This is a genomic window from Shewanella sp. HN-41, from assembly GCF_000217915.1.
Taxonomy (GTDB): Bacteria; Pseudomonadota; Gammaproteobacteria; order Enterobacterales; family Shewanellaceae; genus Shewanella.
Window position 1 is genome coordinate 57,672 of sequence record NZ_AFOZ01000019.1, and the last position, 57,671, is coordinate 115,342.

The following is a 57,671-nucleotide window of genomic DNA, read 5'->3' on the forward strand; positions in this document are numbered from 1 at the left end:
TCGTGTAAGGTGATGTATTTGCATCTATGCAGGTGAGTAATAAGCGCAAATCAAATTCGAACTGGTGGTAATCGGGCTCCATATAAGTACACAGATTATAGAACGCTTTATTATGATCTTTTTCTTTGAGATGGGCTAATTCATGTACTACGACCATTCGTAGTAAAGGCTCGGGGACGCGTTTTAACCTGGAAGATATACGAATTTCATTCTTAGCTTTAATTTTGTTCCCTTGTACCCGTGATACATAAGAATGTAAGCCAAGTGCATGATGACTCATACTAATTTTGTCATCGAAAATCACTTTGGACAAAGGGGAGGATTGACGCAAGAAGCGATTTTTTATCCCTTGGGTATAGTCATAAAGTGCTTTATCACTACGAATATCATGGAGCTCAGGGTGACGGCGTAGGAGGAGTGCGGGCAAGGTTCCTGCATCTATATGTTGGCGTACCTGTTGCTGAATTTCGGGGCTATAGCCGCTTAAATATTTTAATAGGTGCATAGGAATTTGGCCCCGAATCGCTTCGGAGCCAGTAATCTGAGTATTAGGCTTTACCAAAAATGCGGCGATTTTGCTGTGCGAAAGCCGCCTCAAAGGCACTCTGTTGCACACGCTTAAGATCTAAGCTGTCGAAATCGACTTGGGGCGGGTTGCGTTTATTTTGCTCTTTGATCGTTACTGGGGATAACAAAGTTACTGGTAGGTCACCTAACTGAATGGCGGCTTCTAGTTTAAAACTCGTTGCAGAACCTGCCAGTTTACCTTTTTGTTCACGCTCAATAATCACTATCTCATCGACTTTGTAGTCTTGCATTAATTTATGAAAAGCAAAATGAAAGTCACGGATAGCCTCTGTTGTTGCCGATTGCGAAACACTGAAGGACACCTTACGGCACTCAGGCACATTGAAGGTTTCGCCTTCATAACTTAATAAACTGATAATGGCTTCGCCACCTTTTAACTCAACACCACAAACTCTCATGTTACACCTTCAAAATATCAATAACTGCGCTATTGTGGCTGGAATGAGGCTCAGGGAGCTTACGGCATAGATTCCAGCCGGTTTCAAGTCGATGGTAAAGAGCCTTAGTATTTCGTTACCATCAACACCAATTTAAAAATTAAACTTCTTCAGTTTCATTGTCTTGTAGCAAGGGGGCCGCGGGCTTTTTACGCATAGGCGCATCGCCTACATCGATGCCAGTAATAAAGCGTTTATCACGTGATGGTGCGACTTTAGCTGCTTTAACCTTGACGTTGCCTTTTGCAGGGGTTGCCTTAGGGCTTCGCTTCGCTGGTGACTGTTTGGACTTATCTTTAAGACCGCTAAATTTTGCTTCTAGCCCAGGAATAACACTGATTTCAAATGTTTTTCTGAGAAAAACTTGGACTTTTTTGAAGTTATCCCAATCTTTTGGCCCTACGAGGGATATCGCATCACCTTTAGCCCCAGCACGACCGGTACGGCCAATACGATGAACGTATTCTTCGGCAAACTTTGGCATGTCGAAGTTAATCACTAATGATACGTTGAGCAGATCCAAGCCACGGGATGCCACATCGGTAGTGACTAACACTTGCTGCAGCCCGCGGCCAAATTGATCCATGATCTGATTGCGGGCGGTTTGCTTTAACTCGCCACTGAGCGCTGCTGTTGCAAACCCTTGAGCCGAGAGTTTTGCCGCTAATCGCTCGGTATCAGGACGTGTCGCAGTAAAGATAATGACTTGTTTATGCTGTTCATCTTGCAGTAAACGAGTTAATAGGGCTTCCTTATGATCTAAGTGATCACAGAGGAAAATACGCTGATGAATATCGTTATGCTCACTATGGGCGGCGCCTATGGCCACGTGGGCAGGTTTTTTTAACAAAGTTGCTGCGATATCATTGATTTCACTGTGATCTAACGTTGCCGAGAACATTAAGGTTTGACGGCGTTTATGATCCGCTGCTTCGTTTATAGCCTTAAGTTGCGGTGCAAAACCTAAATCCAGCATTCGGTCGGCTTCATCGAGGATGAGCAGTTCTAGTCCATTGAGGAATAAATGTTTTTGCTCTAAATGATCCGCAATACGGCCCGGCGTAGCAACGATAAAGTGGGGTTCTTTAGCGAGCGCTTTAGCTTGGTCGTTAAAATTTTCCCCACCCAGAACACTAATTGCTTTGTATTGGGTATTCGCAACGAGTAAACGAAGTTGGCTATAAACCTGATGGGCTAGCTCACGTGTGGGTAATAAAATCAACACTCTAGGATCGCGTTTGGTCAGTGCACGGGTAGATATGACTCTTTGCAATGCTGGCAGCAAAAACGCAAGGGTTTTACCCGAGCCTGTTTTTGATGATGCCATTAAATCTTTACCTGCCAATGCGATAGGCAGTGCTTGTTCCTGGATGGCGGTGGGGGCAGTGATCCCCATATGCTGTAAGCTTTGTAACAGGCGCTGGTCCAGAGAAAAATCGGTAAATTGCAAAGGTATATCCCCTAAATCTTAGTAAGGGCAGATTATAGCCTTAAACGGCTGTTCTCAGCTATCCACATCGATAATTATCTCAGTAGTAATGCTAAGTTGCTGTCAAAAATAGGACAGATACTGTTCTGTTTCAGCATTTACAGCGATGTGACAAACACTTAATCCTATCTATTTTACTCACTATGGTCGAAATGTTGGGATTTTAGGTTATTCTGTGACCGAGTCTATTGAGGAGAGCATTTTATGGTCAAGGGAGCAGCACCGACTATTGGTATCGCCTTAGGTAGTGGTGCGGCAAAGGGGTGGGCACATATTGGGGTGTTAAATGGATTGGCGGCGATGGGCATTAAGCCCGATAAAGTGGCGGGTTGTTCCGTTGGCGCTTTAGTCGGGGCGGCCTATGCCCATGATCATTTGCCTGAACTCGAAGAGTGGGTGCGTAGTTTTTCGAGCTGGGATGTTCTTGGTTTAATGGACATTCGCTGGCGTAAGGGAGGACTGATTGGCGGCGAGAAAGTGTTTGATGTGTTGCAGTCTCGCATCGGAGACGTGTTGATCGAGCAACTTAATCGGCCTTTTGCGGCAGTCGCTACGGATTTATATTCGGGTCAAGAGATTTGGTTCCGCCACGGCGATTTGCGTCAAGCTGTCAGGGCTTCTTGTTCTATGCCGGGGATTTTAGCGCCAGTCCGTCAAGGGGAGCGCTGGTTAGTTGATGGCGCAGTGGTGAACCCTGTTCCAGTGTCCGTTAGCCGTGCTATGGGAGTGGATATCGTTATCGCTGTCGATTTAAACGGATATCATTCTGGGCGATTGCAAGTATTGCCTGTCAATATGACCAGCCAAAAAGTGACGGAAGAATCCGAATTATCCCCTAGACAAGAAACGGGCTTTATGGATTTGTTTGCCCGTGGCCGAGATTATGTCAGCAGTTTGACCGATAAATTTTCCCTAGGGACTAAGTCTAATCCAGGCATGATCGCCGTGATGTCACAGTCTATGGGGATTTTAGAGCAGAGACATAAACGGGCGCGCTTGATGGGCGATCCGCCAGATATTTGTATTGTGCCTGAGGTCGGCAATATCGGCACTATGGAGTTTCACCGTGCCGATGAGGCGATTGCCGCTGGCGAAGCTGCTGTGGAGAAGGTGGCTCACTTGATTGAAGCTGCGCTGTGGAAGGGCTAATTCGTTAAAGGTTAAAAGATAAACAGCTGACTATCAAATAGAAAAAATCGGTACAACTCGCGTTATACCGACTTTTTGCTCTCCAAAACTGAGCGTTTATGTCGCTTTGATGGCGAGTTACGCTAATTTCACCAACATTTTACCGCGATTCTTACCTTCAAACAGACCGATAAAGGCATCCGGTGCTTGTTCAAGCCCTTGATAAATAGTTTGTTCAGCTTTGACTTTACCTTCAGCTAACCATTGAGCCATTTTCACGGCAAACTCAGGATAATGCGCCCAATGTTCGGATACGATAAAACCTTCTAGCTTAAGTTTACGCATCACTATCAGGGCCAAGTTGTCTGGACCAGGTGTTGGCGCTGTGTCGTTGTACTGCGAAATCATACCGCAAACGGCGATACGACCATGATCTTTCATATTACTCAGTGCTGCGGCTAAGTGCTCGCCACCGACGTTTTCAAAATAGACATCAATCCCTTCTGGCGCGGCTTTTGTGAGCGCTTGGGTAAGATTGCCACAGGTTTTGTAGTTGATGATGGCATCGACACCATAGCTTTGCAGTAATTCCGCTTTTTCGTCTGAACCCACAGAGGCGATTACACGAGCCCCCATCAGTTTACCAATCTGGCAAGCAACACTGCCGACGGCGCCTGATGCAGCAGAGACAAATAGGGTTTCACCTGCTTTTAAATCTGTGATACGAGTCAGTCCCGTCCACGCTGTCATGCCCGGCATACCAAGCACGCCGAGGAAATGTGAACTGTCTAATTCGGTTTGCGGCAGAGCGGTCAGTCCTGCCGTGTCAGTGACAGCGTGTTCGCGCCAACCTAACATGCTGCTGACTTTAGTGCCTACAGGAAAATCGCTGTTTTTAGACGCAATAACTTCACCAATCGCGCCGCCTTCTAGGGCTTGATTCAAGGCGAAGGGTGGAACATAACTCTTACGATCTACCATGCGGCCACGCATATAAGGGTCGACCGACATCCACAGGTTTTTAATCAACACTTGCCCATCGGAGAGCGGTGCTAAGGATTGATTTACTAAAGTAAAGTTTTCAGCCGTAGGCATGCCTTCAGGGCGACGGGCTAAATGGATTTCACGGGTTTCGGTAATAGTGCTATTCATAAAAATTTAACCTTTTGTTTGTGCGCAAACTAACTGCGTCAACTGTACGTGGCTTCATGACATAATGCAAATACTTTGCGCGCAAACTAGATGCGATGGGGCGGATCGGATAAGATAGCGCTATGTTTGAATGACAGGCGCTTATACGTGCAAAATTGTTTATCTCACTTAGAGCTTGGATCTACAGATCAGAGTCAAAATCCAGAGCTACAAAACCCAGCGCCAAGTGATGCACTGTGTTTATCAGATAATGTGTGCTTCGCGTTATATTCTGCGAGCAATGCCTTAGTGCGCGCTTATCGGCCTTTACTCGAGGCATACGAGTTAACTTTCCCTCAATATCTGGTGATGCAAACCCTGTGGCGTCAAAATGGCTGTAGCCAAACCCAGCTATCGGCGGCGACTAAGCTGGATATGGGGACGCTAACGCCTATCGTTAAGCGGTTAGAGGTAAAAGGGTTGATCACGCGTTTGGCCTGCGTTGAAGATGAGCGGAAAAAATTGATCACTCTGACCACTCGGGGAGAGGCGATTAAGCATGAAGCCCTAGCCTTGAAGCAAGCCTTGCTGAATAAAGTGCAGATGGATGCCGAGGCACTCGATTTATTGAGGCGGCAATGTCTTGCCCTTATTGAAGATTTACAGTCCTAGGGATAAAGTTGCTGATGTTGTTCGCTACCCATGAATTCAAGGCCTGCACAGATTAATACTTGATTGGCTTAGTTTTTGCTTTAAAACGTTACGCAGTTTTAGACGCCGAATATTTGACATGAGTTCTATTTTAAATACCTCAAATCTTAATCACAGCAACACCAGCATTGCCGATGCCTATGGCGTCAATAGCCAGAAAGCGAGCACGGCCAAGACGGACCAAAGTGCCGAAAAGTCGCAATCCCGGACAAGCACGACTCAGACAGAATCGACGGGGGGCGATGCGATTGCACTGTCATCACGGGCGCAGCGAGCACAAAAAATCCAAGCGATGTCGAAGGATTTTTTTGCTAACGGTCAATTCAGTGTCGCGGATATTCCTGCGTTAGTTTCTCGTTTACAGAAAGACGGTATTCTATCGGAGAAACAAGTCGAACGTTTATCGCAAAATGGGATTAACTCACTCAGTTCCGATACGACGGGCGCGCAATCCCTGCAGAATTTTTTAGATGATGAGCTTAAGTCCCTTACAGAAACCTCTCCTAACAGCTCATTGATCAACACCTTAGTCGATGCTAAGAATGTGCTAACGAATATGGATGATGCCCAGTCCCCCCTTTTAGCCCAAAAAGCGGCCAAAGTGTTTGGGCAATTAACGGATTATTTAAACTCAAACCCTCCCATGACTGACACGCAAAAGCAGCAATGGCAGGGACTGAAATCAACGATGCAAGTGGCCTCGTCTATGGGATCACAGCAGTCGGCCCTTGGGCAGTTGAGTAGCTACTTAGCCTTGGCAAAGCGTTAACTGGCCCGCAGTTATTCCTCCGAGTGGGAGGGTGCCACCTCAAGATTTTTGAGTACGACTATCCTGCTTTTTTAAGTACGACTATCCTGCTTTTTCACTCAGGTCAAGGCCCTACTTTCAGATCATAGGGCTTTGCTGCAGTTCTTCTTTGTTCTTTTCTTCCATCTTCTAAATCATGATCTGGATCATGGAAGTTTCAACGCTGATATCGCTTAATGCTCTATATATTGTGTTTATTGATTATTTAATCACTATATATAGTGTTATTTTTAATCGAGATGGAGAGGAACTGAACAATGCCAGTCGTGATTAAGCGGGATGGTTGCCGCACGCCTTTTGATGAGACAAGGATAAGAGATGCGGTTATCGCCGCTGCAAACTCAGTTGGGATAGAGGATGCCGACTATGCTGCCACAGTGGCCGCTTGCGTCAGTCTACGGGTGGCATCTTTATCCGAAGTGGATATTCACCATTTGCAAGATGCCGTTGAAAATCTGCTGATGGAGGGGCCCTATAAGCCATTGGCTAGGGTGTATATTGAGTATCGTCATGATAGGGATATTTGCCGCGAAGCCACCAGTAAACTGAATTTAGAAATTCGTGGTCTGGTTGAGCAGAGCAATGCCGCACTGTTAAATGAAAATGCTAACAAAGACTCGAAAGTCATCCCGACTCAGCGGGATTTACTTGCGGGGATCGTGGCTAAGCACTATGCCAAGAGCCATATTTTGCCAAAGGACGTCGTGGCCGCCCATGAAGCGGGGGAAATCCACTACCATGATTTAGATTATTCGCCATTCTTCCCCATGTTTAACTGCATGCTGATTGATCTGGCTGGCATGCTAACCCACGGTTTTAAAATGGGTAATGCCGAGATAGAAACTCCCAAATCGATCTCAACGGCAACCGCTGTCACCGCACAGATCATCGCCCAAGTCGCCAGCCATATCTATGGTGGTACAACCATCAATCGAATCGATGAAGTGTTAGCGCCCTTCGTGGCAAAGAGCTATGACAAGCATTATCAGGTTGCATTGAACTGGCAGATTAAAGATGCCAAGGCCTTTGCCACGGCGCAAACTGAAAAAGAATGCCACGATGCTTTTCAGTCGCTCGAGTATGAAGTCAATACTTTACACACAGCCAATGGCCAAACGCCCTTTGTCACCTTTGGTTTTGGTTTAGGTACCTCGTGGGAGTCACGTCTTATCCAGCAATCCATGCTCAAAGTGCGAATGGCCGGCTTAGGAAAAAACCGTAAAACAGCGGTCTTCCCAAAACTAGTGTTCGCAATTCGAGATGGTATTAACCATAAGGCGGGCGATTGCAACTACGATGTCAAACAAATGGCCTTGAAGTGTGCGAGCATGCGGATGTATCCCGACATTTTAAACTATGAGCAGGTTGAAAAGGTCACTGGCTCATTCAAAACCCCCATGGGATGCCGCAGCTTCTTAGGCACCTATAAAGAAAATGGGGAGTTGGTTCATGAAGGGCGTAATAACCTTGGAGTGGTGAGCCTTAACCTGCCACGCATTGCCCTAGAGGCCAAGGGGAATGAAGCCGAATTTTACCGCATTCTCGATGACCGTTTGGCCCTTGCTCGCAGGGCTCTGGATACTCGTATTGAACGTTTGAACGGCGTGAAAGCCCGCGTGGCCCCCATTCTTTATATGGAAGGTGCCTGTGGAGTGCGTTTACGTGCCGATGACGACATAGCGCAGATATTCAAAAATGGCCGAGCGTCTATTTCATTAGGCTATATAGGGTTACATGAAACCATTAATGCACTCTATGGCACAGAACACCATGTATTTGATAATACAGATCTGCGTGAAAAAGCCGTAGGGATAGTGGCCCATTTAAAAGCGGCAACAGAGGCGTGGAAAGCCGAGACGGGTTATGGGTTTAGCTTGTACAGCACGCCAAGTGAGAGCCTATGCAGCCGTTTCTGTAAACTCGATGCGAAACAATTTGGTGTCGTCGCTGGCGTCACGGATAAGGGATATTACACCAATAGCTTCCATTTGGATGTCGAAAAGCACGTTAACCCCTTTGATAAGATTGATTTTGAACAACCTTATCCTGCCATCGCCAATGGTGGCTTTATCTGCTATGGCGAGTATCCCAATATGCAGCATAACCTTGAGGCGCTGGAAAATGTCTGGGATTACAGCTATAGCCGCGTGCCTTATTACGGCACGAATACGCCGATAGATGAATGCTATGACTGTGGTTTTACGGGGGAATTTAGCTGTACGAGTAAGGGCTTTACCTGTCCTAAATGTGGTAACCACGAACCGAGCCGAGTGTCGGTGACTCGTCGAGTCTGCGGTTATTTAGGTAGTCCGGATGCAAGGCCATTTAACCACGGTAAGCAAGAAGAAGTGAAACGTAGGATCAAACATTTGTAACATTTTGGAATCATTGCATCTAGTACACTGACCTTGAGGCGCAGCGGGATATTCCTTGCTGCGCCGCATGTTTTAGCCGACATTGGTTCGGGGGGATCATCTGGAACTGACACTATGAATTATCACCAATATTATCCCATCGATGTGGTCAATGGTCCCGGAACACGGGCAACCTTGTTTGTCTCGGGTTGTGAGCACCAATGCCGTGGTTGCTATAATCAAAGCACTTGGGATGTGCGCTCTGGGCATCTATTTGATCGGGCAATGGAAGATAGGATTATTGCCGATCTTAAGGATACACGAATTGTGCGCCGTGGTTTGTCACTCTCAGGTGGAGATCCTTTACTGCCCGCGAATGTAGAGGCCATTCTAGCGCTGGTTAAACGGGTAAAAACAGCATGTCCAGAAAAAGATATCTGGCTGTGGACGGGCTACGTACTTGATGAACTAACAGACTTACAAAAAGCCGTGCTTGAGTATATTGATGTGCTGGTGGATGGAAAATTCGAGCAAAGCTTAGCGGACCCAAGTTTGGCTTTCCGTGGTAGCAGCAATCAGAAAATACGTTTGTTATAAAAGCGGTAACGAGGATCGACAACTTGCTGTTATAATCACAAACCTTGACACAGATACTAGCACTAATAGGCGAAAATGTTACTGTGGCTAACTTAGGTAAATTAAGGTAAAAGAATGAATTTAAAGCAAGAACTGCAGCAGCTAAACGATAAATTAGATAAATTTCGTCGTAAACTTGCTGCGGCAGAGCAACGGGGCGATGACGCTATTATTGCCCAGTTTAAACGTGAAATCGCCGCAGTCACTAAGCAAATTAGCAGTGTGAAGGGCCAGCAGACGCGCCTGTTAAATAAGCAGGGCGACGACATCAAACATTTGCCCTTTCACCGCGCACTGACGAAAGCTGAGCAAGCCGATATGGGCCAACTGAAAAAGTCAGTTAAAGGTTTAGTCGTGGTTCATCCCATGACAGCTTTGGGCCGTGAAATGGGACTGACTGAAGTGACAGGTTACGCTCCAGCAAAGTTTTAACCCGAGTCAAGGTGTACTCGGCGCTGCTGAGTACCAAGGGATTGGCGGCATAGCTTCTAATATCGACGCGGTGTTTGCGGCCCTAAATAGACTAAAAGTTGCTGGGATGCATCATATTGCGATTGAGCACCAGGCTTTTAGTTGAAGTTGATTCAATCACTACAGTATTTCTTGATGGTGTAAAACGCTTTAGAATAGGGTGCTTCATTGGCTAAGTGCCTAATTACGGGTTTGTTTTTATGGATGTTTCCTCGTCTCATGGAATGAGAGTTGTCGTTAAGGTTAAGTCATGTCGATAAAATATGTCGCGACGTCAAAGTTACCCACTCCTTGGGGGGTGTTTGCCATGCATGGTTTTGAGGATACAGAAACAGGCAAAGAGCATGTCGCCCTCACTTTTGGAACTCTCAGTGCGGATGAGCCAGTATTAGGCCGTATCCATTCAGAATGTTTAACCGGTGATGCCCTATTTAGCCTGCGTTGTGACTGTGGTTTTCAGTTACAAACCGCGATGCAAAATATTGCCGAAACAGGCAGCGGTTTTATTCTGTATCTGCGCCAAGAAGGGCGAGGTATTGGTTTATTGAATAAGATCCGAGCCTACGAGTTGCAGGATAAGGGGGCTAATACGGTCGAAGCCAACGAACAGTTAGGCTTCCCAGCGGATATGCGCAAATACGATATGATTAAGCCTATGCTTGAACAGATCGGCGTGAAGCATGTGCGCTTGATGACCAATAATCCTCGTAAAGTCAAAGCGATGAAAGATCTTGGCATTGAAGTTGTTGAGCGAGTGCCATTACAAGTCGGTAAAAATCGCTATAATGAGGCTTATTTAAAAACTAAGTCTACCGAGCTTGGACATATGATGTCTGAACATCATTTTATGGATGAAGATGAGTCGCCCTCAAGCTAAAATGTCTACCTATTAACGGCTGAACATCAGGACTGTTAGAACAAATTGAGCTATCGGCTATCATTTGCGGTTTTATCAGTGCCTACGCTGTGTATCGGCGTTATTGCTTCTCTGGTTGTGTGGGCACAGGATGTTTCTGCCGCCCCCTTCATATCGAGTCCATCGTCGACGGATTCTTTGGCAACTATGGCCACCGATTCCCCCATCGATGGTATGAACAATCCCAATTCCGCTTATGCCTTTGGCAGCTACTTAGGCACAGGGGTTTATCGTGCCGCAGAACAGAATGCGACTGTTGTCAGTATCCCTTTAACCTTTGATTTACAAAAAGATAGAGACAGCCGTACATGGCTGCGTGTTCCTTTATCCTTTGGTTTTTTTGACTATTTAGCAAGGGACCTGACCGAAGGAGAATTACCTTCTTCGGTTGGCACTATGACGGTGACGCCCGGTGTGGAGCATCATTGGCAGGGGAGCGAGAATACCCGCATGGAAGCCTATTTTGACCTCGGGTTCGGTACTAACTTCGATACCAGCGACAATGTGGCTATCTTCGCTTCGGGTGTGAGTAGTTTGTACGATTTTTCGTTTGCGGGTGAAGAGAGCGTTTGGGTGTCTCGCTTACACTTTGCGGGTTACAGTGAGCGGATCGGTACATTAACGGATCAATTTGCGGTGTTGCAAAGTGGTGTCGATATTGGACTATCACCGCGCTGGCAATGGCGGAACATACAGGCTCAGCCGAGGATTTTTGCCATAGGTTATTGGTATTTTAATGAGCTGAACTTTAGCAGTAATACCGATCAAGATACGTTAGTCTCTGGCAGCTATGAAGTGGGCGCAACGCTTGCATTCTCAAAACCTTTGGGTGGCGATTTGCTCGGGGTTGACCGCATCGGGCTCAGTTACCGAACTGGTGATGGGTTAAATATCTGGCGTTTGGTGTTTAGCTTTCCTATTTAGTATTGAGCGTACCTCATCCATACTGTTGCTTCAGTTAAGCTAAGGGTCATTCTTAAGGGACTGTGATTGCACTATCCCGCCGATTCTTGGGCATCGCGCATTTTTTTATCCATTAAGACAGTGATTTGATTACTGAGCAGCATGATCTGCTCTTGGATCAACTTACGTTGCTGCTCTGCGGTCTTAGAGTTATCGCCTTCGAGTTTAGTGAGCATTTCTTGGAGTGCCTTGATTTGCTCTTTTATGCGTTTGATTTGTTCATCGATGAGCGATGTGGGCTCTTCTGTATCGGTACTTTCGGCTTGCTGTTTTTTCTCTGCGCTACTGCTTCTCAATGCCGCGCCCACTTCCGTTGCTAAAGCTGCACGCCCAGCAGTGGATATTGACACACTTGCTTGAGTGTCATCACTTTGAGGATCCGCTGTCGCGGTTGAGGTTGCCGTTTGAGTGGGGGTAATAAAGGCGTTTGAGACGGATTTAAATGCCGTACTATTAGCTGCGATGTTTAATCCATTAATGTTCATCGGATATCCCTTATAGCACTTGATATATAGACCCTATCTATATCGGCGGCGAGCCAAAAAACTAGAGCCGATCTCCCAATATATTGTCGGCAGTTGGCTATCGTTGGGTGGCATTGTTATGGGGCCAGCCCTTTGGTGTATTCTAAAGGGCTGTGTTAGAAAGCGTTAATCCCGTGTTCCCCAAATATGGCTATTGACATTACCATCAGTGGCTGTCGACTCCGTCCCTTTGGTCGGTTCCTTGCTTAGTGCTGTGTTTCTCTGCGTAGAGGAGCTAGGAGCTTTATTTGAAGCAACACTTTTAGTGGGAGTGGCCTTAGTCCTGTGAGGGGATGAAGCACTCGCCTCTGATTTAAGAGGGAGGGGAAGTTTATTGGCTTTTAAGTATAAATATTCTACTTTTTCCCTTGCCCAGTCGGTTTTTCTTAAGAAACGCAGACTCGATTTAATGCTGGGATCATGGGTAAAACAACGGATTTTGATCCGTTCACCCAATTCTTCCCAGCCATAACGCTCGACGAGGTCAGTGATAATGGTTTCTAATTTAATACCATGCAGTGGATTATTGGCTTGAGTCATATTTTGCATATTGCAGTGAACTATGGCGGGATTATAGCAGTTTAGTGGCTGAAGTTAGAGCCTATTTATGGCCATAAAAAAACAGGCACTATTGGAAGTGCCTGTTTGGGAGTATTTATTCAGTCTAAGGTTGTTAGACGTTTATGCTTCATCGGGTAATTCAGCTTCGCTATCGACGTCGCCTTTACCTTTGGTTTTGACAATCAGCAATCCTGTAATCACTAAGGTAGAGACTAGGCCTGCAATGGTCGATAAGGTCATTGGTAGACCCGCACCTAAGGTTGCAGAGTTGAGCAAGAAGGTGATGACGACTGTGGTCATAAACATTGCCGGAATAGTACAAATCCAATGCAGTTTATTATGGCGCAACAGGTAGGCTGAAGCCGTCCATAGCATGAGCACTGCAGTCGCTTGGTTTGCTACACCGAAATAGCGCCAAATCACTCCAAAATCGACTTGTGTCAGCAGGCCACCAATCACAAATAATGGAATAGCCAGTACTAAACGTTTTGGTAAGGCTACCTGTGGTATTTTGAAAAATTCAGCCAAAATCAGACGGGCAGAGCGGAATGCCGTGTCGCCAGAGGTGATTGGCAGGATAATCACACCTAGGATAGCCATAAAGCCACCTACAGCACCTAACAGGCCAGTAGAAGCTTCATATACGACGTTTGCAGGGTTGCCTGACATACCCGCATTTAAACCTTCAACACCACCGAAGTAAGACAATGCAATGGCACACCAAAGCAGCGCAATAATGCCCTCACCAATCATGGCACCGAAGAACACAAAACGGCCATTCGTTTCATTTTCAACACAACGCGCCATTAGCGGTGACTGGGTTGCATGGAAGCCTGAAACAGCACCACAAGCGATGGTGATAAATAATGCAGGCCAAAGTGGCATGTCATTTGGGTTTAAATTCTGTAAGAAATCGCCAGCTTGTACATTGGGTAGTAAGGTATGCTCGCTCGACAGAATAATGGCGAAGGCAAGGCCAAAGGACATAAAGAACAGCAGGGCGCCAAAAAATGGGTAGAGTCGACCGATAATTTTATCGACAGGTACCACAGTTGCGATCAGATAATAAACGAAGATAATGCCCACAAAAATGCTGACATCCCAGCCAGTCAGTTTGCCAAGCAGGCCTGCTGGTGCCGAAATAAACACCACACCCACGAGCAGTAGTAATATGATTGCAAACACATTCATAAAGTGTTTTGCACTCTTACCTAGGTATTTCCCCGCGAGGTTAGGCACAGATTGGCCACCGTTACGAACGGATAACATTCCCGAGAAATAATCGTGAACCGCACCTGCGAAAATACAACCGATCACAATCCACAGCATCGCTGCAGGACCATAGAGAGCACCGAGAATAGGACCAAAGATTGGACCGACACCTGCGATGTTAAGTAATTGGATTAGATAGACTTTGCCCTTAGACATTGGCACGTAGTCGACGCCGTCCGTTTGGCTGTAAGCCGGTGTTTGACGTTTAGCGTTAATGCCGAAGACTTTTTCGACAAAGGCGCCATAGATAAAATAGCCGCCGATCAAAAGACCGACACAGAGTAGGAACCACATCATATTTGTTATCTCCCCATTTGAGTTAAACAGAGTGTAAACAAGTTGTTTACGTAAAACAGGGAGATTTGGTTAAGAGGTCGATAATGCAGCGTCAGCGGCAATAGGGTGGCACGAGCGGTTGCATACGTATGTCATTCTTAAGTATGCACCGCCCTAAGCGGTATTCTGGTGCGATTAAGCGGTTAAAATAACATTATTGAAAACCAAACAATTGCTTAAGGCTCTTAAGATAACGACGGGATACGGGCACTTTGTCCCCGAGTAAGGTGGTGACTTCGGCGCCAGTATCGAGCAACTCAATTTCGGCAATAGCCTTCGGTGAGATGAGATATTGACGATGACAGCGCACTAGCGGTGTCTTTTCCTCTAGCACTTTCAATGTGAGTTGGGTGTGGACCTTTCCCTTAGTGCAGGCGACATGGATGCCGCTTAAATCACTAAACACGTATTCCACATCTTGGATGGGAATGACTTTTAACTTGCTACCGCTGTAGCAGGGCAAGTGCTCGAGGCTGGATGGCGCTATGGCATTGACGGCCTGTGGTGTAAGATCTTTGCGAACACGTTTAAGGGTTTGGTTCAGTCTGTCGGCATCTATGGGTTTGAGTAAATAATCGAAGGCATGGCTATCGAAGGCCTTTACGGCAAACTCGTCGTAGGCGGTCACAAACACGATTTTAGGTAAGGTTTCAGGATCGAGCATTGCAATTAACTCCATCCCCGAGATGCGTGGCATTTGAATGTCGAGGAAAACCAGTTGGGGTTTTTCCTTAGCAATGGTTTGCAATGCCTCGATGGCATTAGCGCATTGGCCAATAATATCAATGTCCGCTTCTTGCCTGAGGAGATCGGCGAGTTCCTCACGAGCAAACAGCTCATCATCCACAATTAAACAAGTGATCACGTGTTTGTTTCCGTTGGTTCTATAGGCAGGCGAATGGTGACTTTAGTGTATTCGTCCGGCTCGCATTCTACTGTGATGCCATACTGTTCGCCAAATAGGTTTTGGATCCGCTTATGGACTAAGTTCATCCCAAGTCCTTCGGAGCCTGACACTGGCTGGTATAAACCTGCATTATCAGTGACATCTAACTCTAAAATATTGTCATCTAGCTTACCTGTTACTTTTATCTGCCCTTGCTCTATCATATGCGATGTGCCGTGTTTGACGGCATTTTCTATGATGGGTTGCAGGGTAAATGCGGGAACTTTGCAGTGGTAGAGTGATTCAGGTATGGCAATGTTAACTTGTAATTTATCAATAAAACGAGCCTTCTCAATGGTGAGATAGGAGGCGATGTGATCTAGCTCATCCCCGAGAGTGACTAGGCCTGTGGTGCGTTTTAGGTTTATCCGTAAAAACTGCGACAACTGTTGCAATAGCTGTTTAGACATATCAGGATCGCGTTTGATAATCGCACTGATAGTATTGAGCGCATTAAATAAAAAGTGCGGATTGACTTGGGCTTGCAGCAGTTTTAACTCTGCCTGGGTGAGTAGGTTTTGCTGTTGTTCGAAGCGTCCATACAAAATTTGGTTGGATAGTAAACGTGCGATACCTTCACCTAAGGTGCGGTTAATATTCAAGAACAGTTTATTTTTAGGTTCATATAATTTAATTGTACCTATGACCTCGGTGTCACTACGCAAGGGGATCACTAGACTCGAACCTAGTTTGCATTGGTTCGAAATCGAGCAGGCATAGGGCGTTTCGACGCCATCGGCAAACATCACCTTATTTTGATTAATGGCCTCAAGGGTGATTTTTGATGAAATAGGTGTTCCTGGAATATGGTGATCGGCGCCGATCCCGATAAAGGCTAATAGTTTTTCCCTATCCGTAATAGCGACTGCGCCCACATTGGTTTCTTCAATCACAATTTGTGCCACCTTGCCGCTACTTTCCTCATTAAAACCTTTAGAGAGTAACCCAACACTACGTTCGGCAATTTTTAGGGCTTTAGTCGAAAAGCTTGAGGAGAGTTTATCGAACATTGTTTTTTGATCGCGGATCATGCTCATAAACAGCGCTGCTCCGATGGAGTTAACAAGTAACATCGGCGGCGCAATTTGACGAACAAGTTCCCATGCATCGTCAAACGGGCGTGCAATTAACAGGATAATGCTCATTTGCATCATTTCAGCGTAGAAGGTGACTAAACACACTAGCAATGGGTTGTAGATAAGTTCACTCTTACCTGCTCTGCGTAGGTAAAAACTGATCATACCCGCAGAAAGGCCTTCAAGCGTTGTCGATATGGCGCAGGCGACATCGGTAAAACCGCCCATACTGTAGCGATGCAATCCCCCCGTCAATCCGACTAACAATCCCGTCACTGGACCGCCTAATAATCCACCCAGTACGGCCCCCATGGCGCGGGTATTAGCAATTGCACCTGAGGTTTGCTCGCCAAAGTAGGTTGCCATAATGCAGAAGCTGGAAAAAATTAAATAGATAAAAATTTTGTGGGGTAAGCGTGGAGAGGTTTCAGCAAATAGTTTAAAAAGCGGTGTTTTACTGACTAAGTAAACAATCACTAAGTACAGTGACATCTGCTGGGTGAGTAAAAGGATCAAGGACATAGAGGCTCACATTTTCGGCACAGATGTCAGCGCAGCGGACCAAATCAACAGTATGTGCGCGAGATCAGGGTTCAAATTCAACAGTTCGGCTATAAAGAGCAATCTTAATTGCATCTTTTGGAGGATACATGTCCGACTCTGTTCACGGTCATGACGTTATGGCGCTGATGGTAGCTCAAGGAAGCCCCATTTTAAAGCATGAATTAATTACTCTTATGGCGCAGAAGTTTGGTGGTTCTGCGCGCTATCACACTTGTAGTGCTGAAAATCTCACTGCAATTGAATTGATAAGTTTACTCACGAGTAAAGAGAAACTCCAAGAAACTGAGCTGGGAATGGCCTTTGTTGCTGGGCGGCAGTGCCATCATTCTGATCACTAACTAAGCTTAAAGGAAGATATTTGCTGCTGATTAATGCTCATCTTCATTTTTATGGACGATTCTGTGTTGTTCGGCAGCAGTACGTTGGCTGAACTCTTCAATTAAAATCCGCAATAAGCGAGACTTCGCCATTTTAGTGTCCTTTGACAGTATATCGAGTTGGGAGATACTGGTTTCTGTGAGCGTAAAAGTGGCATGTCGGTAAATTTTGGCCGACTTCTTATCTAAGCCCCGTTGGACATTTGTCGGTGGTGTAGCTAAAAGACTCGCCTTACCTAAGGCGTAGTTATTGGCATCCTCAATAAAATCATCGACAGAAACCGGTGTGATGATTTGTTTGGGTTTCTTGCGTTTAAGATCAGTTAAGCTCATAGCTATTTTCTGGTGGTAAAGTGAATAACTCATCCACTATGGCGCGAATTTCATCAGCTGCTTTACCATCCGGCTCAATTTCGATGACCGAAGATCCTTTTTCCTCACTGTCATCATAAATGTTACGGCAAAAGGTCACTGAGTTGAGCACCCGTAGCCCAAAGGATTGCACTACATCTTTTGCCTCTAAAATACGCTTAAATTGTGTTGGAAGAGCAGGGCATTGCGTCAGTACTATGGTGGCCACCATTTTGGGGTTGACCATTTTACACGTACTCAGCATATCTTCCATATGGGGAAGGGTTTTAAGATCTCGTCTCTTGGGCCTAAGTGGGATCACCACATAAGTTGCGACCGACATAGCGGCACGCATTGCGAGGTTATCCTGACCACCACAGTCAACAATGACATACTCGAAACGTTCATTTAGACTAAGTAAGTCATTGCGAATTTTGCCATAGAGCTGAATACAGTTGATGGCGGGTAAACTTGGATCATTGTTTCGGGCTTGGATCCAATCTGACGTGGTACGCTGTGGATCACAATCGACCATAAGGACGTTTGCATCGAATTTCTGCTTAATATAAACCGCGAGGTTTTGCGCGAGACAACTCTTGCCACTTCCCCCTTTCTCACCACCTACCAACAAAATCATTGTGACGTCCCCTGCGTGAATCTTTCAATTAATTCAGTGTAGAACAGCTCAGCTTACCCTGCGTAGCTTAAGTGAAATTAAAGCAATTGCATGGCGATATGGTAGCTTTGCTCGTGACATTGAGAGCAACGGCATACTTGGCCCTTGATGGTATTTTGCTGGAAGGTGTTGGGATTAAAAGTGACTTCGATTAATTCACCCAGTGCAAATGGTTTTTTATAATCGAATAAAATCCCTCTTCTGGCCAAATCGATACAAACGCCTTCGTCTGTGTGTTCGACTCCTTCTTGATCGCTCCAATGTAGGAGGACACGATCCGCTTCCATATCCACACGCAGTGATGTGCGTTTTTCTTCAAAACCAGTAGGATGGTCACCCATAACTCGATTGCCCCGTAAATAATTGATCCTAGTAAAACTTAGCATAATTGCTTTTTCACAGAATACCAACGTGAAAGCTAGGTCTTTGATAATAGTTTTAAAACGAGGACTGCAGGGGCTAGTGAATGCTTCTTCAATAGCACCAACTCAGGTGTTTGATTAATTGTCGTATTCTTGATTTTTAGGATAAGGCATTTTTAACTGGCCCCAACGGATGACGATCACTGTTCCCGCTAAGATCAAGGTTGAAATAGAAATTGCCGCAATGCGCCAATCATCCATGCTTTTCATATCTAAAATCAGGTAACGGGCTAAGGCAACAATCGCAATATAAAGTGGCATACGTACGGGGAGTTTACCTGACTCTGCGTAGTTAGCCACCATGGCTAAGACTTCGAGGTAAATAAACAACAATAGCAAGTCAGCGAGTGCGACCGCGCCAACCGAGAAAATATGAACAATTTCTTGTCCGATGGCGACGACAGTGGCAATGGCGATAATGATCAGTACCAAATGTTCTACGGCTTTTAGCCCTTTGGCACCGTATTGGCGATAAAATGGCATAGCAACTCCCTACTTAATATTTTTATAAATAGTAACAGTAAAAATGCTTTAGGTAGGGAAAAGAGCAGGAATTCTCTGTGACTCAATTCACAAGATATGAATTGGTCACAGAGAAAAAGGCAAGCTTAACCTGGGCGTCCATCGGCCCTAGGTTGACAGAGCATTGGGCCATAACAGTAGCAGAAACAGCCAAAAGCTAATATCCAGCCACTGATTGCCCCTAGCAGTAACTCATTTGACCATTGAGTTAGTATTCCGGCGAATACTCTAAGGAGAGTTGCTAATAAGATGAGGGCAAAACCGAACACCACGGGACGCGGTGGCTTAAGTTGTCGGCCAGTATGGCCCAAGGAAACCCGTGACATCATCGCTAATATCATGCCACCTAAACCACCTACCGTGATGGCATGCATGCCCACTGAGAGTGGCAATCCTATGGCAATTAATGCCAATCCGATGGGGATACACAAATAGCTTAAGTGCAGCGACCAGAGCAGTGGTACTCGCCAGCTTGCCCGCCATCCCCAGCGATTCCAACGTAGTAAGAGCACTAGGCTTGCCAGCCCCGCTATCACTCTGATGCTGAGTTCATGTTGTAAAAAGAGGCTCATCGTTAAGGTGAGTAAACTGGCAAAGCTTAACCACTCAAGCCAAGTAAGTGAACTTTGGCGCTGCCATTGGGTTGCACGCTCAGTGAAAAAGGGGATCACGCGGCCACCGAGCAGGGCGACGATAATACTGATCATCAGAATTGCGCCATACAAACCATTGTTGATCCACTCAAACTTTTGTGTGAGTAGTCCGTAATAGCTGGCCGCATTGAGTAGGGTGAGCAAGCTTAAGATCGGGATAAACACAAAATTACGCCATTGGCGTACTTGAATGACAGAAATGGCGAGTAATGTGGCGGTGAGGGGCAAAAAGAGTAAATCGAGTGCCATTATCAAAGTAAATGGTATTCCAAAGGGGGCGAACAGTAAAATCCGTGGTAATAGCCAAACACAAAATAGTCCGAGTAAGGCTAAGCCTTTTACCCCAGGTCGACCTGTCCAGTTTTGCACCGCTGTGAGTAAAAAACCAGCGACGACGGCACAGACAAAACCAAAAATCATCTCATGGCCATGCCACCATAGTGGATTCAGTGTGCTAGGTAATACATTGATACCATTTAGAAAACTCCCCCAGACAATCAATGCGAACACGCTGAATACACTGGCAAAGAGAAAGAAGGGTCTAAAGCCTAGTCGAAAAAGTGCCATTCTAGGTTGGAGATGTGAGGGCTCGTCGATGTTTAACATAAAATATGACTTAGGTTGGGGTATAAACTTGCCATATTTTAAGCTGCAAATTAAATGAATGTATATATCCCATAGTGAGTACTCGCTCTACAGTGATTGGTACTACTCTATTTCACGGGAAATTTGACACTCTGTTGAACGTAAAGCCGAATGAGGAGCCTCGATGCAGTGCATGGGCTCAATATTCTGAGCATGAGATTTCAAATCATGCTGAGTGGTAACGGAAATTAGTGGGATGGGCCAGTTTTATATTGCGAAAATGACCCATGCTTGACGGGCCAAATTTAATATTTGAGCCCGAGTGAGCGATTTATGGATAGGCTAGTAAATTATTTATTCTTACGTTTTTGCCACTTAAACATAATGGAGTACTTCCAAAGACTGCTGATCAGCAAATAACCCGTCGCCGAAAAAATCACTCCTAACGCCAGGCAGCCTAATAAAAAGGCGGGGCCAATAGTCGTAAGCGAGGCTTCAATCCACTGCCAACTGGCCTCGAAGGCAAATTCCTGTGGGGCATGGCCGAGAATTTTTGCGCCTAATAAGTAAGCGCCGTAAAACATTACGGGCATAGTTAAGGGATTCGTGATCCATACTAAAGCGACCGAAACGGGGATGTTGACGTTAAAGAAAATAGCAAATGCAGCGGCAACGACCATTTGAAATGGCATAGGTATCCAAGCCACAAATAGACCTACAGCAAAGGCGCCTGGGGCTGATTTTCGGTTCAGTGCCCACAGATTAGGATTGTGTAGTAAACGTCCGAACATGCGTAAGTGTTTATGCTCACGCAAAGTTTCAGGCTTTGGCATAAATCTTTTTATTAATTTTTTTGGCATAGGCTGAAATTGCTGTCTTAACTTAATTCACTATGAATCGATTCATCTTTGGCTTTAGTGCCACCTTGTTGTCAGCGATGTTGTGGCCATCGCTGCCGTCAGTCAGTTATTTACCCTATCTTTTCGTTGGGGCCATAATCCTATATCAAAAAGCCCCCATCTATTCGGGTGGACTCTTTGCCATTGTATGGCTAACTGGTTTTTGCTTAGGATTATCTAGGCAGGATCTTCCAGTGTTACAACAACCTATTCAGGTGAGGGGCGAAATCATATCACTAGTTAGTCAAAACAGCGACTGGCTTAGTTTGGATATATCAATCATTAAACCAAATTTAATCTTAGGGCCACAGGCTAAGCTAAGATTGACTTGGAAGGAACCCCTAGCGGTTGAAGTAGGACAGGTGTGGTTATTTACCTTGGTGCCTAAAAGCATCTCGAGTGTCTTAAATCAAGGTGGATATAACGAGCAAAAGCAATTAATTAGCCAACATATTGTGGGAAGAGGAAAAATTGTTCAGGCAGAGTTGCTCGAATCCCGTCCCTCATTAAGAAATCGGCTCATTACACAGCTAAGCCCGCAACTGTCGACATTGCCACAGGGAGACATATTGTTGGCGCTTATTTTAGGCGATAAGCGGCTTATCTCCCAATCGAGGTGGCAAGCACTCAGGCAAACGGGGACAGGTCATTTAGTTGCTATTTCTGGTTTGCATTTGTCCGTGGTGACCGCATGGATTTATGCGTGCACCTTGTTTGCTCTTACCCGTTACGCCCCTAACCCGAGTCGTCGAAATGTGGTTCTTTCCTTAGTGCTTTCAGGTGGCGGCGCCATTTTTTATGCCTATCTAGCAGGGTTTGGCGTATCGACCCAGCGGGCACTTGTGATGATCTTACTATTGATGTTGTTGAGCCTATTAAAGCGTTTTTCTAGTCCATGGGAGCGCCTATTATTTGCCTTATTTGTGGTGCTGTTGATTGACCCATTATCTTGTTTAAGCGCTGGATTTTGGCTGTCATTTTGCGCGTTAGCGATTATTTTATACACCCTAGAAACGGCTCCCCAAACGCGGCCTTTGACTGAAAATGTCAATCTTGCGGTAGGTCTTGGGGTGGGTTTAAGGCAGTTTTGGTCGATTCAGTGGCGTCTGAGTCTCGGCCTTGGGCTCGTACAAGCGGTCCTCTTCGGGGGGATGAGCATCCACAGTTTGTGGATGAATATACTTGTCGTGCCCTGGTTTAGTTTTGTGGTGATCCCACTGGCCATGGCTGGTTTTGTTCTTTGGTGGTTGAGTACGCTTTTGGGATCCTCATGGATAGGGTTATTGCGCTTAAGCGATTGGATGTTAATGCCCTATGACAAGCTATTAGATATCAGTGGCCGCTTGCCTGCCCATTGGCAAGCGGTACCAGATAGCGCCTTGGCCATGGGGCTTTTTGCATTGTTAGGGGGAATGCTCTGGCGTTATATCCCTCGCCAGTATAAATACTGGCCTTGGTATGGCGTGATGGGATGCTTCTTTATGCCTCTGATATTCATCGTTTCACTCAAATGGTTACCACTTAAATCCCTCTCTTGGACAGTGCATCTATTAGATGTTGGCCAAGGACTCGCTGTTGTGGTGGAAAAGGATGGCAGGGGGCTTATTTATGATACTGGCGCTGCATTTGGTGATGATTTTAGCTATAGCGAACGGGTGATAGTGCCGTTTTTGCGCACGAAAGGTATTGAAGAGATTGACTATATTGTTATCAGCCATAGTGATAACGACCATGCAGGCGGCGCCGCTGTACTCGCTCAGGCATATCCACAGGCTCAGTGGATAACCGATGTGCCTAATTTGGGCGGACAGGCTTGTCGCCCTAACCAAATTGAATGGCAATCGCTTAACGTGTCGATACTGTCACCTAACATGGCCATTGTTGGCAATAATGGTTCCTGTGTGCTGCGTATCGATGATGGCCAGCAAAGCATACTATTGACCGGCGATATCGAGAAGGAAACAGAGGCAAGATTAATTACACAGGCCCAAATACAATCGACACCGTTAGTGAATCAGGTGCTAATCGCGCCACACCATGGCAGCAAAACCTCATCTACCGATGCTTTTATTGATGCAGTTTCACCGGAACTGGTATTGTTCCCTGCTGGGCTTGCTAATCGATATGGATTTCCTAAGCCCGCGGTGGTCGAGCGATATCAACGACGGAATATTATGTATCTAACAACAGGGGAGGAGGGGCAAATTAGTGTGATTTTTCAGCAAAATGAGCGAAATGTTAAAACCTACAGGCAGGATTTAGCACCATTTTGGTACAACCGCTTGTTTAGATTTGGTGACTTGATTAATCCAGAGTAGAATGGCTACTTTGCCATAATTTAGTGTTATCAATGACAGCATCTCCTAAAGACGAAATGTGGACAGTTTTCAAACGATTACTGGGCTATCTTAAACCGATGAAGGGCATGTTTTTGCTTTCTGTTGTGGGACTAATCACCTATGGTCTCGTCGATGCGGCTTTTATCGCTTTCATCGGCCCTTTTATCGATAAAGGTTTTTCCAGTGGAACGCCCACAGCGATAAGCAATGGTATTGCCTTGCCAACGAGCCAAGGCTTCCATGCCGACAACAATATACTGTTGATGGCACCCATCGTTGTGATTTTGATGTTCTCCCTGCGCGGTTTTGCCAATTTTGTGTCGACCTACGGCATCTCATACATGAGTGCGCGATTGATCATGGATATGCGTCAGCAGGTATTTGAGCATTATCTCAGTTTGCCTGTTAGTTATATGGATAAGGAAAATACCGGAAATTTGATTTCTAAGGTGACCTTTGACACTGAGCAAATTGCCCGAGCTTCGGGGAGCGCCTTGATCTCCATCGTCCGTGACAGCGTTACTGTGATAGGTATGCTAGCGCTGATGTTTTACAACTCATGGAAATTATCCCTGTGTATTTTAGTGATTGGCCCCATTATGGGGTTAGTGATCACTGTGGTGAGTCGCCGTTTCCGTAAAGTCTCTAAGCAAATTCAAACGGCCATGGGCGGTGTGAGTGCCACCACAGAGCAGATGATCAAGGGGCATAAAAACGTCTTAGCCTTTGGTGGGCAAGAAACCGAAGTGGCTCGTTTTGCTAAGGTTAATGATCAAAATCGCCATCAAAATATGAAGTTAGCCGTAGCGCAGGCAATCAGTCAGCCGTTGATCATGGTGATAGGCTCCTTCGCATTGGCATTTGTATTGTATGCGGCCAGTTTCGATAGCATGAAAGCCGATCTGACCGCTGGGACCTTTGCCACTATCCTCGGGGCAATGATGGCCATGTTACAGCCCATCAAAAACCTGACTAGGGTTAATGCTGAATTTCAGCGTGGTATTGCCGCTTGTACTACGGTATTTGAGCTGCTAGATACTCAGCCCGAATCTGATACTGGCACTTATACCGTTGAGCGGGCAAAGGGGAATTTACGTTTCGAAGGGGTGAGTTTTAGCTACGAAGGGCAGGAGCGCCGCGCCTTAGATAAGGTTGATTTTGAGGTAAAACAAGGGCAAACCTTAGCCTTAGTCGGCCGTTCTGGATCGGGTAAGTCGACCATTGCAAGCCTAGTGACGCGTTTTTATACTGGGCTTGAGTCCGGTGATATTCTACTTGATGACATCAGTATCTACGACTACACATTAAAATCCCTTCGAAACCAGGTTGCATTAGTCTCCCAGCAAGTGACCTTGTTCAATGACACTATTGCCAACAATATTGCTTATGCCTACCCTGGTTCAGTGACCCGCGAACAGATTATCCAAGCGGCAACCTTAGCCCATGCGATGGAGTTTATCGAACATCTGCCCGAGGGACTCGATACTCAAGTGGGGGAAAATGGTGTCTTGCTCTCCGGTGGCCAACGCCAGCGTATTGCCATCGCACGTGCCATGCTACGTGATGCACCTGTGCTTATCCTCGATGAGGCAACATCGGCACTGGATACTGAGTCTGAAAAAGCGATCCAGCAGGGATTAGATAATTTGCGGCAAAATCGTACCTCAGTGGTGATTGCCCACAGACTCTCAACGATTGAAAGCGCCGATCAAATTCTGGTGGTTGATCAAGGTCGTATCGTTGAGCGTGGCACCCATAAATCCTTATTGGAATTGGGTGGTATGTATGCCAAGTTGTATCAAATGCAATTTGGTAACTAGATGCAGGCACTCCTTAATAAAATTTGGTATCAAGGCCATCCGTTACTGTGGCTATTAGTGCCCTTTTCGGGATTATTTGCGCTGATCACTGCGGTGCGGCGCGGTTTATTTCGTCTCGGCATTAAACCCCAAACCAGCCTAGCAGTACCTGTGATTGTGGTTGGAAATATCACAGTCGGCGGTAGTGGCAAGACTCCAACCGTTATTTATCTGATCGAATTGCTCCGAGCAAAGGGATTTAACCCTGGGGTGATTAGTCGGGGCTATGGCGTAGATATTCGAGGCGTCAGAGTCGTTTCAGCTGGGGCAAGTGCTGCTGACGTAGGGGATGAACCGGCGATGATAGTGGCCCGTACTGAGGTTCCTATGGTGGTGGGGAGCAAACGGGTTAACGCGGCGAAAACCCTAATAAGCGAGTTTGGTGTCGATGTGATCATCTGCGACGATGGACTACAGCACTATGCTCTCGGGCGGGATATTGAACTGGTAGTGATCGATGGTCAAAGGGGGTTAGGCAATCAACATCTTCTCCCAGCAGGTCCACTCCGTGAAGGAGCCTGGCGACTTGAACAAGTGGATTTTGTGGTGATTAATGGCGGTCCTGCCAATGACGGGCAATTTGAGATGCAACTGCTCCCCACAGAGGTGAGGGCAGTGAAAGGAAACGCTGTGAATGAGCAGTTTGATAAATCTAAGCCTCTGATCGCTATGGCTGGGATTGGGAATCCCGCTCGTTTCTTCGACTCGTTGCAAGCCGAGGGCTATCAGTTGACCTTATCCCATGGGTTTGATGATCACCAAGCCTATGATAAAAAACAGTTATGTGATTTGGCGAAAGATCTTCCGTTGATGATGACCGAAAAAGATGCGGTTAAATGTCGCGATTTTGCACAAGAAAACTGGTGGTATTTGGCGGTCAATGCCAAGCTATCCCCACAATTTGATGAGCAGCTGTTAAACCGTCTTCATGATGTGGTTGCAGCGAAACAAGGAAACTCTCATGGCATTCGATAAAAAACTTTTAGATATAGTAGCTTGCCCAGTTTGCAAGGGAAAACTTGAATATGATAAGGCTGCGCAGCAGTTGATCTGTAAAGCCGATAAATTGGCTTATCCTATCACCGAAGGCATACCTGTGTTGCTGGAAAATCGTGCTATTCCGCTAACGGAAGCCGTTTAATCTAAAGACTTCGATGCGCGTACTTGAGTTTACGCGCATCGGTTTTAATCGAGTGGATTAAAAATTCACAAATTTTTGCCTGTCAGTTGCAGTTGCTCCTTCCTTACATTCGCCGCGGATCTCGCCCCGCCCTGACTCAATCACACGACTCAGTTCGAAATAGCCCTCACGGCAGTAACCTGTCATTTCTAAGGTTTTAGTAAGACCGAGTACAACCTGTTCTCCCCAAACCTCGAGAATGGCTTCATGGTCTTTTCGGCTTCGGCGCTGTTCACGGGGATCTTGAGTCATCTGACGCATACGCTCTTCATGGGGAAGTGGGCGTTCAGCCTTATCACTATTCGATTTATCTTCAACCAAACTCGCCTGATAGGTAAACAACTTTAGGCCATCGGCTTTGATATCTGTGGTTAATTTATCTTTTAATTTACCAGCCAAGTCCGTGGGGTCGATCGGGGCACTGCTGCAGGCAATAAGGGTAAAGCAGCTGAAGATGACGAGACTGAGTGATTTTATCGACATAATAAACGTTAACTCTTAGGTTATTAACTCATGGAAGAATACCTTAATATGGCAGCAAATATCATAGATTTATGGCACTTTTTGCCAACTGCCCCTAGGACGTTTAATCTCTACTGAGTCGTGGGTGTCGTAAAAAAAGGATTTACATCAATGTGGGAGTTCTGGTCGAACCGATTAACACAAATTGAATGGACTTTGAATCCAGTGCAACTGATGGCTTTATTGCTGTTAGGGCTATGGGTTTATGCTATTTGGCCGAAGGAAGAATTACAACAAGTTATTAAAGATAAAGGATTACAGTGGCGATTGTTGCTCGTCCTGGTGGTGATTAATACCCTGTGGATGTTAAATGCCAGTATCCAAGTTGGGTTACATTTGCACTTTTTAGGATTGGTGACCTGCTTGTTGATGTTTGGCTGGCGCTTAGCCACTGTGGCTTTACTCTTACCGAGTGCTTTTTTTAGTGTTTTTGTGTTGAGGCAACCAGGGGAGTTTGGTGCATTTAGCTTATTTTCCACGGCCATTCCGTTGTTTTTATCTTTTATGTTCTATAGCCGCAGTTACCATCTTTTTCCTAAACATATTTTTGTCTTTATTTTTGTGGGTGCCTTTATCAATGCGGGGTTATCGACGGTATTTCATCAGTTGAGTTGGGCGGCTTGGCTGTGGTTAGCTGCCGATTATGACTGGGGAGTGTTAGTCGATAATTACTTGATGTTAATCCCTTTACTCGCGTTTCCTGAAGCCTTATTAAATGGGATGGCGGTGACATTGCTGGTGGTGTATCAACCCCAATGGTTGTTTGACTATTCTGATCGCGAATATTTGTGGCGTAAATAGAGACAGTGAATTTGAACATCAAAGGCGCGCAGTATTCACTGCGCGCCTTTGACCTTATGCGAAACGTTGGTCTAGGTAACGGATAATATCCTTAGACTCATATAACCATTGCACCTCATCACTTGCTTCTATGCGCAAACAAGGGACTTGCTGCTTGCCCCCTTGGGCCATGAGTTCATCCTTGTGTGGGGACTTTTTAGCGTCTAGTGTTTGGATATTGAGCCCTTGACGGCGCATCGCGCGGCGAACTTTGACGCAAAAAGGGCAAGCTGGATATTGGTAGAGGGTTAGAGATTGTGTTTGAGCATCGATTTTTTGTTGTTCAGCTAAGGGGCGATGACGCTTTTTAGGCGCAAAAACAACGTTTAACAGTAAAATGATCCGGCCTAAAATCCAACGAATAATAAACATGCTTACCTCAAATAATAAGGGGAATAGGGATTGTCATCGGCAGTTGCAGTCAACCCCATTTGCAGACTTTTGCGTAGCTAGGGTAAATCCCTGCGCGAAAGGGATTGGCTTGCTCGCTTTTGCATAGGGCGCCAAAGTGTAACCTAATGCACTAGGCTGACCAACAGTTAAGTAGCAAACCCTTTGCTACATGCATTAACGCCCAGCAGTGGCTGGGCGTTAACTTATTTATTGAATAAAGCAATGGTGATTTTAGTGAAACAATTTATGGTACATCTATTGTCATATTAACTTGCGCGGCATTCTGGCTGAGTGTTACTCGGCTCTCGAGCAAGAAAATCCGCTCAGGTGCTATTCCCTTAGTTTCAACGAGATAGGTTTTGACTGCTTTTGCCCTTTCTTGAGCGAGATCTCCAAGCATACCGTCGGTGACATTCTGGGCTTTTACGCACAAGTTATAGAGTGCAATGTGCCAACGGGTAGTGACTTCATCATCCGTCAATTGAGTGTCTTTGGCGTCATTGATGACAGTGTCCTTAATCAATTGTGGATCAGCTGCCACTTCCTGCTCGTAGAGCTTGATTAACGCCTCGGCGAGGGGCCCTTGGATTGGAAATTGGCTGGGGCTTAAATCGGCTGGTAATTCACTAAACTGAATGTTGGCCAGTTTGGCTAACTTACGCTTCATCATGTGTTCGGCGATGATTTGGCTATCGTTAATGGCATCGACGCTACCTTCAATACTGAGTTTTAGCATAGGCCTATCGGTTAAGGCACTGGCAAGTTTATCTAGGCTTTCTTGCGCTTTGCTATCGAGGGCAAAATTACCCGCACTGAAGCTGATTTTATCTAAGGTTTCATCCGAACCAACTAGGCCCGCGAGGAAGGAGAAGGGCGCGGTCACGACCTTAGTGATCACATTCGTGATCGCCGTCATAATAATGCTGCCGACGCTGAAGCTGGGAGAATCTAAATCCCCTGAGACTTCCATGCCTAAGTCGATGACGCCATTTCGGTCCTGTAGCAGGGCGATGGCTAAAGTGATGGGCAAACTGGTTGCTAAGTTGCTATTACTCGGTTTGCCAAGTTTGAGCTGATCGATCACTAAGTGATTACTGCCCTTAAGTTGGTTACGTTCAAGCTGATAGTTGAGTGCGAGTGAAAGCTGGCCCTTATCGATATAGTAACCCGCATAGGTGCCCGAATAGGGATTGACCGAGGTGAGTTCAACACTTTTAAATACTAAATCAAGGTCAAGATAAGGCATATCTAACAGTGGATTAATATCACCTTTGAGGGTAACGGGGGCATATTTATCAATCTTGCCTTTAATATCGACCGATGCTTTTGTCCCCGGTGTTGAAGATAAATGTTTGATATTTCCTTCTAGTTGTTCAATGCCCGAGGCAAAGTTTGGCGTTAAGGAATTATCGGCAAAAAAGGCCGAGCCTTGGCTAAAGCTGATCTGTTGAATATTCAAACTTAGCTCTGGTTGCGTAGATGCAGCATTAGGTACCGCTGGAGTGGAGACCGCTTTCACCGCTTTCACCGCTTTAGTGCCAGTCTTAGCCTCTGGGGGACTGATAGTCGAACTTAGTGTTGTAGCACTTTGTGCGGTGGGCGTCTCAACAATCAGATTGCTAATATTGGTGCTTCTATCTTTCGCTATCACAACCTTAGCGTAGGGTTGATTAAAGGCCAAATGATCAATGTCGATTCGATTCTTTTGCTGGTCAAAATCCAACTGATTAATGTGCATTTTCTGCCATTTTACCAATGGAGCATTACGCAAATTGTCCAGAATGGTTAAATCATCCAGCTCAACACTGCCCCGATAGATGGCTTGACCCTTAGCATCGGCACTGAGTTGTCCCTCGGTGCTAAGGACGCCACCCTTGAGTTGGATATTTACATAGGGGGCTAAGTAGGGCTGAAATTGCGCTAATACGAGTTTATCCACCTGTAGCTTTGCAGCAATAGCGCCAGCGGTGGCATCGACTTGACCTTGGGAGGCTAGCTTGCCTTGGCCATTGACGGCCAATGAGACCTCATAGTCAATGGGATCCTTTAAATCACTCACTATCGCTTGAGTGGAGAGATCCAATGGATAGATACGCCATTGCTGGGCTGTTGTGCTGAGTTTGTGTTCCGTAATATTGATATCGTAATTTTTAAGGCTGAGCTCGTCGAGTTGAACCCGCCATGTCGACTCCGCCCCTGTTTGAGTTACGGGTTTAGCCTTGGTGTTTTCGACAATATTGGAGGCCGCATCTTGGTTTTGGTTTTCGTTATCTGGAGCCGTGCTTTGGTCTGGGTTGGTGGCCTCTGATGCAATCTGGGATTTAGGTGCCAATAGTCTTTGGAGATCAATACCTTGTTCATCAAGCAGCGCATGCAGCGCTAAACCTTCACTGTGTATCTGTTTAATGTGGATTGTTTGTTGCTGCAGATCTGTGTCAATCCCGTCAATTGCCAACAGCGGAAGATGGATAACTTGTTGCTCTTTGTTGATTATATTGAGTTTTTCAAGGATCAATTGGCCTCGTTCAGAGCGGAGCTGTAAAGGAGTATTCTCTGATAAATCAATTTGGTAATCTGTTTTCGCGCTGATGTCACCGCTGTCAAGGGCGACATAAAATTGCTCATCGATAAATTGCCACAGAGGCGCCAATTTGAGCTTGGCCATTTGGATATCTCCAACCACCTTGAGTGGCGAGAGTTGAAACTGTCCCGTTAGGCTTATTTCCCCTTCATGATCATCCCTAAGCTGCACTGCGTAGTGGTTATTGGGCATCAAAGAGGGAGTATTTGAAGGGTTATTTGCAGCAACAGTTGGCTCAGTTTTAGGCGCTGGTTGCTCTGGCGGGATGACAGTCGTATTTAACGCTTGCCCCTGTGTTGTCATTGTATATTCAGTATCTAACTGATTGAGTTTTATGCTGATACTAGGGTAACTAACCTGAGCTTGAGTGATATTATCATCGAAGTTAAATTTGCCAGCGGTTAAGGTGAATTGCCCAAGTATTATGCGTAAGGGCTTAGTTGGCTCCTTGGGATCTGCCACTGTGGATGGTGCCGAGTTTTGCGCCAGTGTTGTCAGTATATCGTCAAAATTAAAGCTTTCCTTGCCTTGTTTTTGAGTGCGACTGATCTGAACATATGGGCCTTGCAGGTGAACCTTTTCAATGACGAGCGCGCTATTGAACACTGATTGCCAAAAATTGACCTCGAGTTGAATGGCATCAATACCTGCAAATGGGTTATTGTCTTTCTCTTTGATCGTAAGTTGGGTTAATTCTACTTGGTAAGTAAAGGGATTGAGTCGCAATTCTTCCACGGAGACTGGGCGGCCTAAAAGTTGCGATATTTTCTCTGGTGCGAAAGATACTATAGTGTAGGGAATAATGAGCCCTAGGATGATGACATAGCTCAGATAGGCCGTGGTCAAATAGACAAAAATCCTTTGGTATTTGGGGCGCTTAAAGAATGCATATGTTAAACGTGAGAGCGGGGTCATCATAGTAGGATCAAGGCTCCGATGCGCAAACTAGCGCTAAATCTATCAATAAATACTGCCATTCTAGCGAATAATATTTAGTAATACACATGTTGTTTTCCATTTTTTCTAGTAAAATCTGAGTATTACTTTATGGTAACTGATCTAATGCTAAGCTGACATTAAAGGGTAACCTCTATTTTACAGCTGTGATTCTTTAGGGCTGACAACAACTCAATAATCATAAATTAGTCGTGTTCAAGGCTGAGACGACAGAAAGAGAGTTATAAAGTCACGCTTAGGATTTGGCATAGCTTATCGCCGCAATCAGGGCACCTTGTGGATCTTTTATCCAGCAAAAACGACCAACCTCTGGAATATTCTCCGGCCCAAACAGTACTTCTCCCCCCAATTTTTTGGCGTTTATTGCCACTTGGTCTACATCGTTAACCGTAATGTAACCCGTCCAGTGGGAAGGGAGGGTGGGGATTAAATTATCGGTTATACCGCCTATACTCGCGCCTTGATTCTCGATGATATGGTACTGGCCATGGGGCATTTTAACGGTTCTAAATTGCCAGCCAAAAATTTCACCGTAAAATCGCATTGCCTCTTCGGTATCATTTGTCGTGAGTTCATGCCAGCTTAATGCTCCAGCAGTGTTAAAAGCAGAATCCATAAGCATTTCCTTAATTCGACAGAAAAATCTAGGATAGAAGTTGGGTGCCTTCCTAAATTGCTGACCAAGTTGTAGATTCCCCACACCGATAGCGCCCACCAATACGCATCACTTTGGGTGTTTTATCCCATCGACCATAGCCTGAGGGGCCGCTTATTAAGCTTTGCTTACTGTGATTGGTGCAGCTTAGATCGGAATAGTCACTTAGAGTGTAGTTGAGGCTTGTCAATAATTCATAAAGTGTTCGGAAATATTCTGCTCTTTTTATATAAGTAAATATTTATAATGCATTGTTAAATATGATAATAAATAATGCTAGTGTGGAGCCCGTTTGACTATGTTGGTTTCCGAGTGCAAGGTTTTAGCCCATATTTCCCCTGTGCTTTATTATGATTCCTACTATTAGACCTATATCCTATTCACTTGCTAATATAGCGCAGTTTTGCATCTCATTGATGGAATAGAAGGGGAGTTAAGATTGAATAAAAGTTTAGTGACAAATGTATTGGCGGCAGTCTGTGTTCTGTTGGGTTACGGATTGGCTTCGCCCATTTTGTTCAATGTGGGCTTATTTGCATTATCTGGAGCTATCACTAACTGGCTAGCCGTGTATATGCTGTTTGAGAAAGTGCCAGGTTTGTATGGCTCTGGGGTTGTGCCATCCCGTTTTGAGGAGTTTAAGGCGGGTATTGCCCATCTAATGATGAAGCAGTTTTTTACCTCTGAGAATATCGATCGTTTCCTCTCCGAGAAGGAAGGGATCAGCAACATCGATTTAGCCCCTGTGATTGATAAGGTGGATTTAGCGCCAGCCTTTGATGCCTTAGTGAGCACGGTCGCACAGTCATCCTTTGGGGGAATGTTATCTATGTTTGGCGGCACTGAAGCACTGATGCCTCTGAAAGTACCGTTTATCGAAAAAATGAAATCTTCATTGGTGGAGATGACACAAAGTGATCAATTTCACGAGTTATTAAAGCAGGAAATTGAACAGCCCAATGTGATGGCCGATTTGCAAATGAAGATTGCCAATATCGTTGAACAACGCCTCAATGAGCTAACACCACAAATGGTAAAACAAATAGTGCAAGAGATGATCCAAACACATTTAGGCTGGTTAGTCGTGTGGGGCGGGGTGTTTGGTGGGGTGATTGGACTTGTCGCAGCCTTGATCCAAGGCTAATCTGGGCTTAAAGCGATCTAAAGCTGGGAACTTCAGTTTCCATTTTTAACGAAGAATTCTATTCACTTACTGAGGCACTATGAACCATCATCACAGTATAAATTATCTGGAAATACCCAGCCGCGATATCGCAAGCTCCAAGGCATTCTTTAATAAGGTGTTTGGTTGGAGTTATGTGGATTACGGCCCAGAATATAGCTGCTTTATTGATGCGGGGATAACGGGTGGGTTTTATCAGGCGGATGTTGATTTTACACTTTTGCGTGGTTGCCCACTGATTGTTTTATATAGCAATGATTTGGAGAAAACCCAAGCTTCGGTTATCGCTGCGGGAGGAAAGATTACCACGGGGATATTTAATTTCCCCGGGGGAAGACGATTCCATTTCACCGAGCCCTGCGGTAATGAATATGCCGTCTGGTCAGAATGATCCGATCACAAACCCATGTATCAGAAACTGTTGTTTGGATGAGCAAGATATCTGTTTGGGGTGTTTTCGGCATCTCGATGAAATTTTAGCTTGGCGGTCGATGTCAGAAGAAGAGCGTTGTTGTTGCTATGTAAAGATGGCGAAACGCAGGGGGATCCAGCAGGCTAAATGGATGGCTAAAAAATAGTGTGGTGATAGTACTTAATCTGTCACCACACTATGAAGAATATCGTCAGACTGGGTCGACAACGATATGTTCAAGTTCAATTGCCGCTACCGTGTGGAGCGCATCCATGGTTGCTCCCACTAAACTAATTTTCCCCTGTGACGACTCAATGAGCACAGCTCGGCTTATATCACTAAACTCACGATTGTGGCGAGTGAGATTCGATAAGGCCATTTGCATTGGCAACATTGATGGGTTAAAGGCGGCATTTTCAGCATAACGTCCGCAATAGGTTGCACCATCGGACGTTTCAAGCACTACGGCCGCATAGCTTTGGGTGTAAGGCGCATAACTCAAGCCAGCATGATCTAAGCCTTCGATGATCATAGGATCGCTACTGTCTAGCGCAAATTCCGTTTCGTGTTTTGTCAGTAAAGGTGAGGTGACATTGAGATCCGTAGGACCAAAAGCATAGGGTAAATAATAGGCTAGCGAGTGGCTGTCTTGGGCCGGCAGATGAATGGTTATCTTAGCCCCATCGACCAACTCGTTCATGAATTGACGGCAATGACCACAGGGACTTGCATTAACAATCATATCGACGATTTGGCTTTCACCACTAAGCCAAGCATGGCTAATCGCACTTTGTTCAGCATGGACAGAGTGAAACAGGGCTTCACCGGGTAGCTCTAAATTGGCACCCATATAGATATCACCACTCTTGCCCTTTGCAATTGCGCCGACATAAAACTCACTGATCGGCGGTTTAGCGAGTGCGGCAGCTATGGGTAATAATGCGAGTAAAACCTCTGCCTCAGTCATCTTGCTGGCACGCGTTAACTCTGCGAGTTGTTGTGCATCAATGTGTCCAGCAAAGTTTTGATGCAATAAGGGAATAAGTGCATCGGCCAACGGTGTTGGCAACTGGGCTATGCTGCGAATAAATCTATCTTGCATTTCCCGATTCCTTGTTTGTTAAGTTCATGGAATAACATTCTAGTAATTTTGTTACAGTATAAATGCGAGTTGGCTCGCGTTTATTGGCTCAAAACCCGTAACGGAGTGAATTACTGTCGGATCTATACTCTTTTCGTTACGACTTACCCTAAAGAGTGAGCATGTTTTAACTAATTGATTTTATCTTGTTTATATCTTTTCCTACTTAAAGTTCTCGCAAGTAGTGACATAAAGCCGTAAGCAATTTTTGTTTGATTTCATCGGTCTCAGTGTCTTGAAGTAGATTTTCAAGTTTCAGTAAATAATCTTGATCCGCTAAACGGCCTTGGCAGAATTCACGCCAGCGCTGCGACTCTTGGTAATCGAGTAACTCTGGGTAGTTTCGGGCGCGATAACGAAACAACATTTCAGGGATGCGAGCATCATCAAATTGCAATTCGAGTGCGGCTAGATTTTGCGGTAAAGTATGACGGATTATTTCCATTTTGGCTTTGTCTGCGGGACTAAAAAAACCACCGGAATACAACATTAAATCGGGATCCGTTGTCGAACTTTCCCCATCGAGTTCAAACAATTGTGCTAGTTTCTCCCTAAGTTCAGGATGACTCTTCAAGCGTTTATATTGCTCCCTTGCGAAGGCTTTATCGATATTGAGTCTCGCGGCCTGCACATCGTCCAGAATTTTAGCCGAAGTGATAAAAGGGCACTTATTTAAATGGATTTGTTTGACCGGAATAGGTAACTCATCTTCGGCTAAATCGGCTCTTGCGGTGTACATTCGAGTCTTAATTTGTTCTACATCAAGCTCAAATAGCGGAGTTAAATCCATCGCTAAATTAACGCAGATCACAGCATTCTTGTTGCTTGGATGATGGGCAACTGGTGCAATTAATGTAGTGCAACCATTCAGGGCACTGATCTTTGAGCTAACATGGGCCAAAGGCTGCATGTTGAGCACATCAATCTGATCGGCAACCGCTTGTTTTCGACGTAGATCAAAATAGTATTGGTAGAGTTTAGGCTGTTTTTCTTTGATCAGTTTGGCCATAGCTATGGTGGCATAAACATCGGACATAGCATCATGGGCTTTCTCATGGCTTAAACCGTTTGCCTGGGTGAGGTGCTCCAATTTAAAGCTAGGTGAGCCATCTTCTTTTAGTGGCCAGTTAATCCCATCGGGTCTAAATGCATAGCAAGCGCGAACTAAATCAATGATATCCCAGCGTGAATTGCCATTTTGCCATTCCCGTGCATAGGGATCGATAAAATTACGGTAAAAGCCGTAACGGGTCACTTCATCATCAAATCTAAGGGAATTATAACCAGCGACACAGGTATTGGGCTGACTAAAAAGTGCCTGGATACGCCCCATAAACTCCGTTTCGGCAATGCCCCTTAAATTGGCCAATTGCGGGGTGATCCCCGTGATTAAAATGGCTTCGGGGGAGGGAAGATAATCGCTGGCCTGTTTACAGTAAAAGGTTTCTGGTTCACTAATAATATTCAGTTCTAAATCGGTTCGAATACCCGCAAATTGTGCAGGTCTATCCTTTGCAGGATGGGTCCCGAAAGTCTCATAGTCGTGCCAGAATATACTTGGCTGAAATGGTGTAGACATAATTTAAATCAAATGACAGTTTGTCGAATATTAGCATCTTAACACTGAAACCCCTTGGAAGCACATTTGCCCTGTGCCTAGAATCAGGAATTATATTGAAAAGATAATTGCTTAACAGGTGATTTTTATCTCGTTTGAGCGTTACAATTCAGCCTGAAAAGGGGAATTACTGTCTTATGTATCATCAATATCTAAATGAACCTATGGTCCTCGATGCCGATAAAACATCAATTATGACCTTATCATTGCCTGCCGATATCAGTGATTTTATTGTGCTTCAAGCGATGAGCGCACCTCTATTAGAGTTGATTGTGGTTGCGGATGGGACTCAGCCTAAAATCGCGATTCGTTTTCAGCCACTGATGGGGCTTAAATTAAACTCGGTGCCCTCCGAAAAGATTCAATTTTCCAACCCAATTCACCGCTCGTTTGGACAGGGAATGCGTCTCTACAGCCGTATGGGGACGGCGCCTAAGTTTTGTGCCGCGGAGCTACGTACCGGAGTCTCTTTTAAATTAGATGTGAATAACAGCCTGTGTTTGGCACTACAATCTGCCTCAAAATTTGAGCTAGTGCCATTAGAGTCAGATTTAAGAGTACTGCATGAGCCACAGGTGCTGCTTATGGCAAAAGCGATATTGGCAAGGCAATACGATTATGGTGCATCATCGGAAGCTCTCGCAGTATATATGACCGAAATCGAGCAGGTGAGAGTTGAACTGCAAGCCTTTTTACGTGGAGAGTTGGGGCAATACCATGCAAGTTTGGCCGAAGAGGCGATTAAACTCGATCCTTTATTGCAACAAAAGCGCCAATGGATGTTTAGAACTTATACTCATATGTTTGAGCGTCCGAACTATAGTCGCGCCTCTAACGATGCACAAAGTATTGATAAGTCCTTGAGAAAGCTCGAGTGCTTCGAGTTGCTCGCCACCCCCGAGCTGATACAAATGGTCGAACGATTAATGGAAGATGAAGGCTGAGCTTTCTTGTAACTAACAGTAAAATCAATAGATTATTTTAAGTTATAGAGTCCGAATATGTCATACTTATGTCCCCTTTGCGGCTTACCGCTTACGCTGGCCGAACGTGCTTGGGGCTGCCCGCGACAACACAAATTTGATATAGCCAAAGAAGGCTATGTGAACCTATTGCCTGTACAAAAGAAAAACTCTAAAGATCCCGGTGATAACAAACAAATGATGTTTGCTCGGCGGGAGTTTTTAACTGCTGGTTATTATCAAGGGTTGAGTGACAGGGTTAATCAACTGGCATTGGAATACGCGGGCAGAGCACAGCAGGTTCTCGATATCGGCTGTGGGGAAGGTTATTACAGCCATCGCCTATACCACACGCTCGCGCAGGATCATCCCTGTCATTTTCAAGGACTGGATATTTCTAAATCTGCGATCAAGTATGCCGCTAAACGTTATCCTGAATTACAATTTTGTGTAGCGAGTGCCTATGAGATGCCAATAGCATCACACAGCATTGATTTGGCAATTCGGATTTATGCCCCCTCAAAAAATGAGGAACTTCAACGGGTGATGGGCAGTGATGGTATTCTCATTACCGTTTCCCCCGGTCCAATGCACCACTTTGCCTTAAAGCAGCAAATTTATGCCGAGCCAAGATTGCATCCAACATCAGATGCCTGTCTCGCAGGGTTTGAATGTCTTCATCAGGAGCGACTCATGTCGCAACTTGAGCTAAAAGACAGTGAGCATATTGCCCATTTTCTGGAAATGACACCCTATGCATGGAAGTTTACCGCAGAGCAGAAACAACGCTTTGCAGTAGAGGGACTTTGTTGCGAACTTGATTTTCAAATTGAAGTACATCGCATATCAAGGCAACAATCAGATTTAAGCTATTGAAATAAATTATTAAAAATGCTTAACTGTCATTGCTAAGCCGTATGAACACCCACGTTCTACGAGCCGGTTGCAAAACCCTAAGTTGAATTAGGCAAAATAAATATTTCAAAGTGTCACAGTATGTTGACTTATCTTTAGAATGGTTTATAGTCTTACTAGCTTGAAGGTTGGGCTTATATTTATGTGTTCAATACGACCCGTTCGTCCTGTAAACATAAGTAATACCGGCATTTTCCAGCTCCACCGCCGTTAAGGCTTTAATTTTTTATTTACAGGATTTATATCATGTCTCAAGTTACTGGTGTTGTTAAGTGGTTCAACTCTGATAAAGGTTTCGGATTCATTGAGCAAGAATCAGGTCCAGACGTATTCGTACACTTCCGTGCGATCAACTCTGACGGTTTCAAAACTCTTGACGAAGGTCAGAAAGTGTCTTTCACTGTGACTCAAGGTCAAAAAGGTCCTCAAGCTGAAAACGTAACCATCATTGGTTAATTTTCAGTGTTATTAGCTAAGTGCTAATAACAATGGATTTAAAGAGCTGTGGTTTATACCATGGCTCTTTTTGTTTGTGTCGGCTTTATACTCACATCCTTCCCTACGCTTGCTTCTACTATATATTTCCAATAGTTATCTCTTCATTCGACACGCTTGCTTTCAGTCAATGGTCTTATACGCAGACGAATAAGATTGGTAGGCAACAAAGCTGTAACCCCGGTTCTATTTGAGCAAGAGCGTGTTGACGTTTCAGGATTATTTTGTAGCTTTTATGCAAGACAAAGTCCGTGCAGTGTAGTTATCTACATAAACGGACACGAACGCAGCAGAAAGGCTGCTCTAAGGGGGCGCCTAGCCAAGCTCTTACTCTTTTTTGTTATACGAGCCACTCGTCATATGAGCAGAATGATACACTTCGCTCTTTATTTCGCGATTACTCGCTTGCCAGAGCGACCAAAATGTCAACATGCCCTAGGCAGAATGGAATAAAGTGATAAAATGACGCAAATAAAAAAGCCTGAAGACATTTCAGGCTTTGAAGTCATACAAAATATTAGCGTTTATGAATCGAGTTTATCATCTGCGACTTTATAGTGTGGATCATCAAGTAGATTGACCTCGACAAGATCGCCAGCTTTCCTCAACAGCGCTTTACAGTCGGCACTTAAATGGATTAAGTGCAATTTTTTACCAGCATGAACATAGCGGTCAGCCAGCGTATCTATTGCCTCTAGTGCCGAGTGGTCGGCTACACGAGAGTTTTTGAAATCAATAACTACATCCTGAGGATCTTGGGATGCATCGAATAATTCTAAAAAGTTGGCAATTGAGCCAAAGAATAGCGGCCCATTGAGTTCATACACTTTCCAGCCCTGTGAATTTTGGTTCACATTGACACTAATGTGTTTAGCGTGTTGCCAAGCAAATACCAGTGCTGACACGACAACACCGACAAAGACTGCAAAGGCAAGATCGGTAAAGACAGTGACTGTAGTCACTAGCACGATAACGAAGGCGTCATGCTTTGGCACTTTACCCATAAATTTAAAGCTAGCCCATTCGAAAGTGCCGAGTACCACAATAAACATCACCCCGACTAGCGCTGCTAATGGGATGATCTCAATGAAAGAAGCACCAAATAAGATAAAAATCAGCAGTGCGATAGCAGCAGTAATGCCAGATAATCTGCCGCGTCCGCCTGAATTAATGTTAATCATCGACTGGCCAATCATGGCACAGCCACCCATGGCACCAAAGAAACCACTGGTGATGTTGCCTACGCCTTGCCCAACACACTCTCTATTACTGCGTCCGCGGGTATTCGTCATTTCATCGATAACGGTCAGCGTCAGTAGTGATTCAATGAGCCCAACCGCCGCAAGGATGAATGAGTAGGGCAAGATGATATACAAGGTTTCGAAATTAAATGGGACGATAGGAATGGCGAAACTCGGTAATGAGCCTGCAATAGTCGCATGCTCATCGCCACTCATGGTTTTTAGAAAGTCCAATACGTTACGGGTGTCGAGCTCTAAGCCAGCCGTCATTGCCGTCACAGCCAGAATAGCGACTAATGATGAAGGTACCGCTGTGGTGATCTTAGGTAAAAAATAAATAATGGCCATTGTCAGAGCGACTAAACCTAACATTAACATTAATGGTTCCTGTGGCAACCAGACTAAGTTGCCGCTGGCATCCTTGACCTTAAATTGCCCAAGCTGTGCTAAGAAAATCACAATCGCAAGCCCATTCACAAAGCCTATCATCACAGGATAGGGCACAATGCGGATAAATTTACCGAGTTTAAATACGCCCGCTGCAATTTGGAACAGTCCCGCTAGTACCACTGCGGCAAAAAGATACTGTACGCCGTGCTCCACCACAAGGGAGACCATCACGACCGCCATCGCTCCAGTGGCGCCTGAAATCATTCCAGGGCGACCACCAATCAGTGCCGTGATAAGTCCCATGATAAAGGCGGCATAAAGTCCAACCATAGGTTCCACATGGGCGACAAAGGCAAAGGCAACCGCTTCAGGAATAAGGGCGAGTGCGACTGTTAAACCAGAAAGCACATCGGCTTTATGGCTAGACGTTTTGTGGCGAATGAGATCAAACATGGAACCTCTGTTACTCAATTGTTGTTGCAAAAATAAGCCGCGAATACTATCAAAATATGCGGTTAATCTACACTTTAAATGTACGTTAATTCAGCCTTGAAAATAAAAAAGCCATGCAGTTGCATGGCTTTTTGGGGGGCGGAAAGGTTTACGGGCGAGCCATATCCGATTCCGCGCTATTAGCCCGTTTTACCTTAGGTACAGAGGCTTCATCGGTTGCATTTGTGTCGTATTCACGTCCCTTAGGCACTTCAACCTGGGCTCTCACTTCAACGACAGGTTTAGTCATATCCGACGACACCATAGCCCCAAAGCGACTGGCTGCTTTAGGCTTACTGACAACAACAGCATCAGTGACGGCATCCGTGATTTGCGGATTAACTGTCGTTGGGGCCGTTTGCACTGTAGCTTGAGGCTTAACGATAGCAGCAGGTTTTGCCATTGGGGCAGAGGCTGTTGCTTTAACCGCTTCTTTAACTTCAATACTCGGTGCAACGCTTGGCTCTACAGCAGTTTCAGTGGCTTCGACTTTTGGTGCTACTGATGTAACCGCAGGGCTTTCAACTACAGGGGCCTTAACCGCTTCGGTTTCTGCTACAAAGGTAGCGACTGGAGCTTCAGCGATTGGCGCAACTCCAACTTTCATTTCAACCGTTAGGTCTTCCGCTTTCGCTTCAGTGACTTTAGTCTCAACTTGCTGAGTTTCGACTGCTGTAACGTCATTTGCCGGCGCTTCAGCTTTCGCTTCAACTTTTACGACAGCAGGAGCTTCAACAGCAGGAGCTTCGCTTGCTTGTGCCATTTCGACTTCAACGTGTGTAGCAGTGGCTTGAGTTTCAACCACGGCATCTGTTTTAGTTGCAACAACGGGCGCTTCTACACGAACACTGGCAACTTCGCTTGGATACTCTTGGTCAGCACCTAATTCATCGTTAGGAATGAATTGGGCTGGTACGGAAGTTCCTTGCTCATCTTCATCACGGCGGCGACGTTGACCAGCAGCACGTAGATGGCGTGGGCTACGACGGCTACGGCGCTGTCCATCGCGGGATTCGCGTTTGGCTTTTTCTTCAGCGTCGATATTATCCGAGTCGGTTTCAGTTGCTTGTGTATCAACGGCAAGCTCAACATCGGCTTTGGTTTCCACCGCACCGTCTGTTGATGCTAAGAGCATGACGGGAGTATTAACCGTATCATCGATACTCGCTGCAGCGGTTTCAGTCGCATTAGATTGAGTCTCGGTGAATTCTGCAACAACGTCGGAAACGTCCTTCGCCGGGGCAGTTTCTTTACGTGGCTGACGACGTGCTCGGGGAGCTTTGACTTCGGCTGGCACATCCTGTGCTATTTCTGCTGCCACAGTGGCATTAACCGCCGCGACTTCAGCTAACAGGGCCTCTTCTTGAAGCTCGCTATCTGGCATGTTGTTACCATTGTCGATACGCACTTTGCGGCGCATATTACGACGTTGACGACGTTCACGGGCGACTTCTTGTTTAGGTGCATCAGCTTCAACGTCGGCAACCACGTCTTTTGGTGCTTGTACACGTGGCTTAGGTTCAGCTTTCGCTGGACGTTTAGCGGTTTCTTCCTTCTCGCGAACTGGGCGTTCTTGAGTGCTCGTGCTGACCGCAGCATCGGCAGACTTCTTAGGATTGCGATTACGTGGCTCACGGGTGCCGTCTTTGGCCTTATCGGCATCTTGGCCAGTGCGTGAACGACGGGTGTCATTACGACGATTGCGGCGATTCGCATTGGTCGCATTGGCATCGGTGTTTTTGGTTTCGACGGTTTTTACTGGTTCAGATTTTTCGCTTGAACCAAATAAGGCGCTGATCGCACTAACTAACTTGCTGAATAAACCTGGTTGTGGCGCTTCAACTTTCACCGTTGGCGATGGCGCCTGTTCCACTTTCTGCGGTGCTGCGAAACCTTTTAATGCAGGAATAGGCGCTGCGGTACGTTCCAGTTTACGTGGCTCATACAGTTTGGCTTCTGGCTGCTCAATACGCTTGTAGCTAGATTCGCTGATTTCATCATCGCTGCGGTGGCGGATCACGCGGTAATCCGGCGTCATCATGTGCGCGTCGGGTATCACATACACTTCGACATCGTGACGTTGCTCTGTAATGCGAATGGCTTTGCGTTTCTCGTTTAACAAGAATGCGGCCACATCCACAGGCACAATCGCTTCGATTTGTGAGGTGTTTTCTTTGATGGCTTCTTCTTCCATCAAACGTAAAATCGACAGTGCTAAAGACTCTGTACTACGAATCGTGCCTTGGCCATGACAGCGAGGGCAGATGTGCGCTGCGGATTCTTCTAAAGAGGGCCGCAGACGCTGACGGGACATTTCCATCAAACCAAAACGAGAGATGCGACCTAACTGCACGCGAGCACGGTCGTGGTGCACTGCATCACGTAAACGGTTTTCCACTTCACGTTGATGGCGCACGGGCGTCATATCGATGAAGTCGATAACGACTAAACCACCTAAGTCACGTAGACGTAATTGGCGGGCAATTTCATCGGCGGCTTCGAGGTTAGTGTTAAGCGCTGTCTCTTCAATATCGCCGCCTTTAGTCGCGCGGGCAGAGTTGATATCGATTGAGGTTAAGGCTTCGGTTGGGTCAATAACAATCGAACCGCCAGATGGCAGACGCACTTCACGTTGAAAGGCTGATTCGATTTGAGATTCGATTTGGAAGTGAGTAAATAACGGCACTTCGGCTTCATAAAGTTTTACGCGCTCAACGAAATCTGGTCGAACTAAGGCGATATGTTGCTTAGCTTCTTCGAAAATACGCGGGTGGTCGATAAGGATTTCGCCGACATCACGGCGTAAATAGTCACGAATAGCGCGAACGATTACGTTACTTTCTTGATGAATTAAGAAAGGAGCACCCTTAGTTTGCGCTGCTTCAGTGATTGCAGCCCAGTGGTGTTGCAGAACTTTTAAGTCCCACTTTAATTCGGCAGATTCTTTACCAACACCCGCAGTACGAACGATTAGCCCCATACCTGCAGGGACTTCCAAATCGGCCATCGCTTCTTTTAATTCGGTGCGCTCATCACCTTCGATACGACGGGAAATTCCGCCTGCACGTGGGTTGTTTGGCATCAAGACTAAGTAAGAACCCGCTAAACTGATAAAAGTCGTTAATGCCGCACCTTTATTGCCGCGTTCTTCCTTGTCAATTTGGACGATAACTTCCTGTCCTTCACTGACCACTTCCTTAATATTGGGGCGACCTTGAAATGAATATCCCTTAGGGAAATATTCTCTGGCGATTTCTTTCAGTGGCAAAAAGCCGTGACGATCGGCACCGTAATCGACGAAAGCGGCTTCTAAAGAGGGTTCTACACGGGTAATTTTACCTTTGTAGATATTGGATTTTTTTGTTCGTGACCTGGACTTTCAATATCAAGATCATACAGTTGTTGCCCATCGACAAGGGCAACACGCAACTCTTCTGATTGAGTCGCATTGATTAACATACGTTTCATGATGACGTCATTCTTCTTTAAATAGAGGTCATCAAACAATCGCGTTTCGCTGCATTACGGGCCTAGCAGTGGTCGACTGAGCCTCACGGCTGGTGTGGCTAGGCAAGGTGCGCATTACTGTTAGACGCAGTCGCTGCGTGTCGCATCCTATTTATGGCTTATTTTTTAATGATTACAAAAACAAGGAATTCGTTGTAAAACATCAACCAACCCCATAAATTCTTTAGTTTCGTTCCGGTAATGCCCAAGTCGAATCGGTTTGTCTGACGACAAGTTAAAATATTGTTCGAAATCGGGGAGAAAAGCTCTAGGAAAACCTCGTCAAAACAAGGTGATTTTCTCGATTTAATCGTAAAAAACGCATTTGTGGTATTTTTACTCAATATACGATTTGCAAATCAATGAGTTGCTATCAAGAAAATGTTTTTTTATCCGAGAAACTTTTCGCTTGGGATTAGGATCTTGTGAACACTTTATTCACTGCTTATCCCTAATCGCTGGTGAAATATAGCAATAATCAAAAAATTCAGCAATGGAAAGGCACAATTCTTCTCAGTTGTTGTACAATGGCGACCGTTTTAGTCAGATGGCGCATCATGAATACAGTATCCACCCCACAGCAACAGGTTCAATTGATCACTATCGATGAAGATCATTTCGAACAGCGAATCGACAACTTTTTAATGACGGCTCTTAAGGGCGTGCCTAAGAGCATGATCTACCGCATCGTCCGTAAAGGCGAGGTGCGGGTTAACAAGAAACGGATTAAACCTGAGTATAAGTTGCAGATTGGCGATATAGTGCGTATCCCTCCCGTGAGAGTGGCTGAGCCGGATAATCGCACCGCACCTTCAGCTAATTTGAGTAAAGTGTCGCAGCTCGAAGATCGTATCTTACATGAAGATAATCATTTAATTGTGCTTAACAAGCCAGCGGGCATCGCTGTGCATGGCGGTAGTGGTGTCGATTACGGTGTTATTGAAGCGCTGCGTTCGTTAAGACCACAACAAAAGTTTTTAGAATTAGTGCATCGCCTCGATAAAGACACCTCGGGTGTTTTACTTGTTGCCAAAAAACGCAGTGCACTCAAGCATATGCACGATCAACTGCGCTACAAAAAGATGCAAAAGGACTATTTAGCCTTAGTGAAAGGGGAGTGGTCAGCACAGGATAAAGTCGTTAAACAACCTCTGCTGAAGATCACGCTAAAATCCGGTGAGCGTATTGTGCGTGTGAACGCTGAAGGTAAACCTTCTGAAACCCGTTTTAAAATTGTTCAACGCTATCAAGGCTGTACATTAGTGCAAGCGAGTCCTGTTACGGGCCGAACTCACCAAATTCGTGTACACTGCCAATATGCAGGTCACCCTATTGCCTGTGATGAAAAGTATAGCGAGCAGGGGTTCGATGATAGTATGCGTGCACTTGGACTCGAGCGTTTATTTTTGCATGCCGCTGAATTGATGTTTATTCACCCTGAAAACGATGAAGTGATGCGGGTATCTGCGCCCTTAGATGATAATTTGTCATTGGTTCTGAGCAGGCTTAAACGCGTCTAAAACGGTTAAATATACATTTTATATATTACGGACGATGATGTTTTATGAGAGTTCAATCTAAGCGATTTGATGCCAGAAAATATGATTTAGTGATTTTCGATTGGGATGGCACTTTGATGGACTCCATAGGTAAAATCATCGTCTGTATTGAAAATATGGCGAGGGCGCTCACTTTACCTGTCCCAACCGAAAGTGACATTCGCGATATCATCGGTCTTTCTATGACAGAAGCGCTGCGAGTTCTGTTTCCACAGGGACTCAATTTCAGCGCTTCTTCAGTATATTCCCAGTGTCTGCACTCTAAAAATGAATTTAGCCAAGGCGAAGATGATGAATATCAACAGATGCGCGCCGAATTTAAAGCACAGTATTTACGTTTAGACACCACGCCAACGCCGCTCTTTGCACAAACGCCCATGTTAATCGATGACTTACATAATCAAGGCTATCAATTAGCCGTTGCAACAGGTAAGGCCCGTGCGGGGCTTGATCGCGTCTTTGAGCAAACGGGCTTAGGTCGATACTTTATTGCCTCACGCTGCGCCGATGAAGTGCACAGCAAACCCCATCCTGAAATGATCTCAAGTTTGCTGAAAGAATTGAATATTGCCCCTAACCGTGCCTTGATGGTGGGGGATTCGCTGCTGGATTTGACCATGGCGAGCAATGCCGGAATTGATAGTATTGGCGTGACCTATGGCGCCCACAGTGCCGAAAAGTTGATGCAGGCAAAACCTATCGCCTTGATTGATTCTCCTGAGCAACTATTGCAATACCTCTAGCACTGCTATTGTGATGCTAAAGTGATAATACATGGCTGGGAATAGACTGCCCTATGGCCTTTATGTACGTCTTAGCTTCTCGTCGATAAAACGACTCCGCGGCTCGATATTTCTTAGTGCTCTTATCGATTCAATAAACTGAGCGAACAAAGTTTAAACAAACGTATAAGCGTGTTAAGCGAGAACGTCTACTCCTTGGGCTAGCAGCATTTCAGTCAGTAAGATTAGTGGCAAGCCAACTAAGGTATTGGGATCGCGACCTTCGAGTTGTGTAAATAGTGCAATGCCTAAACCCTCACTTTTAAAACTGCCCGCGCAGTAATAGGGTTCTTCCTTTTCTATATAAGAGACAATCTGTGCATGGCTTAGGTGCCTGAAATGAACCGTAAAGGGTTCAACCTCGGCGGTCATAGTGCCCGTTGCGGCATTATACAGTGCAAGACCCGTATAAAAGGTGATGGCCTTGCCAGAGGCCTGGGTGAGCTGCGCGACGGCATTATCAAAATGATGGGGTTTACCGATAATTTTGTCATCAATAACGGCGACCTGATCTGAGCCAATAATTAGGCTATCGGGGAAATATTCACCCCCAGCAAGGGCTTTAGCTTGTGCGAGCCGTAGTACTAGGGCCTGCGCAGACTCGTCCATCTTTGGTGTTTCATCAATATTGGGGTTACAACATTCAAAGGCTAACCCCAGTTTTTGCAGTAATGCTTGTCGATACACAGAGGTTGATGCTAACACTAAGTGGGGGGGCATATTGGACCTGTCCACAGCTTAAATAGGCGGTTATTGTCGCGAATCTTGGTGAGAAAGTGCAAGCTTTTCGTATTTCGGTGTTTCTTTTCGATGAATGTCGCTATTTTAGGCGGCTTACGCTTGTATGCCTTCGCTTGCTTGGGTAAAATTTCGCTTCCGTTAATTTCAATGTTGGGGCTGGAGAAGAACTTAAGTTGCCGACTGGGACTTAAGTTAGAAATTTTTCTTTGACTCTAGCGTTTTCAAACTATAATATGCGCGCCTTATGCAAACAGTAAAGATACCGGTTTCAATTGATCCAATTCGCGCCGCCTCAAGCCGTCTCACTTATCTGGGGATAGTGCCTGGGCAGCAATTGAAAAGATTAAATGAGTTATGTGCCGGCGACTGTTCCGATGTGGCAGTGTCGATTGAATGTGGCGTGGATTTACAGGGGATAGTCTACCTGAAAGGGAAGGCTGTGACGGAGCTCACTCTGATATGTCAACGTTGCATGGCACTATTTACCACTGAGGTTACGGTCGAGTTTTGCTTCGGTCCATGCCGGACTAAGGCAGAAATCGATGAGCTCCCGGATGCGTATGACCCAATTGAGTGCAATGAAATTGGCGAAGTACGTCTGCATCAATTGATCGAAGATGAATTGATAGTCGCTATGCCGATAATCCCTATGCATGAAGAAATTGATTGCAATATGGGATCTAAAGACATAGTTGTAGGCGAGATCGAACCCGCTCAAGAGGAGCGTCCAAATCCGTTTGCAGTGTTAGAAAAACTGAAGAGCAAGTAATCTAGGAGACAGGGCCAATGGCTGTACAACAGAACAAAAAATCTCGTTCAAAGCGCGGTATGCGCCGTTCACATGACGCACTGAGCACTGCTCAGCTGTCTGTAGACGCTACCAGCGGTGAAATCCATATGCGTCACAATGTGACTGCAGATGGCTTCTATCGCGGTAAAAAGGTAATCAACAAGTAATTTGTTGGTTTCCTAATGACGAGTCTGACGCTTGCGTTAGATGCGATGGGTGGCGATCATGGCCCCCACGTCACAGTGCCTGCAGCCTTGCGGGCACTAAAATTACACTCTTTTCTTAAAATCATTTTAGTCGGTGATAAGACTGAAATTGATGTCTACTTGCGCCAAGCTGAGCCTTTACTACTTTCCCGTATAGAAGTTATCCATACCGATGAAGTCGTCAGTATGACGGATAGACCCGTGCATGCTTTACGTACTCGCAAGAAAAGTTCCATGCGCCTAGCCATCGAATTAGTGCGAGATGAGCGTGCGGCCGCGTGTGTCAGTGCTGGCAATACGGGGGCGCTGATGGCTATGGCAAAGGTATTATTAAAGACCTTGCCGGGTGTGGATAGGCCTGCGCTTGTTAGCTGTTTACCCGCAGTCACCCAAAAGCCCGTCTATTTACTGGACTTAGGTGCGAATATTTCGTGTGATTCCGAGACCTTATTTCAATTTGCCGTGATGGGTTCAGTGCTCTGTGAAGCGGTGGATAAAAAATCTCGCCCCAAGGTGGCTTTACTCAATGTCGGTACTGAGGAGATTAAGGGGAACGATCAAGTTCAGCAAGCGGCGCAGATTCTGCAAAACACCGATCAGATCAACTACACAGGTTTTATCGAAGGAGATGAAATCTATTCCGGTAATGTGGATGTCATCGTTTGTGATGGTTTTGTGGGTAATATCACGCTTAAAACCTCTGAAGGCATTGCCAAGTTATTGGTACATCAGTTAAAACGGGGACTAACCCAAGGTTTATTCGTGCGTTTTTTGGCAAAACTTATCGCCCCACGCATTCAGGCGGTCCTCAGCCAGATGAACCCCGACCACTATAACGGAGCAAGTCTGATAGGATTGCGCGGAATAGTTGTAAAAAGCCATGGAAATGCGGATGAAACTGCCTATTTACAAGCAATTAGTTTGGCAGTGACTGAAGCTCAACGTCGACTCCCTGAAATGATAAGAGATCGTTTAGAGTCGATTCTTTTAGATATAAATAACTGATCCCTCCTTATGCATACAAAAATTCTCGGAACTGGTAGTTATCTACCAGTGCAGGTGCGTAGCAATCAAGATTTGGAAAAAATGGTGGAAACCACTGACCAATGGATTGTTGAACGTACGGGTATCTCTGAACGCCGCATTGCGGCCTTCGATGAAACCGTTTCTACTATGGGCTATCAAGCGGCATTAAAAGCGCTGGAGATGGCGGGCATTGATGCATCAGATTTAGACATGATCATTTGTGGCACCACCAGTGCGGCAAATGCTTTTCCGGCCGCTGCCTGTGAAATTCAAGCTATGCTTGGGGTTCACACTATTCCGGCCTTTGATATTGCGGCAGCATGCTCGGGCTTTGTATATGCACTTTCAGTCGCCGATCAATTCGTTAAAACCGGTGCCGCTAAAAAAGTGTTAGTGATTGGTGCGGATGTGCTGTCTCGTCTATGTGAGCCAGAGGACCGCACTACTATTATCCTGTTTGGTGATGGGGCTGGTGCTGCCGTTATCGGTGCATCCGACGAACCTGGGATTATTTCTACCCACATTTATGCCGATGGTCGCCAGGGCGACCTATTGAAATGTGCTTTCCCCCCGCGTAAAGGCGAAACCTCTGAAGCGGTCGGCTTTATGACCATGAAAGGTAATGATGTCTTTAAAGTGGCCGTCACTCAATTATCCCATGTGGTGACTGAAACACTGCGGATAAATAATATCGACAAGTCAGAAATTGACTGGTTAGTACCCCATCAAGCAAATTTCCGTATCATTAACGCCACAGCGAAAAAACTCGATATGAGTTTAGATAAAGTCGTATTGACCTTAGCGAGACACGGCAATACCTCTGCTGCCTCTGTGCCCATTGCACTCGATGAGGCCGTGCGTGATGGTCGTATTCAGCGAGGACAATTACTGCTGCTCGAAGCCTTTGGTGCTGGTTTTGCGTGGGGCAGCGCGTTAGTGCGTTTCTAAACTTTTTTCATCTAAGTGACATAAGCTTATGTTTATCTTAGAGACGTAAGTCATTTTCAATAAATTAAGTTCGCCATAGGTAATTTGAATATGGAAAATATTGCTTTTGTATTTCCTGGCCAAGGTTCGCAAACTCTAGGCATGTTAGCCGAGCTTGCCGAATCACACGCCGTTGTCGGGCAAACCTTTGCCGAGGCGAGTGAGGTCTTAGGTTATGATCTGTGGGCATTGGTTCAGCAAGGTCCCGTTGAAACCTTAAATGAAACCGATAAAACCCAACCAGCACTTTTGGCTGCAAGCGTTGCTATTTGGCGTGCTTATGTTGCATCGGGTAAGGCCATGCCTGCTATGCTTGCAGGGCACAGTTTAGGTGAGTATTCGGCTTTAGTGTGTGCCGGAGTCATGGATTTTAAAGACGCGATTAAGCTGGTTGAGTTACGCGGCCAACTGATGCAACAAGCTGTTCCTGCTGGAACGGGGGCTATGTACGCGATCATCGGTCTGGATAATGATGGCATTGCCAATGCTTGTACCGAAGCTGCACAAGGCGAAGTGGTGAGTCCAGTTAACTTCAATAGTCCTGGTCAAGTGGTGATCGCAGGTCAAAAAGACGCGGTTGAACGCGCTGCCGCCGCATGTAAAGCGGCTGGCGCCAAAATGGCCGTTGCGCTGCCCGTAAGTGTGCCATCACACTGCGCATTGATGAAACCTGCCGCAGACAAATTAGCGGTAGCGTTAAACGATGTGCAGTTTAATGAGCCTAAAATTACGGTTATCAATAACGTCGATGTGGCATCACCCACTGCGGTTGCCGACATTAAAGATGCCCTAGTACGTCAGTTATATTGTCCTGTCCGTTGGAGCGAAACCGTTGAGCTGATGGCCGAGAAAGGTATTACTCAACTGGTGGAGTGTGGTCCTGGTAAAGTATTGACGGGACTTGCAAAACGAATTAATAAATCACTTTCTGCCCAAGCAGTTAATGATGTTGCTTCATTTACAGCATTAACTGAGTAAGGAGTTTGTATGCGTTTTAGCTTGAATTTAACCGGTAAAGTGGCCCTAGTCACTGGTGCGAGCCGTGGTATTGGCCGCGCTATTGCTGAAACATTAGTCGAAGCGGGTGCGGTTGTGGTTGGAACTGCAACAAGTGAGAAGGGCGCCACAGCAATCCAAGAATATCTGGGTGACAAAGGTTTTGGTTTAGTGCTTAATGTCACAGATAGTCAATCAATCACCGATTTATTCGCCTCGATCAAAGAAAAAGCGGGTGATGTTGATATTCTAGTCAATAACGCGGGTATCACCCGTGATAATTTGCTGATGCGAATGAAAGATGATGAATGGCAAGATATCATAGATACCAACCTGACATCATTATTCAGACTATCAAAACCTGTAATGCGTACCATGATGAAAAAGCGCTTCGGCCGTATCATCAATATCGGTTCAGTGGTAGGCACTATGGGTAATGCAGGTCAGGTTAACTACTCGGCAGCAAAAGCCGGTTTGATTGGATTTACAAAATCTCTTGCAAGAGAGGTTGCATCTCGTCAAATTACGGTTAATGCTATCGCTCCTGGATTTATCCAGACCGATATGACTGATGAGCTGACCGAAGATCAGCAAAAAGCTATCATGTCTCAGGTTCCGATGGAACGATTAGGGCAGGCGCAAGAAATCGCCAATGCAGTGCTCTTTTTGGCCTCGGATTCTGCCGCTTACATCACAGGCGAAACTTTGCATGTGAATGGCGGAATGTACATGGTTTAAGGGCGGATGGCAGGGATACTGTCGCAACTGAGTAGTGATCTGTATCAATGGGTCGCAAAATTTCGTGGTTAGACCACGAAAACTAAGCTTGCATTGTCAGCCAAATCTAATAAACTACTCGCAATCTTACGCAAGTGCGTAATTTGAATAGGAAAGAAAACTAATGAGCAACATCGAAGAACGTGTAAAGAAAATCATTGTAGAGCAACTGGGCGTTAAAGAAGAAGACGTTAAACCAGCGGCATCTTTCGTTGACGATCTGGGTGCAGATTCTCTGGACACTGTTGAGTTGGTTATGGCTCTGGAAGAAGAGTTCGATACCGAGATCCCTGATGAAGAAGCTGAAAAGATCACTACTGTCCAAGCAGCGATCGATTACGTTTCTAAGAATCAGTAATTCTGAATTCTTGAGAACAGGCGGCAAATATGCCGCCTGTTTTTGTTTTATCCCCGCTAAACTCTGCAGTAGTGCCATTCAATCGTCTCTGGATCCCGTTTAATATTTATCCATGAGATGCTCGCCGCAGATTGGCGAACAATTTCCATGATAGAAACGCATTTCTCTGTCATAACTTAATCTATTTAGCATTCAAAAGGTGACTGCCGTGTCTAAACGTCGTGTAGTGGTAACCGGTTTGGGGTTAGTGACTCCCGTGGGTAATACAGTCGATACTTCTTGGAAGGCTTTGCTTTCGGGGAAGAGTGGTATTGCACCGATAACCAAATTTGATGCCAGTGAGTTTACAACTCGTTTCAGTGGCTCAGTAAAAGATTTTGATGTAGAGCAGTACTTAACCAAAAAAGACGCCCGCAAGATGGATCTCTTTATCCAATACGGTATGGCGGCTGGCATCCAAGCTATCCAAGATTCAGGTTTGGATATGAGCAAGGAAAATCCTAGCCGAGTAGGTACCGCTATCGGTGCGGGTATGGGTGGTATGTGGTTGATTGAACAAAACCACAGCGCTTTGATCAATGGTGGTCCTCGTAAAATATCGCCGTTCTTTGTGCCGAGTACCATTATCAATATGATCGCGGGCCACCTGTCGATCATGTATGGCATGACTGGGCCTAACTTTGCCGTCACGACGGCGTGCACTACAGGCGTTCACAATATCGGTTTTGCGGCGCGTACTATTGCTTATGGTGATGCGGACGTCATGGTTGCCGGTGGTGCCGAAGATGTGACTTGTCCACTCGGTGTCGGTGGTTTCGGTGCAGCTAAGGCGTTGTCGACCCGTAATGACGATCCCACCGCAGCGAGTCGTCCATGGGATAAAGACCGTGATGGGTTTGTGATCGGTGATGGCGCTGGCGTGATCGTGATGGAAGAGTACGAACGCGCTAAGGCGCGCGGCGCGACGATTTACGGCGAGTTAGTCGGTTTTGGTATGAGCGGCGATGCTTTCCATATGACATCGCCACCAAGTGATGGTGCGGGTGCGGCCGCGGCTATGGTCAATGCCATTCATGATGCTAAGCTATCACTGGAGCACATTGGTTATATCAATGCCCATGGTACGTCGACACCTGCGGGCGATAAAGCCGAAGCGGCAGCGGTTAAGTCGGTATTTGGTGACCATGCATATAACTTGCTCGTCAGTTCGACTAAATCTATGACGGGTCATTTATTAGGGGCTGCCGGCGCGGTTGAAGCCATTTTCACCCTGCTTGCACTACGCGACCAAGCCGTGCCACCGACCATCAATTTGGATAATCCAGATGAAGGCTGTGACTTAGACTTCGTTGCCCATACCGCCCGTGATGTGAAGTTAGATTACGCATTGTGTAACTCCTTCGGCTTTGGTGGTACCAACGGCTCATTGCTGTTTAAGAAAGTCTAAACTGCGGTTAGCTCGATAAAAAATGCGCCTTTGGGCGCATTTTTTTATGGACAGGCGCAGACTTCCGACTCTATCAAATAATACCTAGTGGTTGCTTGTTCAAAACATGCCAAGCATGCTCTTTTCCTGTGGGATAACTAGTGACTCTAATTAAATCGAATTCTTTGGCGAGGTTAATCGCAATTATTTTTACGCTAAGAGGTATTTCTATCGTAAACTCAGCTTATTGCACGAAAACATTGAGCCACAGAGGCTAAATAAGTTGAGGTTATATGGCTGGTATAGATAGGCAAAGTACCCTGAGATTTTTGTCGGAGCCTGCGGATGTCAATTTTGGTGGTAAGGTCCACGGCGGCGCAGTGATGAAGTGGATCGATCTTGCAGCCTACGCCTGTGCAGCGGGTTGGAGCGGTAAATATTGTATCACCGCCTATGCTGGCGGTATTCGTTTTGTGCAACCCATCTTAGTGGGCAACATAGTCGAAGTCAGCGCCAAAGTCATTTATACGGGCAAGACCTCTATGCATATCGGTATCGATGTGCGGGCGGGCGATCCTAAGGTTTCTGAGCGTCATCTCACCACCCATTGTATTGTCATCATGGTGGCCGTGGATGAAAACGGCCAACCCACGCCAGTGCCTGAGTGGATACCGCAGACCGAACACGATATTCATTTGCGCGATTCAGCGCTGCGCTTAATGGAAATGCGTAAAAAAATTGGCGCCGAAATGGAAGCCCATGTGGTGAAATAGTCGTATAGATTGAATCAACAAAGGCGCTTATGGCGCCTTTGTTGTCTGTGCCGAAAAGTGCGTTTTCCTGTTGGCCCGATTTCAACCTGACGCTATGCGGGATGAATGTTAAACTGCCGCCATTATTTTCACGGCCTATTTCCCTAAATTAAAATCCTCAATTGAACCTATAGATTGAAACACTTACTGGCACTTTTTTAGTATTTGTTATTGAGGTTTTAGCGGTAACATATTGGGCAGATGAAACACAACTCGATTCAGCAATTTCTAATTGATTCACCTTGTTTATCTATTTGAGGATCACTTCATGGCAAAAGTCGCATTTATTGGTTTAGGCGTAATGGGATATCCCATGGCGAGGCATTTACTGAACAAAGGCCATGAGGTCACTGTTTATAATCGCACTTTTGCTAAGGCGCAAACTTGGGTCGACACCTATGGTGGCCGCTGCTGCCCAACGCCCAAAGAGGCGGCAATAGGCCAAGATATTGTGTTTACCTGTGTGGGCAATGATAACGATCTGCGGGAAGTGGTATTAGGGAGTGATGGCGTTATTCATGGCATGCAAAAGGGCGCAGTCCTAGTTGACCATACTACGGCTTCGGCCGATGTCGCCCGTGAGCTGCATCAAGTGTTAGCCGAAAAAGGTATCGATTTTCTGGATGCGCCTGTGTCTGGCGGTCAAGCGGGCGCTGAAAATGGAGTGTTGACTGTGATGGTCGGTGGCGATGAGGTCGTGTTTGCCCGTGTTAAACCTGTGATTGAAGCTTTTGCCCGCTGCGCAGAGCGTTTAGGAGAGGTGGGCGCAGGCCAGTTAACTAAGATGGTGAACCAAATCTGTATCGCGGGTGTGGTGCAAGGTTTGGCGGAGGCCCTACAGTTTGCGCGTAAAGCGGGCCTCGATGGCGAGAAAGTGATTGAAGTGATCAGTAAAGGCGCGGCGCAAAGCTGGCAAATGGAAAATCGCTATAAAACGATGTGGAGCCAGAACTATGATTTTGGTTTTGCCGTCGATTGGATGCGTAAAGACTTAGGTATTACCCTAGAAGAGGCCCGTCGCAATGGTTCACACTTGCCATTAACCGCTTTAGTCGATCAATTTTATTCAGAAGTGCAGGGCATGGGGGGCAATCGTTGGGATACTTCTAGCTTGCTGGCCCGCTTAGAAAAATCGGCAAAGTAACTTTTATCTCAAATTTCGTTGTTATAAAAACTTGGGTTTCGTAGTAATAAAAATGCCCAGTCTTATGTGTATAGAACTGGGCATTTTTGTTTGTATTGTTTTTGACTAGACGTATTTAACGTTACTCTTTCCAGCGAATATGGGTCACTAAGCGGTGGCTTTCTCCTGGGGCGAGTACGACTTTATCTTCTAATACATTGGCCGCTTCTAGGCAGACCATGGTCAGATAATCCTCTGGATTAAACCGGCTAAGGCGTTGTGACTTTTCAATCCATGGATTCCATAATACGGCGGATTGGCTATTCTCGCGGCTGACTTCAATTGTCCCCTGCGGTGTATGCAGTAACTGAACCGGGCCGAGATCGGTATAGACACGATCTGTCTCGCGATCAAATAGCACTTCATCCGTAGTTTGCGGATAGGGCCCTTCTGCAAATTCAATGTATTTTGAGCCACTAAAACCACTGGCGCTGAGTTGGTGGATATCCTCAATCGGGAAATAGCTGTGTAGTGCTTGGGTAAGCGTCACGGTCTCATCACCTAGGTTGTTATTCACAAGGCTAATGCTTAGGGTGTCACCTAGGGTAAATAGCACGCAGACTTCAGTGTTATGTGGCCAATAGATTTTATCTTGTTCGCTGATCTTTAAGTTAAAACGTAAATCCACTAACTGATTGCGCATTTCTACCGATGCCAGCGTCCAAATGCGAGTGCGGGCGAAACCGTGTTGGGGGAAGTTCGCTTCATGACTCATGCCAAACCAAGGCCAACAGATGGGCACGCCACCACGGATCCCATTACCGGGTTGATAATCGTCAGCCGATGAAACCCACAGCAAAGGTGGTTTTCCTACGGGTTGAAAATAGTCGATTTGCGCGCCCTGCAAAAAAATTCTTGCCTGACATAACGCCGTGTTGACCTCGACATAATCGAGCCCGTTAGCGTGCTTTTTAGTAGTGACAGAACCCATAGTAGCAATATCCTTAACT

General features: G+C 45.8%; 58 protein-coding genes (1 of these 58 only partly in view). 32 read left to right on the forward strand and 26 right to left on the reverse strand.

Going from position 1 to position 57,671, the window contains the following annotated elements:
- The 3 genes from SOHN41_RS07470 to SOHN41_RS07480 all read right to left on the reverse strand — a co-directional run.
- Positions 1-505, reverse strand: the 5' portion of a protein-coding gene (locus SOHN41_RS07470; RefSeq protein WP_007647277.1) for a M48 family metallopeptidase. It extends 5 nt beyond the left edge of the window; the window shows 505 of its 510 coding nt (coding positions 1-505); the start codon lies at positions 503-505; the stop codon falls past the left edge of the window.
- 43 nt (positions 506-548) lie between these two features.
- Positions 549-986 carry a DUF3010 family protein gene (locus tag SOHN41_RS07475; RefSeq protein WP_007647279.1) on the reverse strand — a complete coding sequence of 146 codons (438 nt, stop codon included), beginning with the start codon at positions 984-986 and terminating at the stop codon, positions 549-551.
- Between the two features lie 139 nt (positions 987-1,125).
- Positions 1,126-2,475 carry a DEAD/DEAH box helicase gene (locus tag SOHN41_RS07480; RefSeq protein ID WP_007647286.1) on the reverse strand — a complete coding sequence of 450 codons (1,350 nt, stop codon included), beginning with the start codon at positions 2,473-2,475 and terminating at the stop codon, positions 1,126-1,128.
- A 243-nt stretch (positions 2,476-2,718) separates the two neighbouring features.
- On the opposite strand from SOHN41_RS07480, the gene rssA reads away from it, so the two are divergent.
- The gene (gene rssA / locus SOHN41_RS07485; protein WP_007647288.1) at positions 2,719-3,663 is read left to right on the forward strand and encodes a patatin-like phospholipase RssA; all 945 of its coding nucleotides are present in this window, start codon (positions 2,719-2,721) and stop codon (positions 3,661-3,663) included.
- Between the two features lie 117 nt (positions 3,664-3,780).
- On the opposite strand, the gene SOHN41_RS07490 is transcribed toward rssA, so the two are convergent.
- A complete protein-coding gene (locus SOHN41_RS07490) occupies positions 3,781-4,794 on the reverse strand; it encodes an NADP-dependent oxidoreductase (RefSeq protein WP_007647290.1) in 1,014 nt (337 codons plus the stop codon).
- A 147-nt stretch (positions 4,795-4,941) separates the two neighbouring features.
- Between SOHN41_RS07490 and SOHN41_RS07495 the strand changes: the two genes are divergently transcribed.
- The 7 genes from SOHN41_RS07495 (at position 4,942) to SOHN41_RS07525 (ending at position 11,593) form a co-directional block, all read left to right on the forward strand.
- Positions 4,942-5,445, forward strand: coding sequence for a MarR family winged helix-turn-helix transcriptional regulator (locus tag SOHN41_RS07495; RefSeq protein ID WP_007647292.1), 504 nt, complete (start codon positions 4,942-4,944; stop codon positions 5,443-5,445).
- Between the two features lie 118 nt (positions 5,446-5,563).
- Positions 5,564-6,253 carry a hypothetical protein gene (locus tag SOHN41_RS07500; protein ID WP_007647297.1) on the forward strand — a complete coding sequence of 230 codons (690 nt, stop codon included), beginning with the start codon at positions 5,564-5,566 and terminating at the stop codon, positions 6,251-6,253.
- A gap of 296 nt (positions 6,254-6,549) precedes the next feature.
- Complete coding sequence (nrdD, locus tag SOHN41_RS07505) at positions 6,550-8,667, forward strand: anaerobic ribonucleoside-triphosphate reductase (protein WP_007647298.1); 2,118 nt, start codon at positions 6,550-6,552, stop codon at positions 8,665-8,667.
- A 114-nt stretch (positions 8,668-8,781) separates the two neighbouring features.
- Positions 8,782-9,243: an anaerobic ribonucleoside-triphosphate reductase-activating protein gene (gene nrdG / locus SOHN41_RS07510; RefSeq protein ID WP_007647299.1), complete on the forward strand. Its 462-nt coding sequence runs from the start codon at positions 8,782-8,784 to the stop codon at positions 9,241-9,243.
- Positions 9,244-9,357: 114 nt separating this feature from the next.
- Complete coding sequence (locus SOHN41_RS07515) at positions 9,358-9,714, forward strand: YibL family ribosome-associated protein (protein WP_007647300.1); 357 nt, start codon at positions 9,358-9,360, stop codon at positions 9,712-9,714.
- A gap of 289 nt (positions 9,715-10,003) precedes the next feature.
- Positions 10,004-10,630 (forward strand): GTP cyclohydrolase II, encoded by a 627-nt coding sequence (gene ribA / locus SOHN41_RS07520; RefSeq protein WP_007647301.1) that lies wholly within the window; start codon positions 10,004-10,006, stop codon positions 10,628-10,630.
- A 186-nt stretch (positions 10,631-10,816) separates the two neighbouring features.
- Positions 10,817-11,593, forward strand: coding sequence for a hypothetical protein (locus SOHN41_RS07525; RefSeq protein ID WP_007647303.1), 777 nt, complete (start codon positions 10,817-10,819; stop codon positions 11,591-11,593).
- Positions 11,594-11,664: 71 nt separating this feature from the next.
- On the opposite strand, the gene SOHN41_RS07530 is transcribed toward SOHN41_RS07525, so the two are convergent.
- The 5 genes from SOHN41_RS07530 to SOHN41_RS07550 form a co-directional block, all read right to left on the reverse strand.
- The gene (locus SOHN41_RS07530) at positions 11,665-12,117 is read right to left on the reverse strand and encodes a FlxA-like family protein (RefSeq protein WP_007647307.1); all 453 of its coding nucleotides are present in this window, start codon (positions 12,115-12,117) and stop codon (positions 11,665-11,667) included.
- A 165-nt stretch (positions 12,118-12,282) separates the two neighbouring features.
- Positions 12,283-12,705, reverse strand: a complete 423-nt coding sequence (locus SOHN41_RS07535; RefSeq protein ID WP_007647309.1) for a VF530 family DNA-binding protein — start codon at positions 12,703-12,705, stop codon at positions 12,283-12,285.
- Positions 12,706-12,837: 132 nt separating this feature from the next.
- The gene (locus tag SOHN41_RS07540) at positions 12,838-14,286 is read right to left on the reverse strand and encodes a carbon starvation protein A (protein ID WP_007647315.1); all 1,449 of its coding nucleotides are present in this window, start codon (positions 14,284-14,286) and stop codon (positions 12,838-12,840) included.
- Positions 14,287-14,479: 193 nt separating this feature from the next.
- On the reverse strand, positions 14,480-15,190 hold the full coding sequence (btsR, locus tag SOHN41_RS07545; protein WP_007647317.1) for a two-component system response regulator BtsR: 711 nt from the start codon (positions 15,188-15,190) through the stop codon (positions 14,480-14,482).
- Positions 15,187-16,869 (reverse strand): sensor histidine kinase, encoded by a 1,683-nt coding sequence (locus tag SOHN41_RS07550; RefSeq protein ID WP_007647325.1) that lies wholly within the window; start codon positions 16,867-16,869, stop codon positions 15,187-15,189. Before SOHN41_RS07550 ends, btsR begins: the two co-directional genes overlap by 4 nt.
- A gap of 128 nt (positions 16,870-16,997) precedes the next feature.
- Between SOHN41_RS07550 and SOHN41_RS07555 the strand changes: the two genes are divergently transcribed.
- Positions 16,998-17,249: a YecH family metal-binding protein gene (locus SOHN41_RS07555; protein ID WP_037458403.1), complete on the forward strand. Its 252-nt coding sequence runs from the start codon at positions 16,998-17,000 to the stop codon at positions 17,247-17,249.
- Between the two features lie 30 nt (positions 17,250-17,279).
- Here SOHN41_RS07555 and SOHN41_RS07560 read toward each other — a convergent pair whose 3' ends face one another.
- From SOHN41_RS07560 to SOHN41_RS07585, 6 genes are all read right to left on the reverse strand, one after another.
- On the reverse strand, positions 17,280-17,621 hold the full coding sequence (locus SOHN41_RS07560) for a hypothetical protein (RefSeq protein WP_007647329.1): 342 nt from the start codon (positions 17,619-17,621) through the stop codon (positions 17,280-17,282).
- Positions 17,608-18,276 (reverse strand): AAA family ATPase, encoded by a 669-nt coding sequence (locus SOHN41_RS07565; protein WP_007647331.1) that lies wholly within the window; start codon positions 18,274-18,276, stop codon positions 17,608-17,610. Before SOHN41_RS07565 ends, SOHN41_RS07560 begins: the two co-directional genes overlap by 14 nt.
- A gap of 77 nt (positions 18,277-18,353) precedes the next feature.
- A complete protein-coding gene (locus SOHN41_RS07570) occupies positions 18,354-18,656 on the reverse strand; it encodes a PilZ domain-containing protein (protein ID WP_007647333.1) in 303 nt (100 codons plus the stop codon).
- A gap of 159 nt (positions 18,657-18,815) precedes the next feature.
- The gene (locus SOHN41_RS07575) at positions 18,816-19,220 is read right to left on the reverse strand and encodes a phosphate-starvation-inducible protein PsiE (RefSeq protein WP_007647335.1); all 405 of its coding nucleotides are present in this window, start codon (positions 19,218-19,220) and stop codon (positions 18,816-18,818) included.
- A 125-nt stretch (positions 19,221-19,345) separates the two neighbouring features.
- Positions 19,346-20,518, reverse strand: coding sequence for an NnrS family protein (locus tag SOHN41_RS07580; protein ID WP_037458405.1), 1,173 nt, complete (start codon positions 20,516-20,518; stop codon positions 19,346-19,348).
- A gap of 329 nt (positions 20,519-20,847) precedes the next feature.
- Positions 20,848-21,357 carry a DUF2062 domain-containing protein gene (locus SOHN41_RS07585; RefSeq protein WP_007647339.1) on the reverse strand — a complete coding sequence of 170 codons (510 nt, stop codon included), beginning with the start codon at positions 21,355-21,357 and terminating at the stop codon, positions 20,848-20,850.
- 32 nt (positions 21,358-21,389) lie between these two features.
- Between SOHN41_RS07585 and SOHN41_RS07590 the strand changes: the two genes are divergently transcribed.
- From SOHN41_RS07590 to SOHN41_RS07605, 4 genes are read left to right on the forward strand one after another with little or no spacing between them, the layout of a single operon-like run.
- Entirely contained in the window at positions 21,390-23,714 is a 2,325-nt protein-coding gene (locus SOHN41_RS07590) for a DNA internalization-related competence protein ComEC/Rec2 (RefSeq protein WP_007647340.1), read from the forward strand.
- A 32-nt stretch (positions 23,715-23,746) separates the two neighbouring features.
- Complete coding sequence (msbA, locus tag SOHN41_RS07595) at positions 23,747-25,555, forward strand: lipid A export permease/ATP-binding protein MsbA (RefSeq protein ID WP_037458407.1); 1,809 nt, start codon at positions 23,747-23,749, stop codon at positions 25,553-25,555.
- On the forward strand, positions 25,556-26,569 hold the full coding sequence (gene lpxK / locus SOHN41_RS07600) for a tetraacyldisaccharide 4'-kinase (RefSeq protein WP_007647342.1): 1,014 nt from the start codon (positions 25,556-25,558) through the stop codon (positions 26,567-26,569).
- Positions 26,556-26,735, forward strand: coding sequence for a Trm112 family protein (locus SOHN41_RS07605; RefSeq protein ID WP_007647343.1), 180 nt, complete (start codon positions 26,556-26,558; stop codon positions 26,733-26,735). Before lpxK ends, SOHN41_RS07605 begins: the two co-directional genes overlap by 14 nt.
- A gap of 57 nt (positions 26,736-26,792) precedes the next feature.
- Here SOHN41_RS07605 and SOHN41_RS07610 read toward each other — a convergent pair whose 3' ends face one another.
- Positions 26,793-27,257, reverse strand: a complete 465-nt coding sequence (locus SOHN41_RS07610; protein WP_007647344.1) for a hypothetical protein — start codon at positions 27,255-27,257, stop codon at positions 26,793-26,795.
- Between the two features lie 150 nt (positions 27,258-27,407).
- Here SOHN41_RS07610 and SOHN41_RS07615 point away from each other — a divergent pair, with 150 nt between their 5' ends.
- A complete protein-coding gene (locus SOHN41_RS07615; protein ID WP_007647346.1) occupies positions 27,408-28,097 on the forward strand; it encodes an energy-coupling factor ABC transporter permease in 690 nt (229 codons plus the stop codon).
- Positions 28,098-28,151: 54 nt separating this feature from the next.
- Here SOHN41_RS07615 and SOHN41_RS07620 read toward each other — a convergent pair whose 3' ends face one another.
- From SOHN41_RS07620 to SOHN41_RS07630, 3 genes are all read right to left on the reverse strand, one after another.
- On the reverse strand, positions 28,152-28,508 hold the full coding sequence (locus tag SOHN41_RS07620) for a glutaredoxin family protein (RefSeq protein ID WP_007647354.1): 357 nt from the start codon (positions 28,506-28,508) through the stop codon (positions 28,152-28,154).
- Positions 28,509-28,773: 265 nt separating this feature from the next.
- Positions 28,774-32,028, reverse strand: coding sequence for a DUF748 domain-containing protein (locus tag SOHN41_RS07625; RefSeq protein ID WP_007647357.1), 3,255 nt, complete (start codon positions 32,026-32,028; stop codon positions 28,774-28,776).
- A gap of 274 nt (positions 32,029-32,302) precedes the next feature.
- Complete coding sequence (locus tag SOHN41_RS07630) at positions 32,303-32,683, reverse strand: VOC family protein (RefSeq protein WP_007647359.1); 381 nt, start codon at positions 32,681-32,683, stop codon at positions 32,303-32,305.
- A gap of 478 nt (positions 32,684-33,161) precedes the next feature.
- Here SOHN41_RS07630 and SOHN41_RS07635 point away from each other — a divergent pair, with 478 nt between their 5' ends.
- The 3 genes from SOHN41_RS07635 to SOHN41_RS07645 all read left to right on the forward strand — a co-directional run bounded on the left by SOHN41_RS07635 (position 33,162) and on the right by SOHN41_RS07645 (position 34,483).
- Entirely contained in the window at positions 33,162-33,866 is a 705-nt protein-coding gene (locus tag SOHN41_RS07635; RefSeq protein ID WP_007647361.1) for a hypothetical protein, read from the forward strand.
- Positions 33,867-33,945: 79 nt separating this feature from the next.
- A complete protein-coding gene (locus tag SOHN41_RS07640; protein ID WP_037458410.1) occupies positions 33,946-34,296 on the forward strand; it encodes a VOC family protein in 351 nt (116 codons plus the stop codon).
- On the forward strand, positions 34,271-34,483 hold the full coding sequence (locus tag SOHN41_RS07645; protein ID WP_037458413.1) for a DUF1289 domain-containing protein: 213 nt from the start codon (positions 34,271-34,273) through the stop codon (positions 34,481-34,483). Before SOHN41_RS07640 ends, SOHN41_RS07645 begins: the two co-directional genes overlap by 26 nt.
- A gap of 45 nt (positions 34,484-34,528) precedes the next feature.
- Here SOHN41_RS07645 and cdd read toward each other — a convergent pair whose 3' ends face one another.
- Both cdd and sbcB read right to left on the reverse strand, forming a co-directional pair.
- Complete coding sequence (gene cdd, locus SOHN41_RS07650; RefSeq protein WP_007647365.1) at positions 34,529-35,419, reverse strand: cytidine deaminase; 891 nt, start codon at positions 35,417-35,419, stop codon at positions 34,529-34,531.
- A 205-nt stretch (positions 35,420-35,624) separates the two neighbouring features.
- Entirely contained in the window at positions 35,625-37,037 is a 1,413-nt protein-coding gene (sbcB, locus tag SOHN41_RS07655; RefSeq protein WP_007647367.1) for an exodeoxyribonuclease I, read from the reverse strand.
- A gap of 176 nt (positions 37,038-37,213) precedes the next feature.
- Here sbcB and SOHN41_RS07660 point away from each other — a divergent pair, with 176 nt between their 5' ends.
- From SOHN41_RS07660 to SOHN41_RS07670, 3 genes are all read left to right on the forward strand, one after another.
- Positions 37,214-38,020: a hypothetical protein gene (locus SOHN41_RS07660; RefSeq protein ID WP_007647369.1), complete on the forward strand. Its 807-nt coding sequence runs from the start codon at positions 37,214-37,216 to the stop codon at positions 38,018-38,020.
- Positions 38,021-38,077: 57 nt separating this feature from the next.
- The gene (rlmA, locus tag SOHN41_RS07665; RefSeq protein WP_037458416.1) at positions 38,078-38,914 is read left to right on the forward strand and encodes a 23S rRNA (guanine(745)-N(1))-methyltransferase; all 837 of its coding nucleotides are present in this window, start codon (positions 38,078-38,080) and stop codon (positions 38,912-38,914) included.
- 285 nt (positions 38,915-39,199) lie between these two features.
- On the forward strand, positions 39,200-39,409 hold the full coding sequence (locus tag SOHN41_RS07670; protein ID WP_011789734.1) for a cold-shock protein: 210 nt from the start codon (positions 39,200-39,202) through the stop codon (positions 39,407-39,409).
- A gap of 563 nt (positions 39,410-39,972) precedes the next feature.
- Here SOHN41_RS07670 and SOHN41_RS07675 read toward each other — a convergent pair.
- The 3 genes from SOHN41_RS07675 to SOHN41_RS20620 form a co-directional block, all read right to left on the reverse strand.
- On the reverse strand, positions 39,973-41,532 hold the full coding sequence (locus tag SOHN41_RS07675) for a SulP family inorganic anion transporter (RefSeq protein WP_007647373.1): 1,560 nt from the start codon (positions 41,530-41,532) through the stop codon (positions 39,973-39,975).
- Positions 41,533-41,680: 148 nt separating this feature from the next.
- A complete protein-coding gene (gene rne / locus SOHN41_RS07680; RefSeq protein ID WP_420705320.1) occupies positions 41,681-44,920 on the reverse strand; it encodes a ribonuclease E in 3,240 nt (1,079 codons plus the stop codon).
- Positions 44,893-45,039, reverse strand: a complete 147-nt coding sequence (locus tag SOHN41_RS20620; RefSeq protein ID WP_037458423.1) for a hypothetical protein — start codon at positions 45,037-45,039, stop codon at positions 44,893-44,895. Before SOHN41_RS20620 ends, rne begins: the two co-directional genes overlap by 28 nt.
- Before the next feature lie 596 nt (positions 45,040-45,635).
- Here SOHN41_RS20620 and rluC point away from each other — a divergent pair.
- Together rluC and SOHN41_RS07695 are read left to right on the forward strand one after the other, a co-directional pair.
- Entirely contained in the window at positions 45,636-46,598 is a 963-nt protein-coding gene (gene rluC / locus SOHN41_RS07690) for a 23S rRNA pseudouridine(955/2504/2580) synthase RluC (protein ID WP_007647379.1), read from the forward strand.
- Positions 46,599-46,642: 44 nt separating this feature from the next.
- On the forward strand, positions 46,643-47,380 hold the full coding sequence (locus tag SOHN41_RS07695) for an HAD-IA family hydrolase (protein WP_007647381.1): 738 nt from the start codon (positions 46,643-46,645) through the stop codon (positions 47,378-47,380).
- A gap of 174 nt (positions 47,381-47,554) precedes the next feature.
- Here the strand turns inward: SOHN41_RS07695 and SOHN41_RS07700 are convergent, their stop codons facing one another.
- Positions 47,555-48,139 carry a Maf family protein gene (locus SOHN41_RS07700; RefSeq protein WP_007647383.1) on the reverse strand — a complete coding sequence of 195 codons (585 nt, stop codon included), beginning with the start codon at positions 48,137-48,139 and terminating at the stop codon, positions 47,555-47,557.
- Positions 48,140-48,404: 265 nt separating this feature from the next.
- On the opposite strand from SOHN41_RS07700, the gene yceD reads away from it, so the two are divergent.
- The 10 genes from yceD (at position 48,405) to SOHN41_RS07750 (ending at position 56,682) form a co-directional block, all read left to right on the forward strand.
- On the forward strand, positions 48,405-48,929 hold the full coding sequence (gene yceD / locus SOHN41_RS07705; RefSeq protein WP_007647384.1) for a 23S rRNA accumulation protein YceD: 525 nt from the start codon (positions 48,405-48,407) through the stop codon (positions 48,927-48,929).
- 17 nt (positions 48,930-48,946) lie between these two features.
- The gene (gene rpmF / locus SOHN41_RS07710) at positions 48,947-49,117 is read left to right on the forward strand and encodes a 50S ribosomal protein L32 (RefSeq protein ID WP_006081226.1); all 171 of its coding nucleotides are present in this window, start codon (positions 48,947-48,949) and stop codon (positions 49,115-49,117) included.
- Positions 49,118-49,132: 15 nt separating this feature from the next.
- The gene (gene plsX, locus SOHN41_RS07715) at positions 49,133-50,161 is read left to right on the forward strand and encodes a phosphate acyltransferase PlsX (protein WP_007647403.1); all 1,029 of its coding nucleotides are present in this window, start codon (positions 49,133-49,135) and stop codon (positions 50,159-50,161) included.
- Positions 50,162-50,170: 9 nt separating this feature from the next.
- A complete protein-coding gene (locus SOHN41_RS07720) occupies positions 50,171-51,130 on the forward strand; it encodes a beta-ketoacyl-ACP synthase III (protein ID WP_037458426.1) in 960 nt (319 codons plus the stop codon).
- 90 nt (positions 51,131-51,220) lie between these two features.
- A complete protein-coding gene (gene fabD / locus SOHN41_RS07725; RefSeq protein WP_007647408.1) occupies positions 51,221-52,147 on the forward strand; it encodes an ACP S-malonyltransferase in 927 nt (308 codons plus the stop codon).
- A 9-nt stretch (positions 52,148-52,156) separates the two neighbouring features.
- Entirely contained in the window at positions 52,157-52,903 is a 747-nt protein-coding gene (gene fabG / locus SOHN41_RS07730; RefSeq protein ID WP_007647410.1) for a 3-oxoacyl-ACP reductase FabG, read from the forward strand.
- Between the two features lie 163 nt (positions 52,904-53,066).
- Positions 53,067-53,300, forward strand: a complete 234-nt coding sequence (gene acpP, locus SOHN41_RS07735) for an acyl carrier protein (protein ID WP_006081231.1) — start codon at positions 53,067-53,069, stop codon at positions 53,298-53,300.
- Between the two features lie 208 nt (positions 53,301-53,508).
- On the forward strand, positions 53,509-54,747 hold the full coding sequence (gene fabF / locus SOHN41_RS07740) for a beta-ketoacyl-ACP synthase II (RefSeq protein WP_007647433.1): 1,239 nt from the start codon (positions 53,509-53,511) through the stop codon (positions 54,745-54,747).
- A gap of 272 nt (positions 54,748-55,019) precedes the next feature.
- Positions 55,020-55,499 (forward strand): acyl-CoA thioesterase, encoded by a 480-nt coding sequence (locus SOHN41_RS07745; RefSeq protein ID WP_007647435.1) that lies wholly within the window; start codon positions 55,020-55,022, stop codon positions 55,497-55,499.
- A gap of 307 nt (positions 55,500-55,806) precedes the next feature.
- On the forward strand, positions 55,807-56,682 hold the full coding sequence (locus SOHN41_RS07750) for an NAD(P)-dependent oxidoreductase (protein WP_007647437.1): 876 nt from the start codon (positions 55,807-55,809) through the stop codon (positions 56,680-56,682).
- A gap of 121 nt (positions 56,683-56,803) precedes the next feature.
- Here the strand turns inward: SOHN41_RS07750 and SOHN41_RS07755 are convergent, their stop codons facing one another.
- A complete protein-coding gene (locus tag SOHN41_RS07755) occupies positions 56,804-57,652 on the reverse strand; it encodes a D-hexose-6-phosphate mutarotase (RefSeq protein WP_007647439.1) in 849 nt (282 codons plus the stop codon).
- Positions 57,653-57,671: the final 19 nt, after the last annotated feature.

Coding starts and splice junctions, on each gene's coding strand:
- SOHN41_RS07535 (WP_007647309.1), bottom strand. CDS start 12,705: ATGCAAAATATGACTCAAGCCAATAATCCACTGCATGGTATTAAATTA.
- SOHN41_RS07550 (WP_007647325.1), bottom strand. CDS start 16,869: ATGTCCTTGATCCTTTTACTCACCCAGCAGATGTCACTGTACTTAGTG.
- sbcB (WP_007647367.1), bottom strand. CDS start 37,037: ATGTCTACACCATTTCAGCCAAGTATATTCTGGCACGACTATGAGACT.
- rlmA (WP_037458416.1), top strand. CDS start 38,078: ATGTCATACTTATGTCCCCTTTGCGGCTTACCGCTTACGCTGGCCGAA.
- SOHN41_RS07610 (WP_007647344.1), bottom strand. CDS start 27,257: ATGTCGATAAAATCACTCAGTCTCGTCATCTTCAGCTGCTTTACCCTT.
- SOHN41_RS07475 (WP_007647279.1), bottom strand. CDS start 986: ATGAGAGTTTGTGGTGTTGAGTTAAAAGGTGGCGAAGCCATTATCAGT.
- SOHN41_RS07620 (WP_007647354.1), bottom strand. CDS start 28,508: ATGTTTATTATTCGTTGGATTTTAGGCCGGATCATTTTACTGTTAAAC.
- cdd (WP_007647365.1), bottom strand. CDS start 35,419: ATGCAAGATAGATTTATTCGCAGCATAGCCCAGTTGCCAACACCGTTG.
- SOHN41_RS07625 (WP_007647357.1), bottom strand. CDS start 32,028: ATGATGACCCCGCTCTCACGTTTAACATATGCATTCTTTAAGCGCCCC.
- SOHN41_RS07755 (WP_007647439.1), bottom strand. CDS start 57,652: ATGGGTTCTGTCACTACTAAAAAGCACGCTAACGGGCTCGATTATGTC.
- SOHN41_RS07695 (WP_007647381.1), top strand. CDS start 46,643: ATGAGAGTTCAATCTAAGCGATTTGATGCCAGAAAATATGATTTAGTG.
- fabG (WP_007647410.1), top strand. CDS start 52,157: ATGCGTTTTAGCTTGAATTTAACCGGTAAAGTGGCCCTAGTCACTGGT.
- SOHN41_RS07525 (WP_007647303.1), top strand. CDS start 10,817: ATGGCCACCGATTCCCCCATCGATGGTATGAACAATCCCAATTCCGCT.
- SOHN41_RS07560 (WP_007647329.1), bottom strand. CDS start 17,621: ATGAGCTTAACTGATCTTAAACGCAAGAAACCCAAACAAATCATCACA.
- SOHN41_RS07585 (WP_007647339.1), bottom strand. CDS start 21,357: ATGCCAAAAAAATTAATAAAAAGATTTATGCCAAAGCCTGAAACTTTG.
- SOHN41_RS07700 (WP_007647383.1), bottom strand. CDS start 48,139: ATGCCCCCCCACTTAGTGTTAGCATCAACCTCTGTGTATCGACAAGCA.
- SOHN41_RS20620 (WP_037458423.1), bottom strand. CDS start 45,039: ATGAAACGTATGTTAATCAATGCGACTCAATCAGAAGAGTTGCGTGTT.
- SOHN41_RS07530 (WP_007647307.1), bottom strand. CDS start 12,117: ATGAACATTAATGGATTAAACATCGCAGCTAATAGTACGGCATTTAAA.
- SOHN41_RS07630 (WP_007647359.1), bottom strand. CDS start 32,683: ATGGATTCTGCTTTTAACACTGCTGGAGCATTAAGCTGGCATGAACTC.
- nrdG (WP_007647299.1), top strand. CDS start 8,782: ATGAATTATCACCAATATTATCCCATCGATGTGGTCAATGGTCCCGGA.
- SOHN41_RS07515 (WP_007647300.1), top strand. CDS start 9,358: ATGAATTTAAAGCAAGAACTGCAGCAGCTAAACGATAAATTAGATAAA.
- SOHN41_RS07590 (WP_007647340.1), top strand. CDS start 21,390: ATGAATCGATTCATCTTTGGCTTTAGTGCCACCTTGTTGTCAGCGATG.
- SOHN41_RS07675 (WP_007647373.1), bottom strand. CDS start 41,532: ATGTTTGATCTCATTCGCCACAAAACGTCTAGCCATAAAGCCGATGTG.
- SOHN41_RS07745 (WP_007647435.1), top strand. CDS start 55,020: ATGGCTGGTATAGATAGGCAAAGTACCCTGAGATTTTTGTCGGAGCCT.
- SOHN41_RS07750 (WP_007647437.1), top strand. CDS start 55,807: ATGGCAAAAGTCGCATTTATTGGTTTAGGCGTAATGGGATATCCCATG.
- ribA (WP_007647301.1), top strand. CDS start 10,004: ATGTCGATAAAATATGTCGCGACGTCAAAGTTACCCACTCCTTGGGGG.
- SOHN41_RS07720 (WP_037458426.1), top strand. CDS start 50,171: ATGCATACAAAAATTCTCGGAACTGGTAGTTATCTACCAGTGCAGGTG.
- SOHN41_RS07575 (WP_007647335.1), bottom strand. CDS start 19,220: ATGCCATTTTATCGCCAATACGGTGCCAAAGGGCTAAAAGCCGTAGAA.
- SOHN41_RS07490 (WP_007647290.1), bottom strand. CDS start 4,794: ATGAATAGCACTATTACCGAAACCCGTGAAATCCATTTAGCCCGTCGC.
- SOHN41_RS07555 (WP_037458403.1), top strand. CDS start 16,998: ATGTCCGACTCTGTTCACGGTCATGACGTTATGGCGCTGATGGTAGCT.
- rluC (WP_007647379.1), top strand. CDS start 45,636: ATGAATACAGTATCCACCCCACAGCAACAGGTTCAATTGATCACTATC.
- SOHN41_RS07660 (WP_007647369.1), top strand. CDS start 37,214: ATGTATCATCAATATCTAAATGAACCTATGGTCCTCGATGCCGATAAA.
- SOHN41_RS07645 (WP_037458413.1), top strand. CDS start 34,271: ATGAATATGCCGTCTGGTCAGAATGATCCGATCACAAACCCATGTATC.
- msbA (WP_037458407.1), top strand. CDS start 23,747: ATGACAGCATCTCCTAAAGACGAAATGTGGACAGTTTTCAAACGATTA.
- lpxK (WP_007647342.1), top strand. CDS start 25,556: ATGCAGGCACTCCTTAATAAAATTTGGTATCAAGGCCATCCGTTACTG.
- SOHN41_RS07670 (WP_011789734.1), top strand. CDS start 39,200: ATGTCTCAAGTTACTGGTGTTGTTAAGTGGTTCAACTCTGATAAAGGT.
- SOHN41_RS07580 (WP_037458405.1), bottom strand. CDS start 20,518: ATGTTAAACATCGACGAGCCCTCACATCTCCAACCTAGAATGGCACTT.
- rssA (WP_007647288.1), top strand. CDS start 2,719: ATGGTCAAGGGAGCAGCACCGACTATTGGTATCGCCTTAGGTAGTGGT.
- SOHN41_RS07615 (WP_007647346.1), top strand. CDS start 27,408: ATGTGGGAGTTCTGGTCGAACCGATTAACACAAATTGAATGGACTTTG.
- rpmF (WP_006081226.1), top strand. CDS start 48,947: ATGGCTGTACAACAGAACAAAAAATCTCGTTCAAAGCGCGGTATGCGC.
- nrdD (WP_007647298.1), top strand. CDS start 6,550: ATGCCAGTCGTGATTAAGCGGGATGGTTGCCGCACGCCTTTTGATGAG.
- SOHN41_RS07640 (WP_037458410.1), top strand. CDS start 33,946: ATGAACCATCATCACAGTATAAATTATCTGGAAATACCCAGCCGCGAT.
- SOHN41_RS07570 (WP_007647333.1), bottom strand. CDS start 18,656: ATGGGTGACCATCCTACTGGTTTTGAAGAAAAACGCACATCACTGCGT.
- yceD (WP_007647384.1), top strand. CDS start 48,405: ATGCAAACAGTAAAGATACCGGTTTCAATTGATCCAATTCGCGCCGCC.
- SOHN41_RS07605 (WP_007647343.1), top strand. CDS start 26,556: ATGGCATTCGATAAAAAACTTTTAGATATAGTAGCTTGCCCAGTTTGC.
- SOHN41_RS07500 (WP_007647297.1), top strand. CDS start 5,564: ATGAGTTCTATTTTAAATACCTCAAATCTTAATCACAGCAACACCAGC.
- plsX (WP_007647403.1), top strand. CDS start 49,133: ATGACGAGTCTGACGCTTGCGTTAGATGCGATGGGTGGCGATCATGGC.
- fabD (WP_007647408.1), top strand. CDS start 51,221: ATGGAAAATATTGCTTTTGTATTTCCTGGCCAAGGTTCGCAAACTCTA.
- acpP (WP_006081231.1), top strand. CDS start 53,067: ATGAGCAACATCGAAGAACGTGTAAAGAAAATCATTGTAGAGCAACTG.
- SOHN41_RS07540 (WP_007647315.1), bottom strand. CDS start 14,286: ATGATGTGGTTCCTACTCTGTGTCGGTCTTTTGATCGGCGGCTATTTT.
- SOHN41_RS07565 (WP_007647331.1), bottom strand. CDS start 18,276: ATGATTTTGTTGGTAGGTGGTGAGAAAGGGGGAAGTGGCAAGAGTTGT.